Origin of the sequence: Micromonospora carbonacea, from assembly GCF_014205165.1 — a bacterium.
In the GTDB taxonomy this organism is placed as follows: domain Bacteria; phylum Actinomycetota; class Actinomycetes; order Mycobacteriales; family Micromonosporaceae; genus Micromonospora; species Micromonospora carbonacea.
In genome coordinates this window covers 3,968,797-4,026,467 of the sequence record NZ_JACHMZ010000001.1, presented here as the reverse complement: position 1 = coordinate 4,026,467, position 57,671 = coordinate 3,968,797, and the positions used below count along the sequence as shown (strand labels likewise).

Genomic DNA, 57,671 nt, shown 5'->3' with positions numbered 1-57,671 from the left:
GGGGCCAGGACGCAGTCGGAGTCGGTGAAGGCGAGCACGTCGCCGTCGGCGTGCCGGGCCCCGTGCACCAGGGCCCGCTTCTTGCCGACGTTGCGGGGCAGGTGCAGCACGGTGACCGGCAGCTCGGCGGCGAGCCGGTCCAGCACCTCGGCGGTGCCGTCGGTGGAGCCGTCGTCGACGACGATCACCTGCAACGGCCGGTGGTCGCTGCCGGTCATCGACCGCACGCACGCCTCGATCCCGTCGACCTCGTCCTTGACCGCCACGAGCAGGCTCACCCGGGGGGCCGGCGGCAGCGGCGGGAACGTGGCCGCGTGCCGGGGGTGCGCCGGGGCCTCGCTGGGGTCCTCGTAGCGGGCGTAGGCCAGGTAGAACACGGCGACGGTGGCGGTGAGCACGGCGAACCCGTAGTACGCCGCCAGCGGCGCGTACGGCAGCTGGGGCAGCTGCCGGGCCAGCAGGGCGATCAGCGGGAGCAGGCAGAGCGCGACGAGCAGCCGGCGCAGGCCGCGCCGGACCGGTTGGAGCGCGGGCATCTCAGACGACCTCGCGGCGCGGCAGCCCGGTCATCCGGTAGGTGGCGTCGAGGACCATCGGCTGGGTGGCCAGCCACGCCTCGTCCAGGTCGGCCTGGGCGGTGTGCACGACGACCAGGTCCCACTCCCGCTCGGTGTGGTCGGTCAGCCGGCGCAGGGTCGCGCCGTCGGCCGTGCGGACCGACGCGACGAGGTCGTCGACGAAGCCGACGTCCGCGCCGGCCCGGACCAGCTCGCCGATGATCTCCAGCGCCGGCGACTCGCGGACGTCCGCGACGCCGGGCTTGTAGGTCACCCCGACCAGCAGGACGCGGGCCCCGAGCAGCGTACGACCGGCGCCGGCGAGCAGGTCGCGGACCCGCTCGACGACGCGGCGGGGACGGGCGGAGATGCCCCGCATCGCGGTCTCGATCAGCGGCGCCTCGCGGCGCTGCCCGCGCAGCTGCCACAGCAGGTAGTGCGGGTCGCAGGGGATGCAGTGCCCGCCCACCCCCGGGCCGGGCTGGAAGGCCATGAACCCGTACGGCTTGGTGGCCGCCCCGTCGATCACCTCGGTGACGTCCAGGTGCAGGTCCCGGCAGAGGTCGGCGAACTCGTTGGCCAGGGCGATGTTGACGGCCCGGAAGGTGTTCTCCAACAGCTTGGTCATCTCGGCGGCCTCGGGCGAGCCGAGCCGGTGCACCCGGGGGGTGATCCGGGCCAGCGCCGTGGCGGCCCGCGCCGTGCAGTCGGGGGTGACCCCACCGACGACCCGGGGGGTCAGCTCCTGGCGGTGCCCGTCGTTGCCGGGGTCGACCCGTTCCGGGGCGAAGGCCACCCACACCTCCCGCCCGACCCGCAGGCCCCGGGCGGCCAGCGGTTCGACCAGCAGGTCGCGGGTGGTGCCGACGTAGCTGGTCGAGGTGAGCACGATGGTCTGACCGGGGCGGGCGTGGGCCACCACCGCGGCGCAGGCCGCCCGCAGCGCGGTGAGGTCCGGGTCGAGGTGGCGGTCCACCGGCGTGGGGACGCAGATCAGCACCGTGTCGGCGTCGGCGATCTCGGCGATCGAGGTGGTGAGCCGCAGGGCGGGGTCGGCGGCCCGCATCGTCTCCCGGAGCCGCTCGCGGTCGACGTCGAGCAGGTCGGCCCGGTCGGCGCGGATGTCGTCGAGCCGGGCCGGGTCGATGTCGACGCCGATCACCCGCGCGCCGCTGCCGACGAGGGCCAGGCTGGTGGGCAGGCCGACGTAGCCGAGGCCGACCACGGCGGTGCGGGCCCCGGGGGCGACCGGAGCGACGACGACGGCCGGATCGGCGGCGGGCGACGGCGGGGCGGCCGGGTGGGGCACGACGGCCGGGGCGACGGCCGGCGGGCGGGACCGGTCGGCGGCGGGCAGGAGCTGCGACATGGCGGGTCCCTTACGCACGGTGAACGGGAACGATCCAAGAGTGCCGAGCCCGCGGCCCCGAAGGCGCTCCCACGAACAGCCGACCGCCCGCCGAAATCTGCGACCGAGACCTGTCCGATCGGTCAGTCTTCCCCGCTCAGAACCCCCCAGAGACCCTCCCCGACCCACATTCCGCCGCCCCCGACAACCACACCAGCCCCCCACCTCTCCCCGCCCCCACCGCCCCCACCACCCCCGACCAGGTAAGAAAAATCACTAGCAGTAACCACCTCCCACACGCCCACCCGGGCGGGGCGGGGCGAGCGGGGTGGGGAGCTGGGCGCGGTGGGTGGGGGCGTCAGAAGGTGTCGGGGGTGCGGATACGGTCGCGGATCCAGGCGCCGGCCGGCTTGAGGCGGGTCGTGCCGCCGAACTGGCCGCTGCCGCAGGTGCCGGTGGTGAAGACCGCGCCGGAGCGGAAGTCGTCGGAGAAGTTCCAGTTCGTCCAGCTGATCTTCTTGCTGGCCATCAGGTCGAGGTAGCGCTGGGCCATGGCGAAGTCGTTCGGGCCGTCGCCGGAGTAGTCCTGGGTGCCGAACTCGGTGACGAACAGCGGGAGCCGGTCGGCGGCCCGGGCGAAGGTGTCGTAGTACGCGTCGCCGTGCGAGGCGGCGTAGAAGTGGAAGACGTACATGAGGTTGCCGCCGGCGACCGGGTTCGCCGCGATCGTGTCCACCCCGCCGCCGCTGCCGGAGACGCCGAGGGACGACCAGTCGGGGGTGCCGACCAGCACCACGGCCTCCGGGTCGCGGCTGCGGATGACCGGGACGACCTGGTCGGCGTAGCTCTTGATGGCGCTCCACGGCACGCCGTTGGGCTCGTTGGCGATCTCGTAGAGCACGTTGACCTTGTCCTTGTGCCGCTCGGCGATCTCGGCGAAGAAGGTGCGCGCCCGGGTCAGGTTGACGTTCGGGTCGCCGGGGCTGAGCATGTGCCAGTCGACGATGGCGTACATGCCCCGGGCGGTGGCCAGCTCGATGTAGTGGTGCACCAGGTCGGTGAAGCGGCGCGGGTCGGTCTCGTACCCGTCCTCCTGGACGTACATCGAGATGCGCAGCACGTCGGCGTTCCACTCGCGGGCGAGCACGTCCAGCGAGGCCGGGGTGGCGCAGTTCGCGTACCACTGGATGCCGTGCGTGCTCATGCCGCGCAACTGGATCGCGCGGCCGTCGCGGTTGCAGAGCTGGCGGCCGCAGACGCGGAGCTGGCCGTTGGCGGCGACCGGGGTGACGGCGGCGGGCGGAGGCGTCGTGGGCGGCGCGGTGGTGGCGGGGGGAGTGGTGGTGGGCGGCGGGGCGGTCGTCGGGGTGCCGCCGCCTGAGCAGGGCTGGCCGTTGAGGGTGCAGCCGGTCGGGCCGCCGGTGCCGGTGGCGACGAAGCCGAAGGTCACCGAGGCGCCCGGGGCGACCGTGCCGTTCCAGGACCGGTTGGCGAAGGCGTGGTGCTGGCCGCTGCTGGTCAGCAGCGCGTCCCAGTACGAGCCGATGGTGGTGCCGGCGGGCAGGTCGAACTCCAGCCGCCAGGAGCTGATCGTGGTGCTGCCGGAGTTGGTGATCCGGTAGCTGCCCTCCCACCCGGAGCCCCAGTCGTTCACCTTGGTGAAGCTCGCGGTCGGCGTCGCCGCCGCGCCGGCGGTGCCGGTCAGGGCGAGCGGGGCCAGCGTGAGGGCCGCGAGGAGGCCGGCGGCCAGGAGCGTTCTGCCGCGAAGTCGCACGGGTGCCTCCGGGAAGGGGAAGGTGGCCTGAGTCCTCGCACTATAAGGAAAGTTAAGTGTTGTGGCAACGAGGTCTGTCGATGCATCGACGTCCCGCCCCTGCCCCGCGCCCCTCGGCCCGCCCCGCCCCGGCTCGGGTCCTCGGCCGGACGCGCTCCCCGCGGGTCGCGTCGCCGCCGCGCCGCGAGTGGTGAAAGAGAGTGACTCACGTTGATGTTTCGTGATTCGCTCCGGTTGTGCTTGCGGCCCGGGGGTGGGAACGGCGTGAATATTGGATGTGAAAACGATGTGAATCGGAGTGCGGTGGCGCCAACCGGGTTTCGCGGTTGCTTCGGCCATTGCCGTCCGCCGTTGCGGCAACTACTATTCGATGTTGTCGCGTGCCGATGGATGTCGATTGAATTCTATTGATCTGTCGGTGGCTCTTTCCGACCGAATGCGGCCGATCGTGTCTTTCGTGCAGAAAGAACTTCCGGGATCGCGGCAACGGCTCTACAGACAGGGTTTCAGCGAGATGCTCATTCTGACCCAGCGGCACATCGGCCGGATAATGGAAGAGGTCGGCGTCGACGCATTGTTGACGGAACTGGTCTCGCGTCTCGGCGACAAATTCGTCGAGGTGCACAAGGGTGTGGCCGAGCTGTCGCCCGCCCGGGGGGCGTTCGAGCGGGAGGGGCCCGCCCCGGGGGTGATCGAGTGGATGCCGCACCGCGAACGGAACGAGAGCACCACCATCAAGGTCGTCTCGTACAGCCCGTCGAACGTCGACGACCACGGCCTGCCGACGATCACCGCCTGCGTGGCCCGCTTCGACGACCGGACCGGGCGTACGACGGTGGTGGCCGACGGCGCCGCGCTCACCGCCCTGCGCACCGGTGCCGCGTCGGCGCTGGCCAGCCGGGCGCTGGCCCACCCCGACAGCCGGACGGTCGGGCTGATCGGCTGCGGCGCCCAGGCGGTCGCCCAACTGCACGCCCTGAGCCTCGTCTTCCCGGTCGACCGGGTGCTGGCCTGGGATGTCGACCCCGCCCACCTGGCCTCCTTCGGCCGCCGGGCCGGCTTCACCGGGCTCGCGGTGACGGCGGCGAGCCCCGACGAGGTGGCGAGGTCGGCCGACATCCTGGTGACGGCGACGTCGGTGGGCATCGGCGCCGGTCCCGTCTTCCCGGACGCCGCGCTGCGGGAGCACCTGCACGTCAACGCGGTCGGCTCCGACATCATCGGCAAGGTCGAGCTGCCCCGGACGCTGGTGGACCGGGCGCTGGTCTGCCCCGACCATCCCGAGCAGGCGGCGCGGGAGGGTGAGAGCCAGGTCCTCGATCCGGGGCGCCTCGGCCCCTCGCTCAGCGAGATCTGCGCCGACCCGGGCCTCGTGGCCGATGCCCGGTACGGGCAGACGGTCTTCGACTCGACCGGCATCGCGCTCGAGGACCACGTCGCGCTGGACCTCTTCGTCGAGCTGGCCGCGCAGCTCGGGGTGGGCACCGAGGTCGACTTCTCCGACGAGCCGACCGACGTGCTGAACCCGTACGCCGTCGGCACCGTGGCGCGGTCGGTGCGCTGACGGCCGGGCCGTCCCGGCGGCACCCGCCACCCCGTCACCCTGCCCGCCCGAGGCGGTCGAGGGTGGCTGCGCTCGCGCATCTGGTCGCCCCGGTCGGGCGCGTCGGCGGGCCGGTCCCACACTCCACTGCCCGCCCCGGTCGCGGGGTCGCCGCCGGTGGCCGCTCCGGCTGCGGGCGGCCGGACGGCGGCTGCGCCGAACGCCGCTGGGCCGACGCCCGCGGCGGGGACGCGGCGACAACTGTGAACTGACGCCTACGCGGGGACGCGGCGACAACTGTGAACTGACGCCTACGCGGGGACGCGGGACAACTGTGAACTGACGCCTACGCGGGGACGACGCCGGCTGCTGTGGTGGCAGCCGGCGTCGTCCCCGCCGCTTCGGGCGTCCGCCCGGCCCGCGGGACCTGCGGGCCGGGCGGCGGGCTGCCGGGCCGCAGCCCGGTCGTCGCCCCGATCGTGGCGCGGTGCGCCGGGGGAGCTCAGGCCGAGCAGCCGTGGGGCCCCTCGGTGGTGAGCGTGGCCAACGAGCAGATCGTCACCAGCGGGTAGTACGCCCCCATGATCGACGCGGCGGTCTCCGCCGAGCTGTTCATCGGCACGTTCTGCACGGCGTACGGGAAGTCCTCCACCGGCAGCAGGTGGCGGAGCAGGACCATGTGCGGGACCGTCGGGTACGAGACGGAGAAGGGCACGAAGGTGGTGTTCCTGACCTCCTCGATGGCCGCCCGCTGCCCCTCCGTGCCGAGGACGAAGGCGTAGTTCCCGTGTCGGTCGATCCGGGTCTCGTCGTTGTAGCGGCAGCCGTAGCTCGTCGACCCGTCGTCGAACCGGTTGATCACGACGGGCTTGTACTGGCCGCCCAGGTTGGTGCACATCGACCAGTAGCGGACCTCGGCGCGCCGGCGGGGCCAGGAGACCGGTCGGTTCCCGGAGACCGCCTCTGGCGCCCGGCCGCGGATCACGACGACGTGGTCCGGCCCCGGCGGGACGAGCCAGGTGCCGAGGTAGGCGTTGTCCGGGTTCGGCGCGAGGTTCTCCACCTCGGAGGTGCGGGTGAACAGCTTGTCGCCGGTTATCGGGGGAGGGCTGGGGCGGTCCGCGTCACCGAGGCCCGCGGGGCCGTCCTCGACCGGCCGGCCGGCCGGCCCGTCCTCCGCCGGGGCGGCGGGCGGCGCGGCGGACGGGGTGGCGGGTGGCGTGGTGGTGGGGAGCGGCGAGGTGGTGGGGGACGGCGGCGGGCTGGCCGTCGGAGAGGGCGGCGGCGCGGTCGGGGACGGGGTCGGCGGCGGGGCGGGCGGGCAGGTGGGCAGCGTCTTGGACACCCCGCCCTGGGTCAGGGTCACGGTCGGCAGGACCACCGTCGAGTCGCCGTCGCTGGGCAGGTAGACCCGGTAGATCACCGAGGCCTTCGCCCCGGGCAGGGCGTCCTCCCGGGACAGCGGCAGCCGGTTGGGTTGCCCCTGGGCCACGTCCGGGCTGAGCGTGATGGTGAACCGGCCGCCGGGCCTCCTGACGCCCTGCCACGGGTTGGCGCTGCCCGGGTCCGGGGCGATGAGGTGGTCGGGCAGGCTGGAGCTGGCGCCGTTACGACTGAACCAGGTGGGCTTGTCGTCGTAGACGGTGAAGGACGCGTAGCGGGCGTCCGGGAAGACCCCGGAGATGGTGATCTCCAGATCCTCCGTCACCGGGTAGACGGTCGACCAGTAGGTGGCGGCGCTGTCGGGCCAGTAGGCATTCAGCCCCGTAACCCCGTATTTCGACGCCCACGCGCACTCGGGCATCACGATGGTGGTGGCGGCCGGGCCCTGGGCGTCGACAGGTGCGGCTGTCAGAGGAAGGGCCAGTGCAATCAGCCCGGACGTCAATAGGAGTGCCCGGCCCGCACTCCGAATCGCTTTTCCCGGAACGGGTATCGTCATGTGATCGACTTGACCACACGGATATTGCAACAAGGTTACAACCGGATCAGCGGTGGACAATTTCCGCCGTTCGGCCCAGGGTGATTCGGTGCCTTCGCGGATAACGGCCGCCCGGAGGGCTAAGCGTTCGTTCCTAGCAATGCGTCGAAATCCGCCTCATTCAACGGAAAGGGCGCACTCGGCCGATGTGGAGTCACCGCCCGCCGAGCGGCCGCCGGCGCCCGCGCGGTCCCGGATCCTGTTGCGGCGTAAGGCGGTTCTCGGCCGGGGCGGGTCGGCCGGACGGCGCGGGAACTGCTTTCCCACGGCCTGCGGATCGCGTCCGTCGCCGCGCCCACCGGCGCTGTTGTCGGTGGTGGGCCGTCCCACGGCCGGCGCGGGAAAGGCCGTGCTCCCGTCGTGGGCGATTCGACTCCCGCGCCCCATTCCCACGTCACCGTCAGTCGTGGCCGGACGGGCTGGTCCTCGCGACGCGGCGTTGTCGCCGAACCGTCACCGCCGGCGGTTCACCGGGGCCGGCGCGCACGCGTGCCGGGGCGAATCGCGCGGGCCGCCGTCGCCCTTCGTGTGCCGGGTCGAAAAGCGCCGCGACAGGCGGTGGAAAGGCGTTCACCAGGAAATTCGGCGCGGTGGAGGCGTGCGCCCACCCGGCGAGCCGCCGCGCGCGTGACGGCGGGCGCGTGACGGCGGGCGCGTGACGGTGCGTGCGTGACGGCGGGCGCGCGACGGCGGGGCGGGACGCCGCAGCAGCCTGGCGTCCCGCCCCGCCCAGTCGGTCGGTCAGTTGGTCAGACGATCTCCACCCCGTAGACGCCGAGCGCCTCGGTCACCGGTTGGAAGTAGGTGGTGCCGCCGGAGGAGCAGTTGCCGTTGCCGCCCGAGGTGAGGCCCAGGGCGGTGCTTCCGCTGAACAGCGCGCCGCCGCTGTCGCCCGGCTCGGCGCAGACGGTGGTGCGGATCAGCCCGGTGACGGAGCCCTCGACGTAGTTCACCGTGGCGTCGACCGCCTCGACCGTGCCGCCGTGCAGGCCGGTGGTGCTGCCGGAGCGCTCCACGCTCTGCCCGACGAAGGCGTCGGCGGCCTCGGTGATGTCCTGGGTGGTGCCGTCGTAGCGGGAGACGCTGCCGTCGGCGGCCGCCGCGCTGCTGTGTGTGACGATGCCGTAGTCGTCGCCGGGGAAGCTGCCCGTGCCGCCGGAGCCGAGCAGGCTGCTCTGCCCGGAGTCGGCGTACCAGTTGGCGGCGATGTCGGTGCAGTGCCCGGCGGTGAGGAAGTAGTAGGAGTCGCCGCTGCGGACGTTGAAGCCGAGCGAGCAGCGGCCGCCGCCCTCGGCCCAGATGGCGTCGCCGCCGGCGGCCCGGATGCTGAGCGTCCCGGCTTCCCGCTCGATGCGGACGCTGCCGCCCAGGCGGTGGGCGACGGCCTCGACGCGCTGGAGCTTCGCGCCGGTCACGGTGCTGTCGACGGAGACGACGACCTGGTTGGTCGCCGGGTCGGTCCACCACGCGGTGCCGGGGATCCGCGCGGAGCTGTCGAGGGCGGCGGTGGCGCGGGCGAGTTCGCCCGCGCCGCGGGTGACGAGCTTCGGGGTGGCGCCGGCCGCGCGGACCTTGCGGGCGGCGGCGTCGTCGGTCACGGTGACGACCATGGTGCCGTCGGCGCGGGCGTACGCCCCGCCGGAGCGGTCGCCGAGCGCGGCGGCGAGCGCGGTGACCGTGTCCGGGGAGGCGGGCGTCGCGGGTGCGGCCTGGGCGGGAGCGCCGGCCAGCGCGCCGACGACCAGCGCGCCGGCCACCGACGCGGCAGTGGCGCGGTGCAGCGGGGACCCGGAGAGTCGCATGTGGTACCTCCTGGAGCTGAGCACGGGCAGCCTTTCGGGCCGCCCCGGGCGGCCGATCGACTGGTGAGGCCCACCCGATCGGAGGCGTCGAAGTATTCATAGGTTTAACAATCATGGCAAGAGTGACGGTTGGCCTGGCTCGGCCGTATCTCACACCTTGGGTCCCGACAGTCCGACGCGCGGCAACTCCGATGGTTGGTGCCGGTTTAGCGAGTTTCCCCAGGCCGTCCGGCTGTGGTCCGCGCATTCCCGGCGACGGGTTTAGTTGCCCCGTGACCGGATTGCGGGACGGTCGGAAAAAGTGGCGTCCGCGCCCCCGTGAGATTGCTCTGAATCGATGCCTTGTGAATGTGAGCGGTCACAAGATAGCCTCCGCTTGAGGGGCGAAGGGCTGATCCGCAGCGGCAACGACCAGACCCTGCCGATCAGCCCCTGCAACCTGCGCTTCCTCTATCAGGGGCTGGACCCGAACGCGGGGGGCGAGTACAACAACCTGCCCTGGCGGCTGGGCCTGATCACCCAGACCAACTCCACCTGCTGACGGCGTTCGTCGGCGGGTCGACGCTCCGGCGGCGGTCGGACCACGGCCGGCGTCGGGATCACCACCGGCAGGGCACCGGTCACAGGCGGGCGCGCAGGCGTCGGCCGGCCGAGCCGGTGGGGCCGGTGCGGAGGGGGCGAGCTCCGCACCGGCCCCGTGGTGTGCTCCGGGCCGCCCGGCAGACGGTGCCGCGGCGGTCGCGCGGGCCGACCGGCACCGGCCGGGACTACCGACCGTCCGGCGCGCCCGTCCGCGCCGGGAACCGCTCGATGTTCGCCACCACCCAGCGGCGCAGCCGGGCCAGCGGCTCGCACGCGTCCCACCCGAGGGCGGTCAGGGAGTATTCGACGTGCAGCGGCACCGCCGGATACACCGTGCGGTCGACGAGGCCGTGTTCCTCCAGCCGGCGCAGGGTGGCGGTGAGCACCTTCGGGCTGATCCCGTCGAGGCGGGCGCGGAGTTCGCCGAAGCGCCGGGGCCCGTCCTCCAGCGCCCCGAGCGCCAGCGCGCTCCACTTGTTGGCCAGCAGGTCCAGGATGTGCCGGCATGGGCAGGACGCGTCGTAGACGTCGTGGGCCCGGCCGCAGGCGGTCGTGAGCACCCGGCCATCGTAGTTCCCTTCGGATACCAATGACCGTTGACGGTAACCAGGGCCGTCGAAATAGCGTCCCGGGCATGGCTGAACTGATGCGTGCGGTCGGTTACCGCAGGAACCTGCCCAGCTCCGATCCGTCGTCGCTGCTCGACCTGACGCTTCCCGTCCCGACCCCCGGTGACCACGACCTCCTGGTCCGGGTCGAGGCCGTCTCCGTCAACCCGGCCGACGTCAAGGTCCGCGCCGGCAGCGCCCCGGGCGACGAGCCGAGGATCCTCGGCTACGACGCGGCCGGCGTGGTGGAGCGGGTCGGCCCGGCGGTCACCCTCTTCGCCCCCGGCGACGAGGTCTGGTACGCGGGCTCGCTGGCCCGGCCCGGCACGAACTCCGAGCTGCACCTGGTCGACGAGCGCATCGTCGGGCCGAAGCCGGCCTCGCTCGACTTCGCCGAGGCCGCGGCGCTGCCGCTGACGGCGCTCACCGCGTGGGAGTCCCTCTTCGACCGGCTCCGGCTGACCGCCACCAGCACCGGCACCCTGCTGGTCCTGGGCGCGGCCGGCGGCGTGGGCGCCATCCTCGTGCAGCTCGCCCGGCACCTGACCGACCTCGAGGTCGTCGGGACGGCGTCGCGCCCGGAGTCCCGGCGGTTCGTCCTCGACCAGGGGGCGCACCGGGTCGTCAACCATCACGAGGACCTGGCCGAGGCGCTGCCCGGCGGCGTGGACCACGTCTTCAGCCCGTTCTCCGCCGGGATGGTCGGGATCTTCGCCCGGATCGTGCGCCCGTTCGGGGCCGTGGTCGCCATCGACGAGCCGCCGGGCCTGGACCTGCTGCCCCTCAAGGCCAAGAGCATCGCCTGGCACTGGGAGCTGATGTTCACCCGGCCCCTGCACGACCCGACCAGCCTCGCGCAGCACCACATCCTGCGGCGGGTCGCCGAGCTGGTGGACGAGGGGGTCCTGCGTACCACGATGACCACGCGGATCGACGGCATCGACGCCGCCAACCTGCGCCGGGCGCACGCCGCCGTCGAGAGCGGCGCGACGATCGGCAAGATCGTCCTCGCCGGGTTCTGAGGACCGCCCGCCGGAGCGGCGTCAGGGCCAGTCCGGCCGCCGGGGCAGGGCGAACCGCCAGCCCTGCGCCGCCAGCACGGGCACGACGCGCTCGACCGCGTCGACGGTCTGACCGCGGTCGCCCCCGCCGTCGTGCAGCAGCACCACGGCCCCCGGGGTGATCCCGTCGCGCAGGCGGCGCACCAGCTCGTCGACGCCCGGCGGGTCCCAGTCGCCGACGGCCAGCCGCCAGCCGAGCGGCCGCATGCCCAGGGCGGCGGCCACCGCGGGGCTGCGGCCCCAGGCGCCGTAGGGGGCGCGGAAGTACGGGATCCGCGCCCCCGGCACCGCACGACGGATGGCGGCGTCGGCCTCCCGCAGGTCCGCCTCGATCCGCTCCGGCGGCCAGGAGCTCATGTCCTCGTGGCGCATGCTGTGGTTGCCCAGCGTGTGCCCGGCGGCCACGATCTCGCGTGCCACCTCGGGGTGGGCGTCGACCTGCTCGCCCCACAGGCAGAACACGGCCGCGATGCCGTGCCTGCGCAGCACGTCGAGCAGGCGCGGCGTGGCGGCGGGGTTCGGCCCGTCGTCGAAGGTGAGGCCGAGGACCCGCCCCCCGCCACGGGTGGTGTCGACGATGTCGGCGCTCACCCCGGGGCGGGGCGCGGGGACGGGTCGCATCGGACCGTCAGTGTTCCCGGTAGGTGGCCAGGTCGAAGTCCGCGTGGGCGCCGTCGCCGCCGAGGTCCTGCACCCACAGCCCGAGCAGGGCGCCGGTGAAGCCCCACGCCGCCGGCTCGCCGTCGATGATCAGCGCGGCGTGCTCGTCGGACAGGATCGTCGCGTCCAGCTCCACCGGGACCCGCCGCCACCCCGCGCCGAGGTCGTACCAGAAGCGCACGACGGGCCCGTCGAACTCGGCCCGCAGGCCGACCGGGCCGGTGCCGGGCGCGTCGACGGTGAGTTCGGGGTACGCGGTGCGCCGCCCGCTGTCGGAGCTGAGCAGCTCCAGCACCCGCCGGCCGTCGTCGGCCCGGGTCAGGTAGAGGTGGTGCCAGTTGAGGGTGTTGTAGTAGGCGGTGACCCCGGCGAGGTGGTAGTGGTCGACCGGGTCGAACTCGACGACGGTCTCCAGCGAGCAGTGCGTGGCGCCGACGCGGCGCGCGACCAGGCTCGGCCGCTGCTTGCCCACCGGTGACTGCCCACCGTGGATGCGCAGGTGGGAGGGGCGGCTGCGCAGGTCCACCCAGTCGTCGGTGGCGGGCCGGCGCAGCGTCGACCAGGACGCGCCCAGCTCGCCGGTGTCGAAGTGGTCGGTGGCGGGCTCCTCCGGCCACGGGTGCAGGGGCAGGCCCGGCCCGGCCACCTCGTCCGCCGGGACGCCGCCGGGGACGCTCGGCCAGCCGCCGGCGGGCCACTCGACCCGCTGGATGGCGGTCTCCCGCCCCAGCACGCAGTTGCCCAGCGGGGTGTAGGGGCGGCCGACGAGGTGCGCCAGGTACCAGTCGCCGTGCGGGGTGCGCACCAGGCTGCCGTGCCCGGCCTTCTGCAACGGCAGGTCGGGCCGGCCCACCGAGGTCAGCAGCGGTCCCGCCGGGTCCACCTCGTACGGCCCCAGCAGCTCGCGGGAGCGGGCCACGGTGACCTGGTGCTCCCAGCTGGTGCCCCCCTCGGCGGTGACCAGCCAGTACCACCCGTCGTGGCGGTAGATGTGCGGGCCCTCGGTCAGCCCGACCGACGTGCCGGTGAACAGCAGTTGGGGGCGGCCGACGAGGCGGCGCTCGGCGCGGTCGTAGCGCTGGATCTCGATGCCGGCGAAGCGGTCGCGCCCGGGTCGCCAGTCCGCGCGCATGCTCAGCATCCAGGTGGTGCCGTCCTCGTCGTGGAACAGCGACGCGTCGAAGCCGCGGCCGTGTAGCTGCACCGGATCCGACCAGGGACCGGCGATGTCGGGGGCGGTGATCAGGTAGTTCTGCGGGTCCCAGTAGCCGCTGGCGAAGCTGGCCACGTCGCTGTAGACGAGGTGGAACTGCCCGTCGTGCCAGGTCAGGTCGGGCGCCCACACCCCGTTGGAGTCGCCGCAGCCGCGCAGGTCGAGCAGGCGGCGCTCGGTGACGATCCCGCCGAGCGGACGCCAGTGCACGAGGTCGCGGGAGTGGTGCACGCGGACGCCCGGGAACCACTCGAAGGTGGAGGTGGCCAGGTAGTAGTCGTCGCCGACCCGCAGGATCGACGGGTCCGGGTGGAACCCGGGAAGGACGGGGTTGCGGATCGACCGGGCAGCGGTCGCCACGTCAGCGGTCTCGGTCGACACGTCGGCTCCTCTGGTGCGGCTTTCGGAACTTCCGGACGCTCGGCCCGGATTATCGGTAGGTGCCGACCACGGTAGCCGTTGACGTCGCCTTAGGACAGACCCCTTGACCCGGACATACGCTACGTCGTAGCGTGCCCGCCATCGATCGGTAATACCGGCGAAGCATTGGAACTTCCGAAGATAACGTCGAGTCCTGCCGGCTCGATCAGCATCCGAGCACCTCGTGAGTCCCCGAAGGGATGGACCATGTCAGCGCACCTCTCCCGCAGAACGCTGCTCGGCCTCGTCGGCGCCGGCGCCGGCGCCTACCTGCTCAGCGGCTGTAGCGGCGACGACGAGTCGGGCGACCCGAACGCCCCGCAGACCATCGACTGGTGGCACATCCAGAACACCGAGCCGATGCTGCCGGTGTGGGCGGCGGCGGCCGAGGAGTACAAGACCGCGCACCCGAACGTCAAGATCGAGATCCAGCCGCTGGAGAACGAGGCGTTCAAGGCCAAGCTGACCACCGCCACCCAGGCCGGATCCCCGCCCGACCTGTTCCAGTCGTGGGGCGGTGGCGTGCTCCGCCAGCAGGCGGAGGCCGGCCTGGTCAAGGACATCACCGACGACGTGCAGCCGTGGATCGGGAGCCTGCTGCCCCTGTCCCTGGAGCCGTACACCATCGACGGCAAGATCTACGGCGTGCCGTTCGACATCGGCATGGTCGGCTTCTGGTACAACAAGGATCTCTTCGCCAAGGCCCAGATCACCGAGCCGCCGACCACCTGGGCCGGGCTGCTCGACACGGTCCGCAAGCTCAAGGCCGCCGGCGTCGTGCCGATCGCGCTGGCCGGCAAGGAGAAGTGGCCGGCCCACTTCTACTGGGCGTACCTGTCCATGCGCATCGGTGGGCTCGGCGCGCTCCAGCAGGCCGCCAAGGACAAGAACTTCGACACCCCCGACTTCGTGGCGGCCGGCGACCGGCTCAAGGAGCTGGTCGACCTCCAGCCGTTCCAGAAGGGCTTCCTCGGCGCCGAGTACGGCTCCCCGGACGGCCAGGCCGCCACCATGGGCAACGGCGGCGCCGCGCTGGAGCTGATGGGGCAGTGGGCGCCGTCCGTGCAGGCGTCCAGCTCCACCAGCAAGAAGGGCATCGGCGACAAGCTCGGCTTCTTCCCGTTCCCGGCCGTCGACGGCGGCAAGGGCTCCGCCACGGAGGTGTTCGGCGGCGGCAACGGCTTCGCCGTCGGCAAGGACGCCCCCGCGGCGACCCTCGACTTCCTCAAGGCCCTGCTCAGCGTCGACAGCCAGCGCAAGTCCGCCAAGACCGGCGCGGTGCTGCCGACGGTCAAGGAGGCGACCGACGCGATCGCCGACCCCAACAACAAGACCGTCGCGCAGGCCCTGGCCAGCGCCACCGGCTTCCAGCTCTACCTCGACCAGGCGTACCCGCCCGCCGTCGGCCAGCAGGTCAACGACAGCGTCGCCGAGCTGATCGCCGGCAACAAGACGTCCGCGCAGATCCTCAAGGACATCACCGCGGTCGCGAAGAGCCAGTAGCCGTCCCCCGCCCCGTGGCCCGCTGAGAGAATCGAGTGGAACACGTATGACCAGGCCATCGACCGTGCCGGAGACCAGGCGCGGCGGCCCGGCGACCGACCCGCCGGGGCCGGGCACCGCGCGACGGCGCGGCGCCCGGCCCCGGCCGGGCCGCCGCCGCGTCCTCGCCATCTTCCTGACCCCGGCCCTGGTGCTGTTCCTGCTGCTGGTCATCGCCCCCATCGTGGTGGCCAGCTACGCCAGCCTCTACAAGTGGAACGGCTTCAACCTGCCGCAGAACTTCGTCGGGCTGGACAACTACACCCGCGCCTTCGGCGACCCGACGTTCCGCGGCGACCTGTGGCACGGCCTCGTGCTGATCGTGCTGTCGCTGACCGTCCAGCTGCCCGTCGCGCTGGGCCTGGCCATGCTGCTCAACCAGCCCCTGCGGGGCCGCAGCATCTACCGGCTGATCTTCTTCGCCCCGTACGTGCTCTCCGAGGTCACCACGGCCGTCCTGTTCAACCTGGTGTTCTCGCCGAACCGCGGGCTGGGCGACTCGATCGCCCGGTGGCTGGGCTCCGACGCCGGCACGATCTTCGCCGACCCGGACACCGTGCTGTTCGCCGTCTTCATGATCGTGTCCTGGAAGTACTTCGGGCTCTACATGATGCTCTTCCTGGCCGCCCGGCAGAGCATCCCCAAGGAGCTGAACGAGGCCGCCACCACCGACGGCGCCGGCCCCTGGCAGGCCTTCCGGCACGTCACCCTGCCCCTGCTCGGGCCGACGATCCGGATCAGCGTCTTCCTGTCGGTCATCGGCACCATCCAGTTGTTCGACATGGTCTGGGTGCTCACCGGCGGCGGCCCCATCCACGCCTCCGAGACCATGGCCGTGACGATGTTCCAGTACGGCTTCCGCCGCTTCGAGGTCGGCTACGCCAGCGCGATCAGCATCATCATGTTCCTGCTGAGCTTCGTGTTCGCCCTCATCTACCAGCGCGTCGTGCTGCGCCGCGACACCGAGGGCGCGATCACCAACCAGGGAGACAACCGATGACCAGCACGGCGAACCCCGCCCTGCGGGCCCGCCGCCTCGTGTTGCACCTCGTCTGCATCGTCGTCGGCGCGGTCATCGTCGTGCCGGTCTGGTTCGGGGTGCTCGGCGGGTTCAAGGACAACGGCCAGCTGTCCGTCAACCCCCTCGGCTTGCCCGACCCGTGGGTGCCGAGCAACTACACCGACATCCTCACCTCCGAGGTGTTCTGGCGGCAGCTGGGCAACAGCGTCCTCATCGCGGTGACCGGCACGTTCATCATGGTCGCCGCGGCGGCGATGGCCGCGTTCGTCTTCGCGCGCTTCGCGTTCCGGGGGCGGGAGCTGCTGTTCACCCTGTTCGGCGTGGGGCTGATGTTCCCGTTCGCGGTGGCCATCCTGCCGCTGTTCGTGCTGCTGCGCAGCATGGAACTGCTGGACAACCCCCTCGGGGTGATCCTGCCCCAGGCCGCCTTCGGCCTGCCGATCACCGTCATCATCCTGCGGCAGTTCTTCCGCACCATCCCCGGCGAGGTCGAGGAGGCGGCGATCCTCGACGGGTGCAGCGCGTTCGGCTTCTTCTGGCGGATTCTGCTGCCGATGGCCCGCCCCGCGCTGGCCACCGTCTCCGTGCTGGCCCTCGTGACCAGCTGGAACAACTTCATGCTCCCGCTGGTGGTGTTCACCGACCAGAGCTGGTGGACCCTGCCCGTCGGGGTCCAGGCGTTCCAGGGGCAGTACTCCGACGACACCGCCCGGGTGCTCGCGTACGTCGTGCTGTCGATGGTGCCGGCCCTCGGGTTCTACGCCGTGGCCGAACGCCAGCTCATCAGTGGTCTCTCGGGCAGCGTGAAGGGGTGACCCGAGGCCGCTGCGATAGCCTTCTGCGACCGTAGCCAGGTGAGACGAAAGGGCGGACCGTGGGTTCCGACAGCAGCCGAAACGTCACCATCGCGATGATCGCGCGTCTGGCCGGCGTTTCCGTGCCCACGGTCTCCCGGGTCATCAACGGCCGCTCCGACGTCGCCCCCCAGACCCGGGAGCGCGTCGAGGAGCTGCTGACCCGGCACGGCTACCGTCGCCGGCTGCCCAGCCGGCGCAGCAGCTCCGCCCTGATCGACCTGGTCTTCAACGACCTGGACAGCCCCTGGGCCGTGGAGATCATCCGGGGGGTGGAGGACGTCGCCCACAGCAGCGGCGCGGGCACCGTCGTCTCGGCCATCCACCAGCGCACCTCGGCGGCCAAGCAGTGGCTCGACAACATGCGTGGCCGGTCCACGGAGGGGGTCATCTTCGTGACCTCGATGGTGGCGCCACCGTTGCAGGCCGAGCTGCGCCGGCTCAACCTGCCGGTGGTCATCGTCGACCCCGCCGGTGTGGCCCCGCAGGAGGCGCCCACCATCGGCGCCACCAACTGGGCGGGCAGCCTGGAGGCCAACCAGTTCCTGCTCGGCCTGGGCCACCGGCGCGTCGGCTTCATCGCCGGGCCGCCGCAGCTGATGTGCAGCCGGGCCCGGCTGGACGGCTACCGGGCGGCGCTCGACGCCGCCGGGATCGCCGTCGACGACGCCCTCATCCGGCCGGGCAACTTCTATCACGAGTCCGGCTACGCCGCCGGGACGCAGCTGCTGGCGTTGCCCGACCCGCCCACCGCGATCTTCGCCTCCAGCGACCAGATGGCGCTCGGCGTCTACGAGGCGGTCCGCAAGCGCGGCCTGCGGGTGCCCGACGACGTGAGCGTGATGGGCTTCGACGACCTGCCCGAGGTGCGGTGGTGTTCTCCGCCGCTGACCACCATCCGGCAGCCGCTCGTGGAGATGGGCATGCTGGCGGCGCGTACCGTGCTGCGGCTCGCCCGGGGCGAGCGGATCGAGAGCCCACGGATCGAGCTCGCCACCGAGCTCGTGGTCCGCGACAGCACCGCGCCCCCGTCCCGTACGCGCTGACCGGGGGTGGGCCTGGTCCGGCCCACCCCCGGTCACCGTCGCGGGGTCAGGAGGACGCGCAGGCGAGGTTGGTGGGCGCCTGGGCGCTGCCGGTGCTGGAGGCGATGTAGCCGGCCGTGGTCGAGCCGCCGGCGGACAACTGCCCGTTGTAGGCCGCGTTGGTCACGGTGACCTGGCTGCCCTGCTGGCCGAAGGTCGCGTTCCAGCCCTGGGACAGCGACTGCCCGCTGGGCAGCGAGAAGGTCACCCGCCAGCCGCTGATGGGGACGCTGCCGGTGTTGGTGATGGTGAGCCTGCCCTCGTAGCCGCCGGACCAGGAGCCGACCTGCGTGTACGTGACGCCGCACGCCTGCCCGGCCGGCGGGGTGGTGGGCGGCGGGGTGGTGGGAGCGGGCGTGGTCGGTGCCGGGGTCGTGGGGGCCGGGGTGGTGGGCGTGGGGGTCGGGTCGCCGCCGGTGCCGAACTGCCACCAGTTGAGGTTGAACAGGTTGCCGCTGCCGCCGACGAACCGCAGGTACAGGTCCTGGGTGCCGGTCGCGCCGGTCACCGGGCAGGACACCGTCTGCCACGTCTGCCACCCACCCGTGACCGGCACCGTGCACACGCCGACCCGGGTACCCGTCGGGCTGCCCAACCGCGCCTCGATCGTGCCACCACTGCCCGCCGACGCCACCCGCGCGCTCAACGACGCCGCACCCGACCCGAACGCCACCCCCTTCACCTTGATGTAGTCACCGTTGTTGAGGAAACCCACGTTCATCCCGCCCTCACCGGCAGGCTCCGTCTCCACCCCCACCGACCAGGCGATCGTCTCCGCCTCCTGCCGCACATACGGATTCAACGTCCCGATCTGCGGCGCCCCGGCCGTGGTCATGTTCATGCTCGGGATCGTCCCGTCACTACGGTAGGAGAACTTCTCCACCGCCACCGACCGGGTGTAACCACCCCCACCCGGCAACGCCCCATTGTGATAGAAGAAATACGACCCCCCGTTGAAGTCGATCACCCCCGGGTGGTTCGTGAAGCTGCCACCCTGCCGCGGCATCACCGTCCCCCGATACGTCCACGGCCCCGTCGGACCCGGCGCCGTCGAGTAACCGATGAACTCCGAACAACACTCCGCCGCGAACACGTTGTAGTACATGCCGTTACGCTTGTACACCCACGGCCCCTCCTCATACAGGGTCGGCCGACTCGCGTTACCCGTCCGCGTCCCGAACCCCGCCGTGGTCAACGGAATCTTCGTCGGACTCCCCGAATACGAGACCATGTCCGCGTTCAACTTCACATACCACAGGTTCGGGTTACCCCAGTACAGGTACGCCTGCCCATCATCGTCGATCATCACGTTCGGATCGATCTCACCGTTACCCACCAACGGACGGCCGATCGCATCCCGGAACGGCCCCGTCGGACTGTCGGCCACCCCGACACCGATCACCATCCCACCACCACGCTGCTTCACCGGCACATACCAGTAGAACTTGTTGTTGCGGGCGACGACGTGACCCGCCCACGCATCCGCCTCCGCCCACGAGAACGTGGCCAGGCTCATCGGCGAACCATGATCAGTCCAGTTCACCATGTCCGCCGACGAGAACACCCGCCAGTCCTTCATCGTGAAATACGTCGACCCATCCTCGTCATGGCCGGTATAGAGGTAGATCCGACCGTTGTAGACCAACGGCGCAGGATCCGCCGTATAGATCGTCTGCACGATCGGATTGTCCGCCCGCGCCGGAGCGGCGAACAGCGTCGAGACGCAGAGCAGCGCCGCCACGAAGGCGACGCCGCGCCTGAGTCTGGTGCCGGTCAGGGTTTTCACGGATACCTCCCGAGACGGGGGCAGCGCACCTGGAACGGGTGCCTGCCGGGGGTGGGTGGGCGCAGGGGCGGCCGCCCGGCGTCCGCCCGGGAACGGCGGCGCGGTCGGCCCTGGTAGGGGCTGCGACGTCACGGGTCGGAGCGGGCCCTGGCGTCCACGGGGACGCCGGGCGTGCTCGTTCCCGGCTGGTGCTCCGGCTCTGCCGCCCCGGATCGGCGATCTCGGTGACGGCGGCGGAGCGTGCCCTTCGCTCCTGAGAGGCAGGATACTTGTTACCGTTAACACGAACAAGACGGGGATCGATGTCTCGGCGTGGGCCCGGCGCGGGGCCGCCCACCCGGGGCCGGCGGCGTTGCCGAGGTCTGCCATGCTCGGCACGATGACGACCGGCCGCCCCACCAGACGCCGCCCGCGCCGCCGGGCCGTCCTCGTCGTCCTCGCGCTCGGGGCGGTCGTCGCGCTCCTCGCCGTCGCCGGGGTCGCCTGGCGGTTCCTGCGGCCACCGGGCCCGCGCCCGCTGTTCCAGCTCCCCGTCGCCTGCGGCGAGACGTGGCAGCTCGGCACCTACCCCGGGCACGACGACTACGACGTCGACCTGTTCCCCAAGCGGGGCGAGGCGTGGGGGCGGCCGGTGCTCGCCTCGTCCGCCGGCACGGTGACCGTGGCCGGGATCAACGGGTCGCTGGGCGGCCGTACCCCCGACGACCCGGACGGTCCGCGCGGGCGGGGCGGCGGATACTGGGTGAAGATCGACCACGGTGGCCGGTGGGAGACGCAGTACCTGCACCTGCTCGAACCGCCGCTGGTCCGCGAGGGCCAGCGGGTCGCCCAGGGCGAGCAGATCGGGCGGGTCGGCAGCACCGGCAACTCCGGCGCGCCGCACCTGCACTACGAGCAGCGCCGGGGCTGGGAGAAGGTCGAGACCTGGTTCGACGGCGAGCCGTCGGGCATCACCCACGACGACACCGAGTACACGGTCACCCGCAAGAGCAACAACTGCGCCGCCGGCCGGCCGTAGCCGGTCGGCCCCGCCCTCCACTCGTCGTCCAGATCGCGTCCACAGCCGGCTGGCAGCGTCTACGGCACCGACGCGAAGGGCGTCACGTGGCGAAGGGACGCGACTCAGGTGCGAAGAGGAACGAACTGGAGGCTGGCCGCGGCGGTCAGCCTGGTCGTCGCCGCCGGATCCCTCACGGTTTCCGGGCCGGCGGCGGCCGCCCCCGTCATCCGGCTGGCTCTGGCGGCCCCCGTGCAACCGGCCGACGTCGCCGGCTCGGTCGACTATCTGACCAGGACCTACGGCGTCAGCGTGCGGGAGGCGGTGCGCCGGCTGGAGTTGCAGCGGACCGCCGGGGCGTTGCAGGACGTGCTGGCCCGGGACCACGGCGACACGTTCGCGGGCTCCTGGATCGACCAGGAGAACGGGGGCGTGCTCTATGTCGCCAGCACCGCCGCCGGAAGACTGGCCCCGGCGCTGGGCGCGATCCCGGACCGGCAGCACATCCGCGTCGTCGGGGTGCGGCACTCCCTGCGGGAGCTCGCGGCCAGGGCGCGGGAGGCCAGCGCGCGGCTGGGGCTCACGCCCGAGCAGGAGCCGGTGATCAACCCGCAGCGCAACCGGGTGGAGCTGCACCACGGCGCGGCGGCCGCCGTCCGCGGCTCGGCCGGCCGGCTCGCGCTGGCCGGCGACCTGGGCGTCACCGTGGTCGACTCGCCGACCCCCGCCCCGCAGGCCTGCGCGATCCAGAACTGTGAGGCGCCGATGCGCGGCGGCCTGCGGCTCGACTTCCTCGACTTCAACAAGAGCCCGAAGTGGACCTGCACCAACGGCTTCAACGTGCACGGCTCCGACGGCTGGCAGTACACGGTCACGGCGGGGCACTGCAGCGAGGGTGGGGAGGGCTACTACTCCCGGCACGCGGGCCTCTACGTCGGCCGCTACAACTCTCCGACCTACGTCAGCCGAAACTACCCCAACGACGGGGTCATCATGCCGTACGTGGTGATGAACGGCTTCGAGTACGTCAGCTACTGGGTGGTGAACCCACGCAACACGGTGTTCCACTCGGGGAAGAGCAAGGAGTTCCCGATCGACGGCATGTACAGCTACGCCCAGATCGAGGTCGGCTGGGTGGCCTGCCACACCGGTCAGACGTCCAACAACACCAGGTGCGGCACGGTCCTGTCGAAGGACGGCGGAATGATGACTGACATCTGCACGCGCAGCGGGGACAGCGGCGGCCCGCTGTTCAGCGAGGTCGACCACATCGCGTACGGCATCCTGCACGGCGGCACCAACAGCAACGGCACCTGCACCACGCGGTCGTACTACTCGCCGCTGTCGAAGATCTTCGACAGCGCGTGGTTGTATTCCGGGATCACCTTCGGCGTGAACTCGGACGCCTGACCGACCGGCCCCGCCGACCGGCGGGAGGGCCGTAGCCAGCGCCGCCGCCTGGCCACGGCCCTCCCCGTGCGACGCGGTGGCGGCCCCGCCTGGGTCAGCACCCGCCGGTGCGCCTCCCGCAGGTCCGGCCCCGGGTCGATGCCCAGCTCGTCGGCGAGCCGGTCGCGGACCGACCGGTACGCCGCCAGGGCCTCGGCCTGGCGGCCGGCGGCGGCGAGCGTCGTCACGAGGCCCGCCTGGACGCGTTCGTCGAGCGGGTCCTGCTCGGCCGCGCGGCGCAGCGACGAAAGGACCGGCGCCGGGCGGCGCAGCCGGACCGCGATCCCGGCGGCGTCGAGGACGGCGTCGGTGAACTCGCCGTCGAGGCGCGCGAACGTGGCCCGGGCCGCCGGCGTGCCGCCCAGGCCGTCGCCGGCGGGGCCGTGGCCGAGCCGCAGCGCCGCGACGTACCGGTCGAGCGCCCGGTCCGGCTCGCCGCCCCGCGCGTACGCCTTCGCCTCGGCGAGGGTGCGCCGGAACAGCACGAGGTCGAGCGCCTCCGGCCCGGCCGTGAAGCGGTAGCCGTTGCCGTGCCGGGTCAGGTACGCGCCCGGGGCGCGGGGCGGCAGGCCGGGTTCGAGCAGGCGGCGGAGCCCACCGACGTACTTGTGGATGGTGTTCACCGCGCTCGGCGGCGCGCCCGGCCCCCAGAGCAGGTCGACCAGCTCGGGCGTGCCGACCGGGTGGCCCGTGCGGGCGAGCAGGAGCGCCAGCAGGCAACGTTGCTGCGGCGGCCCGGCGTCGACCTCGGCGTCGCCGCGCCGGACCCGTAGCGGGCCGAGGATCCGCAGCCGCGGAGCCGGGCGGCGCGGATCGACAGTGTGTGAAACAGGCATGCGCCTCACGTTAGGTAATCCCGCGAGTGCTCAGCGTACGTCGGATGACGTAATGACGCGCGCCAGCTCCGCCCGCGACTTGACGTGGACCTTCGGGTAGATCCGGTACAGGTGGGTGCTGACCGTCCGGGGGGACAGGAACAGGTGCGCGCCGATCTCCCGGTTGCTCAGCCCCTCCGCCGCCAGCCGGGCGATCTGCTGCTCCTGCGGGGTGAGGGCGGTCAACGCGTCCGTCGGCCGCCGCCGTGTCTCGCCCGTGGCCCGCAGCTCCGCCCGGGCCCGGTCGGCCCACGGCGTGACGCCGAGCGCGTCGAAGGTGGCCACGGCGGCCCGCAGCGGCGGCCGGCTCTCCGTGACCCGGTGCGCCCGCCGCAGCGCCGTGCCGTGCGCGAGCTGGAGGCGGGCCCGGTCGAACGGCCAGCCGGTCAGGTCCCCGGCCAGCGCGGCCTGGTGGTCCCCGTCGAGCACCGCGCGGGCGTAGCCGAGGCCGACCCGCAGCGCGGGCGACCCAGTGGCCGCGGCGACCGGCTCCAGGTCGCGGACCACCGGGCGCAGCTCGTCCTGGAAGCCGCCGAGCAGGGCCGCCTCGGCCAGGTGCCCGAGCACGAGCAGTTGGTGGGCCGGGAAGTAGGCGCTGTCCGCCGGGTCGAAGATCCGCATGAGCTGCCGGAACGCGTCGTCGGGGTAGCCCTCGGCGAGCGCGGCGACGCCCCGGATGCGCTGCACGAGGGCCAGCATCGGCAGCCGCCGGCCGGCGGAGAGCGCCTGCTCGGCGGCCTCGGCCCGGCGGTGGGCGGCGGCGACGTCGCCCCGCAGCGCCTCGACCAGGCCCATGGTGAGGCCGCCGCCCAGCGCCCACATCGGCAGCCCGGTCTCCTCCGCCAGGCTGATGCACTCGGCGGCCAGCGGCACGGCGGCCCGGGTGTCACCCAGCGCCGCGTACGCCGCCGCGGCCGCGTTGAGCGCCTGGGAGAGGACGCCGATCCGGCCCTGCGCGCGGACCTCGGCCGCGGCGGACAGCGCGAACGTCCCGGCGAGGTCGAACGCGCCGATGGCCCAGGCGGCGATCGACAGGTCGCTGCGCAGGGCCGGTGGCAGGTCCGTCCGGTGCGCCAGGCGCTCCAGCCGGCGCAGCGCGGCGACGCCGTGCTCGACCGGTGCGACCAGCAGCAGGATCGCGGGCACGCGCGGGTCGTCGTCGATCGACCCGAGCGCGAGCGTGACCTCGGTGAACCGGTCGCGGACGGGCGTCGGCACGTTGGAGTAGTAGACGCGCAGCGCCAGGTCGTTCATCGCCTGGAGGGCGCGTTCGGGGTCGCCGTCGCGGCGCATCGTGTCGATCAGGTCGGCGTAGGTCAGCAGCCGCTCCGGCCCGGACCAGGCGATCGGGAGGTACGTCTCGCGCAGCCAGGTCAGCCGGGCGTGGTCGGCCGGCCGCAGGACGCTCTCGTCGATCTCGCCGAGCAGCCGCCGCACGGTGTGCTGGTCGCCCTGCTCGTGCGCCACGAGACAGCTCGACACCTGCCGGTGGCCGCGCGCGGCCGGGTCCCGGCTGAGCTGGACGGCCCGGGTGAGCGCGGCCAGCGCGAGCGGCGCCTGCCGCGGCGCGGCGGCGGCCGCCACGTCGGTCAGCTCCCGGGCCAGCGCCTCGTCCGGGCCCGGCGCGGCCGAGGCCCGGTGCCAGAGCTGGCGCTGCGGGCTCGCCGCCAGCACCTCGGCCAGCGCCGCGTGCCCGCGCCGACGGTCCGCGGGCGCGGCCTGCTGGCGCAGCGCCGAGCGCAGCAACGGGTGCCGGAACCGCAGCTCGTACTGCTCGTCGACGGCGACCAGGCGGGCGGTCACCGCCGGCTGGATCGCCTCGGTGGGCACCTCGACGCCGCCGAGGAGCGTGGCCGCCGCCAGGATCTCGTCCAGGCCGGACCCGTCGTTCAGCGCCGCGACCAGCAGCAGGGTCCGGGTCTGCGGCGGCAGGTCGGCGACCAGCCCGCCGAAGGTCCGCTCCACCCGCGCGCTCAGCGGCAGCGCCGACGGCGACAGCGCGCCGTCGCCGAGCCGGGCCACCGAGCCGCCCAGCTCCACGATGCCCAGCGGGTTCCCGGCGGCCTCGGCCAGCACCCGGGCCCGCAGCCGGGGGGCCAACCGGGGCGCGGCCCTGTCCAGCAACGTCTCGGCGTCGGCCCTGGCCAGCAGCTCCAGCCGCAGTTCGGGCAGCCCCGCCCTGGTGAGCCGCCGGTCGACGTCCTCGCCGTCGCGTACCGCCATGACCACGGCGACCCGGTCCGACCCGAGCCGCCGGCTGAGGAACGTCAGGGTCTCCCAGGTCGCGGCGTCCAGCCAGTGCGCGTCCTCGACCGCGAGCAGCGTGGGCTGCTCCGGCTCGCCGAGCAGGTGCAGCACCTCGACGGCCCGGCGGTACGGCGAGTCCGCCGCCGTCGGGGCGGGGCGCAGCGGGCGGAGCAGGTGATCGAGCCCGGCGTACGGGATCTGCCCCTCGGCCTGCACGCCGGTCACCTCCAGCACCCGCACCCCGAGCCCGCGCCCGGCCCGTGCCACGTGCTCCAGCAGGGCCGACTTGCCGATCCCGGCCTCGCCGCGCAACACCAGCGCGCCGCCCCGCCCCCCGATCGCGCGGGTGAGCAGGTCCCCGAGCAGACGGATCTGGTCGTCCCGCCCGACGAGCCCGGCCATGCCCCCATCCTGCACCGTCACGCCGTGGCCTCACCCGCCGTCGATGCGGGGCCGCCGGTGGTCGGTCAGCCGGAACCCGACCCCCCGCACCGCGACGACGGTGACGCCCGTGCCGAGCTGGTCGAGCTTGCGGCGCAGCCGCTTCACCAGGGACTGCACGCCGGCCGTGCGCTGGCGCCCCTCGTCGTGCCAGACCGTGCGGTGCAGCTCCGCGTAGCTCCAGACCCGCACCGGCTCGCTGGTCAGGCGGGCCAGCAGGTCGCGTTCGAGCCGGGTGAGGAAGACCTCGCGCCCGCCGTAGCGGGCCGTCGACCGGGCCGAGTCGATCCACAGCGTGTCGTCCGGGGCGGGGGTCGTGGCGGCCGGCGGCCCCTGCGGGACGGCGATCAGCCGGCGCAACTCGTCGAGGTCGGCCACCAGCAGCAGGGGCGCGACGCCGTCGAGGCGCTCGGCGAGCCGGATCCGCTCGGCCGGCGACGGGGTCACCGCGATCACCAGCGGGACCGTCGGCCCTGCCTCGTCGAGGGGGCCCGCCGGCGGGCCGCCGTCGCCGCCGCTCACCGCGCCCACCCGGAGCAGGCCGGCCGCCGCCGCCCGAGTCTGTCAGCGCCGTGACAGCGACAGGCGGCCGGCATCGCCGGGCGGGCTGCTCCTAGCGACGAGTTGCTCACGTCGCGTGCTTGATCCTTCATCTTTGTCGATCATAGTTTGCCCACAGGCGGCCGGCGTGACCCGCACGACGCCTGAGGGGCCCGGGGGTTCGTCGCCGTGCGTCCAGACGGGAGGCTCGGTCGTTGTACCCCTGCCACGGCCCGACCAACCGCGGGTCGTTCGTGCAGGAGGCGGCACCGAATGCTGAGACGTCCACACCCCAGGGGCCTGGCCAGGCGCCTGGTGAGCGCCGGTGCGGCGCTCGCCCTCGCGGCGACGGCCCTGGCCACGACCGCCCCCGGGGCGCAGGCCGCGCCGGGCGGCACGCCCGCGGACAAGATCCGGCCCGAGCTGGTCCAACGGCTCCAGACCAAGACCGAGAGTGACTTCTGGATCCACTTCGGTGCCCGGGCGGACCTGAGCAAGGCCGCCGCGATCGCCGACTGGACCAAGCGGGGCGCCGCCGTGGCGGACGCGCTGCGCCGCACCGCCGTCGACAGCCAGGCCAAGGTCCGCGCCGAGCTCGACGGCGCGGGCGCGAAGTACCAGAGCTTCTGGGCGACCAACGCCATCAAGGTCAGCAGCGGCTCCCTGACCATGGCGCAGAGCCTCGCCGCGCACGCCGAGGTCGACGGCGTCTACGCGCCGGTCGCCTACGAGCTTCCCGAGGTCACGAAGGGGACCGACGAGAAGACGGCCAACGCCCTGGAGTGGGGCATCGCCAACATCAACGCCGACGACGTCTGGTCGCGCTACGGCGTCACCGGCGCCGGCATCACGGTGGCGAGCATCGACTCCGGCGTGCAGTTCGACCACCCGGCGCTGGTGCGGGCGTACCGGGGCAACAACGGCGACGGCACCTTCGACCACAACTACAACTGGTTCGACGCGGCCGGCGACTGCGCCGCCGCCCCCTGCGACGGCGACGGCCACGGCACCCACACGATGGGCACGATGGCCGGCGCCGACGGCGCCAACCAGATCGGTGTCGCGCCCGGCGTCCGGTGGATCGCGGCCAACGGCTGCTGCCCGACCGACGCGGCGCTGATCGCCTCCGGCCAGTGGATGCTCGAACCCACCGACCTCGACGGCGAGAACCCCGACGCGAGCAAGCGACCCCACGTCATCAACAACTCGTGGGGCACCCGGCTGCCCTCCACCGACCCGTTCATGGAGGACGTGACGCTGGCCTGGGCCGCGTCGGGCATATTCGGCGCCTGGTCCAACGGCAACAGCGGCCCGGCCTGCCAGACCAGCGGCTCGCCGGGCAGCCGGTCCAGCAACTACTCCACCGGCGCGTACGACGTCAACAACACCATCGCCAGCTTCTCCGCCCGGGGCGCCGGCCAGGGCGGGGCCGTCAAACCCGACATCTCCGCGCCCGGCGTCAACGTCCGCTCCAGCATCCCCGGCGGCGGCTACGGCAGCCTGAGCGGCACCTCGATGGCCTCCCCGCACCTGGCCGGCACGGTCGCGCTGCTGTGGTCGGCGGCGCCCGCGCTGGTCGGCGACGTCGCGGCCACCCGCGCCCTGCTGGACGGCACGGCGATCGACACCGCCGACGCCCAGTGCGGCGGCACCGCCGACGACAACAACGTCTACGGCGAGGGCCGCCTCGACGCCCTCGCCCTGCTCGACGCCGCCCCGATCGGGGAGACCGGCACCCTCGCCGGCACGGTCACCGACGCCGCCACCGGCGACCCGGTCCCCGGCGCCACGGTCGCCCTCACCGGCCCGGCGTCCCGGCAGCTCACCACCGGCGCCGACGGCAGGTACTCCTCCCTGCTGCCCGCCGGCGACTACCAGGTCGCCGTGACCGCGTTCGGCTACGCCGCCCGGACCCTGCCCGCCACGGTCCGCGCCGCCGCGACCACGACGCTCGACGTCGCGCTGACGGCGGTGCCGTCGGTCACCGTCAGCGGCTCGGTCACCGACGGCTCCGGCCACGGCTGGCCGGTGTACGCGAAGGTCAGCGTCGAGGGCCTCCCGGTGTCCGACTACACCACCCCCGGCAACGGCCGCTACAGCCTCACCCTGCCCGCCTCGGCCACGTACAAGCTGAAGGTGGAGCCGCAGTACCCGGGCTACCAGACGGTGACCCGTGAGGTCGTGGTCGGCTCCGGCAACAAGACCCAGAACGTCGCCGTCACCGTGGACCCGGCCGCCTGCACCACCGCGCCGGGCTACGGGTACGGCTCCGACGGCGTGTACGAGACCTTCGACGGCGACCGCGCCCCGACCGGCTGGTCGGTCGTGGACAACGCCGGCACCGGCCAGGGGTGGCGGTTCACCGACACGGGGAACCGGGGCAACCTCACCGGCGGCACCGGCGGCTTCGCGATCGTCGACAGCGACGACTACGGCAGCGGCGGGAAGCAGGACACCTCGCTGGTCAGCCCGGTCGTCGACCTGACCGACGTCGCCGCGCCGGTGATCCGGTTCAACCAGGACCTCAACTGGGTCAGCTCCGAGCGCGCCGACGTCGACCTCAGCGTCGACGGCGGCGAGACCTGGACCAACGTGCTGCGGCAGGCGGCGGACGTACGCGGGCCCAAGGTCACCGAGATCGCGATCCCGCAGGCGGCGGGCAAGTCCGGGGTCCAGGTGCGGTTCCACTACTACGACGCCACCTGGGAGTGGTGGTGGCAGGTCGACAACGTGCTGATCGGCAGCGAGGTCACCTGCGCGCCGACCGACGGCGGCCTGGTGCTCGGCCACGTCCGCGACGCCAACGACAACGGCTACGTCAACGGCGCGACCGTCACCAGCGACGACCGGCCGGCGGAGACGGCCACCACCGTGGCCACCCCCGACGACACCGAGCTGCCCGACGGCTTCTACTGGCTGTTCTCCTCGCTGACCGGCGCGCACCGGTTCACCGCCAAGGCCGGCGGCTATCTCAGCCAGGGCAAGCAGGTCACCGTGGAGGCCGACTGGGCCACCACCGCGACCTTCAAGCTCGCGGCGGGCCGGCTGTCCGTGCAGCCGGCGGAGGTCAGCGGCACGGTGCGGATGCCCACCGGCACCGTCGCCAAGACCTTCACCGTGACCAACACCGGCGGGGCACCCGTCGACGTCCGCTTCGGCGAGCGTGACGGCGGGTTCGAGCTGCTGCGGGCCGACGGCTCCCGGGTGACCCAGCGGCAGATCCTGGCCGCCGAGGGGGCCCCGGAGCAGCGGATCACGGCCGCCACGTCGCTGGCCGCGCGGGCGTCCGGCAACGCCGCCGCGGCGGCCCCGGCCCCGACCGGCCCGCAGGCCGCGCCCTGGACGGACGTCACCGACTTCCCGGCCAACATCATGGACAACCGGGTGGTCAGCCTGGACGGCAAGGTGTATTCGATCGCCGGCGGCAACGGCACGGCGTCGTCGGCGAAGAACTACGCCTACGATCCCATCGCCCAGACCTGGGCACCGATCGCCGACCTGCCGGGCGCGCGCAACGCCGTCACGGCCGGCGTCGTCGACGGGAAGATCGTCGTGACCGGCGGTTGGGGCGCGTCCGGCCCCGACGCCGCCACCTGGTCGTACGACCCGGCGGCCGACGCCTGGACGAAGAAGGCGAACAACCCGCTGCCCCGGGCGGCCGCCGGCCAGGCCGTCGCCGCCGGCAAGCTCTACGCGGTGGGCGGCTGCACGACGGCGAACTGCACGCCGATGTCCAACGACGTCGTCCGGTACGACCCGGCCAGCGACACCTGGGAGACGCTGCCCGACTACCCGAAGTCGGTGGCGTTCCTGTCCTGCGGCGGCATCGGCGGCGTCGTCTACTGCACCGGCGGCAACGACGGCACCGTGCCGCAGAAGGCCGGCTACGCCTTCGACCCGGGCACCAACGCCTGGACCGCGATCGCCGACGCGCCGGCCGACAACTGGGCCAGCTCGTTCGCCGTCGCCAACGGCAAGCTGCTGGTCGTCGGCGGCTCGCAGGGCGGGGCGATCACCAACGCCGGCTTCGCCTACGACCCGGCGGGCAACTCGTGGTCGGCCCTGCCGAACGCCAACACCGCCCGGTACCGGGGCGGCGCGGCGTGCGGCTTCTACAAGGTCGGCGGCTCCTCGGGCGGCTTCACGGCGACGCCGGACAGCGAGGCGCTGCCCGGCTTCGGCGAGTGCGCCGAGGCCGCCGCGGACGTCAGCTGGCTGACGATCGACAAGACGGCCGCCACGCTGGCGCCGGGCGAGAAGGTCACGGTCACCGTCGGGATCTCGGCCACCGTCGACCAGCCGGGCACGTACACGGCGTCCGTGGTGATCACCGAGGACACCCCGTACACGGTCGCGCCGGTGTCGGTCACGATGACCGCGCAGCCGCCGAAGACCTGGGGCAAGCTGCTGGGCACGGTGACCGGGACGAGCTGCCAGGGCGTCGGCGCGCCGCTGCCCGGGGCGGTGGTGCAGGTCGACTCGTGGGCGATGTCGTGGACGTTCGCCACCGACGACCAGGGCCGGTACGCGTACTGGCTGGACAAGCGGAACAACCCGCTCACGTTGATCGTCGCGAAGGACGGCTGGAAGCCGCAGACCCGCCAGACGAAGATCAACACCAGTACGCCCACGGTGGAGAACTTCGCGTTGACGCCGATCCGCTGCTGACCCGCGGCGGCTGACGGGACGATCCCGGCCCGCCCGGTCACTCGACCGGGCGGGCCGGCGGCGTCTGCGGGCGGGCCGGCCGGGGGGGCGGCGCGAGCACGGCGTGTTCGCGGGCGACGGCGGGAGGGGCTCAGGGCAGCGCCAGCCGGAAGCCGACCCCCCGGACCGCGTCGATGGTCGCCGGCACGCCCAGCCGGGCCAGCTTGCGCCGCACCCGGCGCACCACCGAGTGCAGGTCGGAGCCGCGGCCGAGGCGCTCGGTGCCCCAGACCTCGCGGTGCAGCCGCCGGTGGGTCCAGGTGTGCCCGGGCGTGCCCACCAGGCAGCGCAGCAGGTCGTGCTCCAGCGGGGTCAGCCCGATCTCGCGGTTGCGCCAGCGCAGCACCCGCCGGTCGGAGTCGATGCTCAGCGCGGTCGCGGCCGGCGCGACGGCGGTGACCGCGACCCGGTGGGCCGCCGCGTCGGCGGGCGCGGCGGCGGGCCCGCCGGCCACGCCGAGGAACCGCCGCGCCTGGTCCACGCTGGAGACGATCAGGACGGCCTCGGACCCGCCGAACAGCTCGGCGAGACGGCGGCGGTGCGACGCCGAGGAGGCGATGCCGATGGCCAGGGAGGGTCTCCCGCTCATCTCCGCCCTCCCCGTCCAGCCGCTTGCGGAACGGCGTTGACATAATAATGTGCGTCGATGTCCTGGGCAATGTCCCTTCCCGACGGTGCCGCCGCCTCGGCGTGGCAGGATGTCGACGTGCCCGACGCCCGCAGACCTCCGGTCGCGTTCGAGACGACGGCCCGGTAGGCCACGCGCGGGCCCGGCGTCGGCGTCGCGGACCCGCGACGCTGCGGGCCCGCGACGCCGGGGGGACTACCGGTAGGTCAGGTCGGACGAGGAGTAGAGGCAGTTGGTGCCGTCGGCCCCGGTGCCGACCTGGGTGGGTTCGCTGCCGGTGTTGTTGCCGTTGTACTTGCGGCAGATCACCATCGCCCGGCTGGGGTCGTTGACGATCGTGATGCCCGAGAACCGGGCGGTGTCGCCGTAGTTGACGTTGATCCCGGCCACCGTGTTGCCGGGGCGGGTCAGCGTGCTGTTACGGATGACGACGCTGCGCTTGTACTGGGTGGAGCAGTTGCCGCAGGAGCGGTAGAACGTCCCGAAGTTGGTCGCCTGGAAGTTCTGGACGGTCAGCGTGCCCGCCCCGTTGTGCTGGAAGACCTTGTCGCTGGCGCTGCGCGCGCCGCCGCCGTCGACCAGGAAGGTGGGCGACCCGCTGCCGCGGAACGTGGCGGCGTCCTCGCCCACGTCCTCCCACCACACGTTGCGCAGCGTGCAGGACCCGGCGCAGTGCACGCCGTCGCCGGCGGGCCCGCCGATGATGACGTTCTGCAGGGTGGCCCCGGCGGCGAGCTGGAACATCGGGTCCTGGCTCTCCTCCTGGCTGCCGTCGCCGATGCAGCAGTAGCGGCGCATGCCGCCGTCGAACACGCCGGAGACCGCGATCGTGCCGTTGACGCCGACCTGCCCGGTCGGCGTCGGCCAGGATCCGGTCGGCGGCGGCGTGGTGGGCGGCGGCGTGGTCGGTGGCGGGGTGGTGGGCGGTGGGGTGGTCGGATTGCCCGGCGTGGTCGGGCTGCTCCCGCCGGTGCAGGTGACGCCGTTGACCGCGAAGCTGGTCGGCGTCGGATTGCTGCTGTTGTTCCACGTGCCGTTGAAGCCGAAGGCGGCCGACGCGTTGGTGGCGAGGTTGCCGTTGAAGCTCGCGTTGGTGGCGGTGACCGCGCTGCCGCTCTGCGTGACGGTGGCGTTCCACGCCTGGGTGACCGTCTGGCCGGCGCCGAACGACCAGGTGAGCTGCCACGAGGTGATGGGGTCGCCGACGTTGGTGAGGGTGACGGTGGTGGAGAAGCCGCCCGGCCACTGCGAGCCGACCACGTAGCTGACGCGGCAGCCGGCGGCGGCCTGTGCGACGCCCGCGGTGGCCACGACCCCTGCGGCGGCCAGCGTGGCCGCCGCCGCGGTGACGACGGCAAGGGACTTTCGGCGCTGTCTGTGCAGCATGTTGCTCCCTGGCTGTACGTGGGGCCCGCGAGGGCGCCGGCAGCCGGTGCCCGCCGGATGCCGGAGCGGACCCTGGTCCGTGCCCGGACGCCCGTCCGTCGGACGGGCCGCGCCGCCCACGGGGCAGGCGCTTTCGCCAAGCAGAGCGCAGATCGATGATCGACACAATCCCGGTCCCGCCGCCGCATAGGGAAACACCCGATTAGCGCGCGGGCGCGGGGCCCTAGCGTCAGGCGCATGTCCCGTCGTACGTACCCCCCGGCCCGCCCGCCGCGCCCGGCCCGGGCCCGCCGCCTGGCCCCCGTTCTGCTGCTCGCCCTGCTGGCCCCCGCCGCCTGCGGCCGGCTGGCCGGCCCGCTCTCCGCCGACCCGGGCGACGCCGCCGACCGGCCCGCCCCGGTGGCGACGCAGCCCGGCGGGGCGGCCGCACCGACCGCTGCGCGGGACGGTGGGGCGGCCGACCCGACCGACGGGCAGCCGCCCGGGCCGGGAGACGACGCGCTGGGCCTGCCCGACCCCTGCGCGCTGGTCCGCAAGGCCGAGGCCGAGCAGCTCGCCGGCCGAGGACTGGACGACGGCAGGCCGGTCGGGGACACCTGCACCTACACCGCGCCGGTCGACGGGCCGACCGCGCAGGTCGAGGTCTTCGTCGGTGAGGGCGCGAAGACGTACCTCGACACCGAACGGGCGCTCGGGCACGAGACGCGGGCGCTGTCCGGCGTGGGCGACGAGGCGTACGCGACCGACGACTCGTTCTTCGTCAACGCCTCCGGCAGGTGGGTGGCCGTCCGGCTGGTGCGGCTCAACGCCCCCGAGGCCAACCGCGAGCCGTTGGAGGCCCTCGCCCGCGCCGTCGCCGGCCGGCTCTGAGGCCCGGCGGCCGCCCCGTCCCGCCGGCCGCCGCGCCGCCCCCGGGTGGCGGCCGCGTGCCATCATCCCGCCATGGACACCTCCCTGGTGGGGCGCGACGCGGTCGCCGACCGGGCGTGGCGGGCGCTGGGCGCGGGAGCGCCGGTGCTCGTGGAAGGCCGCAGCGGCATCGGCAAGACCGCCCTCTGGCGGGCCCTCGTCGCCCGGGCCGAGCGGGCCGGCTGGGCGACGCTGACCTGCGCCCCGACCGAGGCCGAGGCGGCGCTGCCGTTCGCCGCGCTGGCCGACCTGCTCCGGCCGCTGGCCGCCGCGGTGCCGGCCCTGCCCCCGCCGCAGCGCGCCGCCGCCGAGATGGTGCTGCTGGCCGCGTCCGGCGACGAGGTGGTCGACGAACGGGCGGTCGGCGCGGCGACCCGGGCCCTGATCGAGGCCGCGCTCGGCGCGGGGCCCCCGGTGCTGCTCGCCGTCGACGACGCGCCCTGGCTCGACGCGCCGAGCGAGCGGGCGTTGCGGTTCGCGCTGCGCCGACTCGCGCCCCGGCCGGTCGTGCTGGTCGCCCGGCGCACGGACGGTCCCGGGCCCACCGCCGCGCCCCTCGGCCTCGACGACGACCGGCCGGCCGGCGCGCCGGTGACGCGCGTCGCCCTGCCCCCGCTGGACGCCGGCTCCCTGCACCACATCGTCCGGGCCCGGCTGGACGGCGCGGTCAGCCGCCCGCTGTTCGCCCGGATCGTCCGCGACGCCGGCGGCAACCCGCTGCTGGCCATCGAGATGGCCCGGGCGGTGCTGCGCCTGCCCCGCCCGCCGGGGCCCGGCGAGGACCTGCCGGTGCCGTCGTCGCTGCGGCAGCTGCTCGCCGACGCGCTGCGGGCGCTGCCCGCCCGCACCCGGGACGCGGTGCGGCTGGCGGCGCTGCTGACCGTGCCCACCCTGCCGGACCTCGCCGCGGCCGGGGTGCCGGCGGACGCGTGGGACGCCGCGGAGGAGGCCGGCCTGCTGCGCGTCGCCCCGGACCGGGTCGGCTTCGTCCACCCCAGCTATGCCGCCGCCGTCCGTGGCGGCATCCCGCCCGGGGTCCGCCGACGGCTGCACCGGGCACTGGCCGACGCGGTGCCGGACCCCGACGAACGCGCCCGGCAGCTCGCCCGGTGCGCCGTCGAGCCGGACGGCGCGGTCGCCGCCGAGCTGGCCGCCGCCGCCGAGCGCCAGCATGCCCGGGGCGCCCCCGCCGTCGCCGCCGACCTGTTCGAGCGGGCCGCGCAGCTCACGCCCGCCGGCCAAGCCGACGCCCGGGACCGGCGTCGCCTGGCCGCGGTGCGCTGCCGCATCGACAGCGGCGACCACGCGGCGGCCGGCGCGGCGGCCGACGCCGCGACCGGGCAGCTCACCGGGCAGGCGCGGGCGGAGGCGCTGCTGCTGCGCGCGTTGGTCGCGTGGTTCGCCGACGACCTCGCCACCGCCGTGTCCACGGGCGAGCGCGCGCTGGCCGCCGCCGACGGCGGCCCCCTCGCGGGGCGGATCCACGCCCACCTCACCCTGTTCCACGACGGGCCCGGGGCCGCCCGGCGGCACGCCGAGGCCGCCATCGCCCTGCTCGGCGCGGACGAGGACCGGCCCCTGCTGACCGCGTCGCTGCTGCTGCTGTTCTTCCACGAGGTGCGCGCGGGGCGGCCCGCCCGCACCGGGCTGCTCGACCGGGCGCTGGAACTGGAGGCCGGCGAGCCGTCGTGGCTGGCCGGCACGATCCCGGCGATCTGGTGGAAGGCCACCGACGACCACGCCCGGGCGCGGGAACGGCTGCACGACATGCGCGCCCGGGCGGCGGCGCGGGGCGACGAGCCGTGGCAGCACGAGCTGCTCACCCACCTCGGCGAGGCGGAGCTGCTGGCCGGCCGGTTCGCCGCGGCCGAGGCGCACGTCGCCGCCGCCCGGGAGCTGGGCGAGCAGCTCGGCAGCGCGCTGGTCGGGGAGACCTGGCTGGCGGGAACGCTGGCCGCGTACCGGGGGCGGCTGGCCGAGGCCGCCGGGGTCGCGGAGGCGGGACTGCGCCGGGCCCGGGAGGTCGACGACGCCTGGAGCCGGCGCATCCACCTGCAACTGGCCGGGTTCGTGGCGTTGTCCGCCGGCCGGGCCGCCGAGGCCGCCGCCGCGTACGGCGAGCTGGCGGGGGCGCTGGCCGGCTCCGGAATCGCCGAGCCGGTGGCGTTGCGCTTCGAGCCGGACTGGATCGAGGCGTGCGTCGGCTGCGGTGACCTCGACACGGCGGGCCGGGCACTGGCCCGCCTCGCCGAGCGGCACGGCCGGCTGCCCCGGCCGTGGACCACCCTCGGGCTGGCCCGCAGCCGGGTGCTGGTCGACGGCGCCGCAGGCGTCGACACGTCACCGGCCCTCGCCGCGCTGCACGCCGCGCGGGCGGCCGTACCGGCGGACGTGCTGCCGCTGGATCGCGCCCGCTGCCTGCTGGTCGCGGGCCGGGCGCTGCGGCGGGCCCGGCGTCGCCGGGAGGCCCGCGCGGCGCTGGAGGCGGCCGAGGCGGAGTTCGGCGCGCTCGACGCCGCCGCGTTCGCCGCCGCCGCGCGCGGCGAGCTGGACCGGATCGGCCGGCGGACGGCCGCGCCGACCACGCTCACCGCCACCGAGGAGCGGGTGGCCCGGCTGGCCGCGCAGGGGCGCACCAACCGGGTCATCGCCGACACGCTGTTCATCAGCCCGAAGACCGTCGAGGCCAACCTCGCCCGGGCCTACCGCAAGCTCGGCATCTCCAGCCGCGCCGAGCTGGGCGCGGTGCTGGGACGGCCGGCGTCCGGCTGACCGGCGGGGCCGGCCGTCGGTGACCGGCGGCACGGCGGTCCGCCGGCCGGCGGGGCGGACCGCACGGCCGGTGCCGGGGGCGGTGCGCAGGGGGCAGAATGTCGCCGTGCCCTCCGACCTGCTGGCGATGATCGCCGCCGAACGCCGCCGCATCGCCGACCTGCTCGACTCGCTGACCCCCGCCCAGCTCGACACGCCCAGCCTGTGCGGGGCCTGGACCGTGCGGGAGGTCGCCGGCCACCTGGTGTCGCCGCTGGTGGTCAGCCCGTGGCGGATCCTGCCGCTCGTGCTGCGCTCCGGTTTCAATCTGCACGCGGCGAACGCGCGCCTGGCCAGCCAGGTGGCCCGCCGGCCGGCGGCCGAGCTGGCCGCGGCGCTGCGGACCCACGCGGAGCACCCGTTCCGGCCGCCCGTGGTCGGGTTCTTCGGGCAGCTCACCGACGTGCAGGTGCACGGGCAGGACATCCGCCGCCCGCTGGGCCTGCCCGCCGACCTGGACCCGCTGCGGCTGCGGACGTCGCTGGACTTCCTGACCGGCGGCCGGGCCGTCGGCTTCGTCGACCGCCGCCGGGTCGCCGGGCTGCGGTTCGAGGCCACCGACCTGGGCTGGGCGGCGGGCGAGGGCCCGGTGGTCCGGGGCACCGGCGAGGCGCTGCTGCTGACGCTGACCGGCCGGCGGGTGGCGCTGCCCGAGCTCGACGGCGACGGCGTCGCGGTGCTGACCGGGCGCTGGCCCGGCTGACCGGGCGACGCCCGGCGGCCCGGCACCCGTCTGGTCCGTTTTGCTCGAACCCAGCAGGGTACGACCCGGATGCCCGTTCATCACCGCATCCCGGAGGTACCCGTCCAGATGAGTGCCCGCAAGCCCGCCAGGGCGGTCAAGGACGTCGTCGAGGCCGCCGCGGGGAAGGTCGCCGACGTCCTGACCCCCGACGCCCCCGGCGCGCCCGGCAGCGCCCCGCCCCCCGTGGCGGAGCCGACGACGCCGCACGGCCCGCTGCCACCGAAGGGGGAGCAGGGCGCTCCCGACACCCGCAGCCCGACGGGTGCGCCGACCGGCGCGCCGACGACCGCGAACGGCCAGCAGGGCGCCTACCTCACCACGTCGCAGGGGGCGCGGCTGCGCGACACGGACCACTCGCTCAAGGCCGGGCCGCGCGGCCCGATCCTGCTCCAGGACCACCACTTCCGCGAGAAGATCACGCACTTCGACCACGAGCGCATCCCCGAGCGCGTCGTGCACGCCCGGGGCACGGGCGCGCACGGCGTGTTCGTCGGCTACGGCACCGCCGAGCCGATCACGCGGGCGGGCTTCCTCGCTAAGGGCCGCGAGACCGAGGTCTTCGTGCGGTTCTCCACCGTGCTCGGCTCGCGTGGCTCGGCCGACACGGTCCGCGACACCCGGGGCTTCGCGACGAAGTTCTACACCGACGAGGGCACCTTCGACCTCGTCGCCAACAACATGCCGGTCTTCTTCATCCAGGACGCGATCAAGTTCCCCGACATCATCCACGCCGGCAAGCCGCACCCCGACCGGGAGATCCCGCAGGCGCAGAGCGCGCACGACACGTTCTGGGACTTCGTCTCCCTGCACACCGAGGCGCAGCACCACACGATGTGGAACATGTCCGACCGGGGGATCCCGCGCTCGTACCGGATGATGGAGGGCTTCGGCGTGCACACCTTCCGGCTGGTCAACGCCGCCGGGGAGACCGTGCTGGTCAAGTTCCACTGGAAGCCGCAGCTCGGCGTGCACTCCCTGACCTGGGAGGAGGCGCAGCTGCTCGGCGGCGTGGACCCGGACTTCCACCGCCGGGACCTCTACGACGCGATCGAGGCGGGGGCGTACCCCGAGTGGGAGCTCGGCGTGCAGGTCCTGCCCGACACGCCGGAGGAGACGTTCGCCGGGATCGACCTGCTCGACCCGACGAAGATCGTGCCGGAGGAGCTCGCGCCGGTGCAGCCGATCGGGCGGCTCACGCTCAACCGGACGCCGACGAACTTCTTCGCCGAGACCGAGCAGGTGGCGTTCCACGTCGGCCACCTGCCGCCGGGCATCGACGTCACCAACGACCCGCTGTTGCAGGGCCGGCTCTTCTCGTACGTCGACACGCAGCTCACCCGCCTCGGTGGGCCGAACTTCTCCCAGATCCCGGTGAACCGCCCGCACGCCCCGGTCAACGACATGCTCCGCGACGGCTTCCACCAGCAGGCGGTGCACGCGGGGGTCGCGCCGTACCGGCCGAACTCCCTCGACGGCGGCAACCCGTTCCCGGCCGGCGACGCCGAGGGCGCGTTCGTCGACGTGCCGGTGACGGTGGCGCAGGCGCCGAAGGCGCGCGCGAACCCGGCCTCGTTCGACGACCACTTCAGCCAGGTACGCCTGTTCTGGCTGAGCATGTCGGCGGTGGAGCGGGAGCACATCGTCCGCGCCTACACCTTCGAGCTGGGCAAGTGCTACCACCAGGCGATCCGGGAACGTCAGCTCGCCTGCCTGGCGAACGTCGACCCGGTGCTGTGCGCGCAGGTGGCCGCCGGGCTGGGCCTGCCCGCGCCGGAGCCGACCGTGCCGTTGGCCGACGTCGCGCCCAGCCCCGCGCTGTCGCAGGTCGGCCGCGAGTGGCCGGCGGACGGTCGTACGGTCGGGATCGTCGTCGACCCCGACGCCGGTGTCGACGGGGTCGGCCAGGTGCAGCGGGCCGTCTTCGCGGCGGGCATGGTGCCGCTGCTGATCGCCCCGCACGGCGGGACGGTGGGTGGGCTGCCGGTGCAGCGGACCTTCGCCACCGGCCGGTCGGTCGAGTTCGACGCGCTGCTGGTGGCCGGGGCGCCCGCGCCCGCGCCGGACGCGCTGCCGGCGCGCGACGCGAAGGCGGGCGCGCCGGGCCCGGCGGCGATCGACCCCCGCGTGCTGCTGCTGGTGCAGGAGTGCTGGCGGCACGCCAAGGCGATCGGCGCATGGGGCCCGGGCGTCGCCGTGCTGGAGTCGGCGGGGGTGGTCGGCACCCCGGGGGTGGTCGCGGGCGACTCCGGCGACGACGCGCTCGCGGCCGTGCAGCGGCTGCTGGCCGCGCACCGGGTGTGGGAGCGGTTCCCGGCGTCGCTGGCCTGACCGGGCCGTCCCGGTCAGGGGCCGTCCCGGCCAGGTGCCGCCCCCGCCGGGGGCCGCCCACGGCTCTGCCGGGCGGGCGGCCCCCGGCCGGGCGGGCGCCGGGCGGCGGGACGTGCCGGTCAGGAGGTGCCGGACAGGGCGGCGACGAGCCCGAAGCCGCCGCAGCACAGCACACCGAGCACGGCGAGCGTGACGAGCATGATGCTGTAGTTGGACCACATGCCGAAGCGCGTGACGTCGGTGCCGTGCCCGTCGTGGACCCGGTTGCGCCAGCCGCCGAAGCGGAACGACAGGTGGTGGGCGGCCCCGGGCTGGGCGACGAGCGCGGTGGTGATGACGGGGATTCCGATGAAGTCGGTGTACCGCACGTCGTGCGGCCCCGCCGGGACGGCCACGTGCCAGGTGCCCTCGCCGGGGATCGGCACCGTCCGGCCGTCGATCTTGAACTTGCTGGTGGCCGGGGCGGGGACGAGGTAGGGCCCCCGGTTGACCGAGACGACCAGTACGGCGTGGCCCGGGGGCGGCGGGATCGGTTGCGGGTAGGCGGTCAGCGGCGCGACCGCGCCGGGGCCCGGCGGGTACGGCGAATGAGGAGGATAGGACACGGCGACATCCTGGCACGGCCGCGCACCCGGGCCGGACCGCCGGGGCGGTGGCGGTCGTCGCCGGCGGGCGGTGTGACCGTCGCCGCACTGCTTGACTCCACCCCGACGCCCGTAGCAGCATCACGGGGCGAGACGCTGTCTCGAATTGTGGTGACTGTCGGGGAAGGGTCGATCGTGCGCCGCTGGCTGTCCCGGATCCCGCTCGACCCGTACATCCTGGCCCTGCTGGCCACCCTGGTGGTGGCCACCGTGCTGCCGGCCCGGGGTCGGTTCGCCGACGGCGCGTCCGTGGCGACCACCCTCGCCATCGGGCTGCTCTTCTTCCTCTACGGCGCCCGCATCTCGCCCGGCGAGGCGTGGGCCGGCGCGCGGCACTGGCGGCTGCACGCCCTGGTGCTGTCGAGCACGTTCGTGCTGTTCCCGCTGCTCGGGCTGGCCGCCCGGGTGTTGCAGCCCGCGGTGCTGACCCCGGAGCTCTACCAGGGGCTGCTGTTCCTGTGCGTGGTGCCCTCCACCGTCCAGTCGTCGATCGCGTTCACCTCGATGGCCGGCGGCAACGTGCCGGCCGCCATCTTCAGCGCCTCCTTCTCCAACGTGGCCGGCGTGCTGCTCACCCCCGTCCTGGCCGGCGTGGTGCTGGCCGGCACCGGCGCGGTGAGCTTCTCGGCGGGGTCGATCCTGGAGATCGTCGCCCAGCTCCTGCTGCCGTTCGCCGCCGGCCAGGCCCTGCGGCCCTGGCTCGGCGGCTGGATGGGCCGGCACAAGCGGGTGCTCACCCTCGTCGACCGGGGGTCGATCCTGCTGGTCGTCTACACCGCGTTCAGCGCCGGGGTGGTCGCCGGGGTCTGGCAGCGCACCTCGCCGGGCCGGCTGCTGGCGCTGCTCGGGGTGCTGGCGGCGCTGCTGCTGGTGGTCCTGCTCGCCACCGCCGGGGCGGCGCGGCTGTTCGGCTTCGCCCGGCCCGACCGGATCACCGCCATCTTCTGCGGGTCGAAGAAGAGCATGGCGACCGGGCTGCCGATGGCGGCGGTGCTGTTCAGCCCCCAGACCGTCGGCCTGGTGCTGCTGCCGCTGATGCTGTTCCACCAGCTCCAGCTGCTGGTCTGCGCCGAGCTGGCCCGGCGCTGGGCGGCCGGCGGGTCCGCCATCCGGGAGGACGCTCGGTGATCCCTTCCGCTCGGATGGGTGATGTGCCATCTTCGATGGATGCGGGTCGGTAGTCATGCTGGCGCACGGGAGCGGGGCCGTGCGGGAGGGCGGGGGGCGGTAGCCCGGTGCCGCTGACCGACGAGCAGCGGCCGGCCGTGCGCCGCGCCCGACCGCGCACCGGGCTGACCGTCGGCCTGCTGACCGTCGCCCTGCTGGCCCTGTTCGGGGGCGTCGCGTACGCCGCGCTGCTGCACGTCCAGCAGGCCAAGATCCGCCACGAGCTCGACTGGGCGGTGCTGCACGGCCGCCCGGCCGACCCGTCCGGCTGCACCTGGATCTTCGGCGGCGCGAGCGACACGGGGCACGCCGGAGCGCCCCCGGCCGGTTTCCCGAGGCACGACGCGATCCACACCGTGGCCCGCACCGGTCGGCCGCAGGTCAGCCAGGTGGCCCGCAACGGCACCGTCTACCACGTGCGGACGCAGCTCCGCGGCGACGAGGTCGTCCAGGTGGTCTTCGACGCCCGCTTCCAGCTCGCCGAGCGGCGCTACCTGCTGTGGGGGATGTCGCTCGCGGCGGCGGCGGTGCTGGTCGCGGCGACCGTGACCGACCTGCGGTTGCGCCGCGCGGCGGTGCTGCCGCTGGCCGAGGCGCTCGACCGGCAGCGCCGCTTCGTCGCCGACGCCAGCCACGAGCTGCGCGCCCCGATCACCCGGGTGCACACGGCGGCGCAGTTGCTGGCGCGGCGCGCGGCGCGCTCCGGCCACGACGCGGACCGGGCGGACCTGGACCGGCTGCTGGACACCACCCGGCGGCTGGGGGAGATCGTCGACGAGCTGCTGCTGTCGGCCCGGCTGGCCGACACGACGTCGGTGGCCCGGCCGCCGGCCACGGTCGACCTCGCCGCGCTCGTGGCCGAGGCGGTGGAGGCCGACGTGCCGCGCGCCGCCGAGCACGGGGTGACGCTCACCGTGGCCGGCGCGGACGCCCCGGTGCCGGTGCACGGCGTCGGGCCCGCGCTGCGCCGGGTGGTGGCGGAGCTGCTGGCCAACGCCCTGAACCACACCCCGGCCGGCGGCCGCGTGGAGGTGCGGCTGCGCCCGGCGGCCCCGGAGCACGTCGAGCTGGTGGTCACCGACTCCGGCCGGGGGTTCGACCCCCGGCACGCCGACCGGATCTTCGACCGGTTCCATCGGGGACCCGGCTCCGGGGACCGCCGCGTCGGGCTCGGGCTGGCCCTGATCCGCGAGGTGGTCACCGCGCACGGCGGCACGATCAGCGCCGCCGGCCGGCCGGGGGTCGGGGCCGCGTTCACCGTACGGCTGCCGCTGCGTGGCGGGGCGCGGCCCGGCGCGGTGTCGTCGGACGGCGACGCTGCCGGTTCCCGGTGGCCCTTCTGCTGGTGGGCAGGTCGGGACCGGGCGGGCCGGGAGCGCGAGCTGACCGGGTCCTGACCGGGTCCCGACCGGCGGAGAATTCCGCGGGTCAACCTTCTCAGCATTCGGTGGGACCATAAACAAATGGACGACCCGCCGGCCCCGGCGCACGGCCCGCTGCTCCTCGTCGAGGACGACGCGGAGCTCGCCGACATGCTGATCGAGCTGTTCAGCGGGGACGGCTACCGCATCGACCTGGCCCGGGACGGGCAGCGGGGCCTGCACCTGGCCCTGCGCGGCCGGTACCAGGTGATCATGCTCGACCGGCGGCTGCCCGCCATCGACGGCGTCGACCTGCTCATCCGGCTGCGCCGCTGCGCGGTCGCCGCCCGGGTGCTGATGCTCAGCGCCCTCGCCGAACCCACCGAGCGGATCCGGGGCCTGGACGCCGGGGCCGACGACTACCTGCCGAAGCCCTTCGAGGTGGCGGAGTTGATGGCCCGGGTCCGGGCGCTGACCCGCCGTCGCTTCGACGGCGCGGAGCTGATCCCCATCGGGGCCGGGCAGCTCGACCTGGCCCAACGCGGGGTGCGGCTGCCCGACGGCCGGGAGGTGACGCTCAGCCGGCGGGAGTTCGAGCTGATCCGGCTGCTCGCCACCCAGCCCCGCATGGTGCACAGCCGCAGCCAGCTACGCGGGCGGGTCTTCGGCGCCGACCGCACCGAGGCGGTCGTCGACACGTACGTGCACTACCTGCGGCGCAAGCTCGGCGACGGGGTGGTCCGCACCGTGCACGGGCTCGGCTACCAGATCGGCGCGCTCTGAGCCGGCCGCCCGGGACCGGCGCGGTCCCGGGCGGCGGCCCGTCCATCAGGAGTCCCAGATCGCCCCGTACGCGGGGACGCCGCGTTCCTCCATGCCCCGCACCACCTGCCAGGTCAGCGGGCGGTTCGAGATGCAGATGACCGCCTCGGCGTCGAACTGGCGGTACGCCTGCCAGGCCAGCCGCAGCATGTCGGGCTTGCCGTCGCGGGCGGTGTCCCACAGCAGCGCGTCGGGCTGGTGGGCGAGGATCTCGTCGACCAGCGCGTCGCCGAAGGTCTCCCGGTGCCGACGGGCCACCCAGACGAGGCGGGCCGGCACCTGCTCGGCCAGCAGGTGCGGCAGCACCGGGCCGATGCCGCTGCCGGTGGCCACGTAGACCACCCGCCGGAACAGGGTCTCGACGTTGGCCACCCCGGCGGTGCTGATCCCCTTCACCCAGACCCGCTGCGGCGCGTCGTCGATGAACCGGCCGGTCCAGTCGCCGGCCCGGGAGACGGTCAGCCGGAAGCCGGAGCGCCCCGGCGCGGGCACGTTGGCGAAGGAGTGCCACTCCCACAGCGGGCTGCGGCTGATCGCGGTGGACGAGCCGGGGAACGGGGTCACCCCGTGGTCGAAGTGGACCAGCGCCACGTGCGACGAGGGTCGCTCGACCACGACCGGCACCCGGCGCAGCCTCAGCCAGGGCAGGGCGATGCTGGCGGTCAGCCCGGCGAGCGCCCAGCCCTGCGGCGAGGCGGCGAGGGCGACCGGGCCGCCGGCCAGGAGCCCGGCCTGCGCCCACAGCAGCAGCAGCGCCGCCCAGCCGCCGAGGCGGTGGGTGCGTTCGAACAGGTCGTGCCGGCGGGCCCGCACCGGCGGCAGGGCGGTGCCGACGACCGCGAGCAGCAGGCCGGCGGTCGCGTACCCGGTGACCAGCGCCCCCGTCCCGCCCGGCCCGCGCCCGCCGGCGGCGGTCAGCGCGCCGAGCTGCCCGAGATACCAGGCGGTGCCGGCCAGTGCCCCGCCGACGTGCAGGCCGCCGAAGTGGTAGACCTTGCCCAGGGTCCAGCGGATCCGCAGGGGCCACCGGGTCGGCGCGCGGGTGGCCAGCCAGAACAGCAGGTTGATCACGTGCTGCTGGCGCACCAGGACCGCCAGCGCGACGTTGGCCAGCGCGGCGGCCCCCAGGGCCTCGGCCGCGCCGGGCCCGCGCCACCAGCCGGCGGCCAGGCCGTACGCCAGCAGCGCGGCGTTGGCCGCGAGCACCGCCGCGACGAGGCGGTGGTGGTGCATGAACCGGGGGTGGGCGAGGACCCGGCGCAGCGTCGACACCGGGGGCGGCGGCCCGTCGCCGGGCGGGGCCGCCGCGTCGGTACGCGGGGGAGCGGGCGGGGCCGGCTGCGGCCGCAGGCCGGTGGTGGTCACGCCGCCGCCTCCTCGATGTGCGCCCACTGCCAGCGCAGGTCGAGGGCGAGCCGGCGCAGCGCGTCCCGGTCGACCTTGCCCCGCCCGGTCATCGGCAGCTCCGGCAGCGGGTGCACGGCCGCCGGCACGCAGTAGTAGGGCAGCGCGGCGGCCACCGCGTCCCGGCACCGCTGCGGGTCCAGCCCGGCCGGGGCGACGAAGGAGACCAGGTCGCGGTCGGTCAGCTTGAGCGTGACCGCCGCCCGGCAGCCCGGCGCCGCCTCCAGCACCGCGGAGACCGCGTCCAGCTCGACCCGGAAGCCGCGGACCTTCACCTGGTCGTCGGTGCGGCCCAGGTGCTCCAGTTCCCCGTCGGCGGTCCAGCGGCCCCGGTCGCGGGTGCGGAACATCAGCCGGCCGTCGCCGAGGAACGGGTCCGGGGCGTACCGCTCGGCGTTGAGCGCGTCGTTGTCGAGGTAGCCGGCGGAGACGCAGCCGCCGCCGGCCCACATCTCGCCGGCCTCGCCGATGCGGCACGGCCGCCCGTCGGCGTCGAGGACGTAGACGGTGTTGTTCGGCGTGGGCCGGCCGATGGTGAGCGGCCCGCCGGGCCGGTGCCGGTGCATGGTGTTGACGATGGTGGTCTCGGTCGGCCCGCAGCAGTTGTAGAAGGCGCGGCCGGCGGCCCACCGGTCGGCCAGCGGGCGCGGGCAGGGCTCGCCCGCCACGGCGACCGTCCGCACCCCGGCGCACCGGTCCGGGTCGATGCGCCCGAGCACGGACGGGGTGGCGATCACCACGTCGGCGCGGGCGGCGGTGGCGGTGAGGTCGCGGTCGCGCACGAGCAGGGTGCCGCCGTTGGCGAGGCAGCCGAGGATCTCCCAGGCGGCCATGTCGAAGGCGACGTTGAGCAGTTGGGCCACCCGGCGGCCCGGCCCGATCCCCAGGTTTCCCGGGGCGGTGAGCAGGAGGTTGGCGACGTTGCCGTGGGTGACGGTGACCCCGTTCGGCGTGCCGGTGGTGCCGGAGGTGAACAGGACGTAGCAGCCGTCGGCGGCGGTCGCCGGGCGGTCGGTGCCGGGGGCGCTCAGGTGCCGGCCGGGCGGCAGCGGCTGCGCCGTCAGCTCGTCGACGGCGAGCCGCGGCACGCCGGGCAGCGCCGGCACCGCGTCCAGGGCCCCGGCCGTGGTCAGCACCACCCGGCACCGGGCGGTCGTCGCGACCTGCCGCAGCTGCCGGTGCGGGGTGATCCGGACGTCCTGCGGGACGTAGGCCGCCCCGGCCTTCAGCGTCGCCAGGATCCCCACCAGCATCGGCAGCGAGCGGCTGGCGAAGACGCCCACGGCGTCCCCGGCCCGGACGCCGAGGTCGGCGAGCCGGGCCGCGAGCCGGTTGGCCTGACGGTCCAGCTCGCGGTAGCTGATCGTCACGCCGAGGTGCTCGGCCGCGACGGCGTCGGGCGTGGCGGCGGCCCAGCGTTCGAACGCGTGGTGGATGCGCAGGTCGGGCACGGTCGCCTCGGGCCCCTGGCCGAACCGGTGGAAGAGCCGGCGTTCGCGCGGTGGAAGGTGGTCCAGCAGGGGCCCTCGCCAGCCGTCCGGCCCGGCGGCGAGGGCGCGGGCCGGGCGGGGCGTCGCGCCGGGGATCGTGTCGGACTCTCGTACGGGCATGGGTCGCTCCTCGTCTGACCGGCCGCCCTGCGCGGCGATCAGAATCGATGCTGGCCAATGCATTTGGGAAATGTCTTAGATTCCGGGGAGGCGCCCTCGGGCTGCTTGTCGGATTGCGAGACGCCGTCTCTCTTGACGTTGCGCTGGGGCTGCCCTAGCCTGGGGCGACACCGTCAGCCGCAGGAGACGCCATGATCCGAGTTCCGCAAGGCGCTGGATTGTTGGTGCGCGGTTACGAGGAGCCGCTGCGGGTACACCCGCCGCGAGAGGGCATGCGCCCCGGGACCGCCGCCGGGGATCCGCAGACCCCCTTCTGACGGGCCGCCCCGCCGCCGTGGACCGGCGGCGAGGCCGCCCCTGCCGTCGATCGCCCGGCCCGTGGCACCGCCCGCGCCGGGGCACCGACCCGTACCCGTCAGAAACCGACCCTCGGAGCGCATCATCATGACCACCGCAATCGACCTCGCCCCCATCTCCGGCCCGTCCGCCTGGCGCGGCGACGAGCTGCGCACCTCGACCGAGTGGGTCTACCAGCTCAGCGACACCGAGCTCGACGAGCTGGAGAACGTCGGCCGCCGCTTCGTCGCCGACAACCCCGACCTGCGCACCGTGACCGCCGCCGACTACCCGCTGCCGGCCTGCGCCGGCCTCAACGAGGAGTGCGCCCGGCAGCTCGACTCCGGGCGCGGCTTCATCCTCGTCCGCGGGCTGCGCACGGAGGCGTACGGCGACACCCTCGCCGGTGCCATCTTCTACCTGATGGGGCTGCACCTCGGCGTGCCGATGGGGCAGAACCAGATGGGCGACGTGCTCGACCACGTCATCGCCACCTCCAACAAGACCCTCGACGACCCGTCGGCGCTGCCCTCGCGGGTGCGGGACCGGCTGCCGTTCCACTCCGACAGCTCCGACGTCGTCGCGCTGATGTGCCTGCGCGCCGCCAAGGCCGGCGGGGCGAGCAGCCTGGTCAGCGGCACCACCATCTACAACGAGATCCTGCGCCGCCGGCCGGACCTCGCGCCGCTGCTGTTCGAGCCGTGGCACTGGGACTGGCACCGGCAGGACCCGGACGCCCCGGCCCGCACCTACACCTCACCCATCTGCAGCTACGTCGACGGCGTCTTCAGCACGTACGCCGGCAGCTCGATGATCTTCTCCGCGCAGGACTACCCGGAGGTGCCCCGGCTCACCGAGGCGCAGATCGAGCTGCTGCACCTCTACGACGAGGTGTCCCAGGCCCCCGGCCTGGCCCTGGACATGGACTTCCAGCCCGGGGACGTGCAGTGGCTGCTCAACTACGCCGCCCTGCACTCGCGCACCGGCTACGTCGACTTCCCCGAGCCGGAGCGCCGCCGCCACCTGCTGCGGCTGTGGCTCAAGCGCGACGTCGGCCGGCCGCTGGTCACCGGCTTCGGCAAGCACGTGGTGAGCGAGCGCGGCAGCGAGATCGCGCCGGGCGGCCGGTTCCGCATCGCCGAGGCGGTCGAGCCCAACTTCGAGTGGGGCAACTGACCCACCGGCCCCTCGTCAGGACGGCCCGCAGCGCCCCAGAGTCGTGGCGCGGCGGGCCGTCCGCGTCGTGCCGGCCCACCGCAATCACGCCGGCTGTGCCTGGCGGGCGCGGCCCGCGTCCCGGTCGGCCCGCCGGCCGGGACGCCGGCGCGCGGCGAACCCGAGCAGCCACCCCATGAGGACGACCTCGCCGACGAAGGTGACCGTGGCGACCTGCACCGGGTACGCGGCCGGCACCAGCGCGCCGATCGAGTCGGCGAGGTAGCCCGCCCCGGCGACCGCCACGAGCGCCGCCACCCAGGTCGGCACGGCCGCCGACCGCCAGGCCAGCCACCCGATCAGCAGCAGGTGGACGCCGAACAGGAGCAGGCCGACGCTCCAGACCTCCTCGAAGTCGGCGATCCGCGCGCGGACGCCGGCGTCGATCCGGTCGGTGCCGCCGTCGCGCAGGAGGCCGGCGGCGGCGACCAGATGCGTGATCGCCACGGCGAAGACGACGGCGTATCCGGTGCGGCACCAGGCGGCGAGCAGCGCGACGGCCCGGCCGGCGTCGGCGAGGAACGCGCGCAGCGCCCAGGCGACCAGCACGTCGAGGCAGGCCACCGCGAGCAGGGCGACGACGGCCAGGACGAGGGCCCGCTGGTGCGACAGCGGCAGGCCGGTGGCCCCGGCCGCGTCGGCGGCGGCCAGGCGCTGCACGACGCCGAAGGTGGCCAGCCCGGCGAGGATCGCCATCAGCAGCAGGCCGACCCCGGCGGCCCGCGCGGCGCGCCACACCCGGGTGTCGCCGGCCCCGGCGGCGCTCGACGGCGCGCCCCCGGTGGGGTCGGGCCGCCCGCCGGTGGCCGGGGCGAAGCCGCGGGCCAGCAGGAGCACGCCGAACACGAGCTCGAACAGCCCGCCCGGCGCCGCCGGCGCGAACCCGACCCGGATCCCCGACAGCTCGGCCGCCGCGCCGGCCGCCAGCAGCGCGTACCCGGCGGCTCCCCAGCCCGCGAGCCAGCGCGGCAGCCAGCGCTGCCGGGCCAGGGCCAGGCAGAACGGCACGCTGCCCAGGCCCAGGGACAGCATGGCCGCCTGGTAGACGATGTCGGCTGCCCCGGCCCCGGCGGAGTCGCGCAGGACGAGCCCGGCGGCGAGCAGGAACGCCTCCGCGCCGCGCGCGACGAGGTAGCCCCAGGCGGCTCCGGGGCGCAGCGCCCGGAAGGCCAGCGCGCCGATGGCGGCGACCAGGGCGGAGTTGAGCGCCACGAGCGCCGCCCCGGCGGGCTGCCCGGGCAGGGCGCTGCCGACGCCGTAGGCGACGAACGCCAGCAGGAAGAACGCGCCGGCGCAGCGGCCGGCCACACGGAGGGACATCGAGCCTCCCAGGCTTTCGTACTAAGTACGTGGTACTAAGTACGATAGGCTCGGCGCGCCAGCGCGGTCAACGCGGTGTCGAGCGGAGGGGGCCGGACGGTGGGCGGAGCGGGGCGGCAGCTCAGCCGCGAGCGGGTGCTGCGGGCCGCCGTCGGCATCGCCGACGCGCACGGCCTGGCGGCGTTGACCATGCGGTCGCTGGCCGCCGAGCTCGACACCAGGCCGATGTCGCTCTACCACTACATCCGCAACAAGGACGAGCTGCTCGACGCGCTCGTCGACGGCGTCTTCGCCGAGATCGAACTGCCCGGGGCGGGCGGCGACTGGCGGGCCGAGGTGCGCCGGCGGTGCCTCTCGGCCCGCGCGGTGCTCGCCCGGCACCCCTGGGCGCTGGCGCTGGTCGAGACCCGGACCAGCCCCGGGCCGGCGACCCTGCGCCACCACGACGCCATGCTCGGCGTGCTGCGGGCCGGGGGCTTCTCGCTGCCGATGACCGCGCACGCGTACGCGATCGTCGACGCGTACGTCTTCGGGTTCGTGTTGCAGGAGGCGTCGCTGCCGTTCGACGGCGGTGACTCCGCCACCGAGGTCGCGGACTCGATCATGGAGGGGTTCGCGGCGGGCGACTACCCGCACCTGGTCGAGTTCGCCACGCAGCACGTCCGGCAGCCCGGCTACGACTTCGGCGGGCAGTTCGAGTTCGGCCTCGACCTGATCCTCGACGCCCTGGCGGCCCGCAACGGCCCCGCCGGCCCGTAGCGCCGCCGCGCCGAACGGGCCGGCTCCGGTGCGAGGGCCGGCCCGTCCAGCAGGCGGGTGCTAGAGATCCAGCACCAGTCGCTCCGAGCTGCTGCGGCCCACGCAGATCATCATGCTGCGTCCGGCCGCGCGCTCGGCCTCGGTGAGCAGCGAGTCGCGGTGCTCCGGCGTGCCGGCCAGCACCCGCGTCTCGCACGCGCCGCAATAGCCCTTCTCGCAGTCGTACGTCAGGCCGGGCACCGTCTCGCGCAGCACGTCGATCATCCGGCGGTCCCTCGGCACCCGCACGGTCGCCCCGGTGCGGGCGAGGTGCACCTCGAACTCGGTGTTGGCCGCCGGGTCGAAGGCGACCTCCAGGTCGTCGCCGGCGGTGAACCGCTCGACGTGCAGCTGCCCCGACCGGTCCGCCTCGGCGCAGGTCCGCTCCAGCGCGCCGATCATCGCGGTGGGCCCGCAGCAGTAGATGGCGGTGTCCGGCCCGGCGGACGCGACGAGCGCCGCCAGGTCGGGCAGGCCGGCCTCGTCCTGCGGCAGCAGGGTGGCCCGGTCCCCGGCCAGCGCCACGACCTCGTCGGCGAAGGCCATCGAGGCGCGGGTGCGCCCGCCGTAGACCAGCCGGAACGGCACGCCCCGGCGGTGCGCCTCGCGGGCCATCGCCAGGATCGGGGTGATGCCGATGCCGCCGGCGAGGAACAGGTAGCCGGGGGCGTCGACGAGCGGGAAGTGGTTGCGCGGGCCGCGCACGGACAGGGTCGCCCCGGCGCGGGCCACCGCGTGCAGCTCGACCGAGCCGCCCCGGCCGCCCGCCTCGCGCAGGGCCGCGATGCGGTAGTGGTGGGCGTCGTCCGGGTCGCCGCACAGCGAGTACTGCCGGACCCGGCCCGACGGCAGCCGCACCTCCAGGTGCGCCCCGGGCGCCCAGGGCGGCAGCGGCGCGCCGGTGGCGTCGGCGAGGCGTACCTCCAGCACGTCGTCGGCGGCGAGGGCCGCGACCTCCACGCGCAGGTCCCGGTCGACGGCCGGGCCGGCGGCCTGGCGCGCGCCCGGCGCGTCGGCGGCGCGGGGGCCGGGGGTGAACACGGCGGGCACGGCGTCCCAGCCGGTCTGGTTGCCCCGGGTCGGGTAGGTGACCAGGCCCTCCTCGACGACCCGGTAGTCGGGCAGCCGGGTGAGCACCTGCGTGATCATCTCGCGGAACATGAGGCGGGCCAGGTGCGCGCCGGCGCAGCGGTGGCTGCCGATGCCGAAGCTGAGGTGCCGGGTGGCGTCGCGGTCGAGCCGGATCTGCTCGGGCTCGGGGAAGACCGCCGGGTCGTGGTTGGCGGCGACCCAGGGGATCAGCACCCGCTCGCCGGCCGTGACCGGGCAGCCGCCCACCTCGGCGTCGGCGCGGGCGGTGCGGGCCATCGACTGCGACGGGGCGAACGCCCGCAGGAACTCCTCGGTGGCGTTGTGCAGCAGGTCGGGGGAGTCGATCAGCCGCTGCCGGTCCTCGGGGTGGCGGCTGAGGTGCACCAGCGTCGACCCGGTCAGCGAGGTGGTGGTGTCCACCCCGCCGGCGATCAGCAGCCCGATGACGGAGACCAGCTCGTCGGCGTCGAACAGCTCGCCGTCGGGGCGGCGCTGGGTGGCCAGGTAGCTCACGGCGTCGCCGGTCGGCTGCGCGCGGCGCTCGACGATCAGCTCGCGGATGCGCTGGTCGAGGTACGCCAGGCCGGCGGCCCCGCGCGCGGCGCGTTCGCTGCCGGGCAGCGCGGCGAAGATGTCGTGGATGGGGCCGGCGAGCTTGGCCCAGTCGGCCTCCGGGAAGCCCAGCCAGTCGAGGGTGACGGCGGCCGGCAGCGGGTTGGTCAGGTCGCGGACGAAGTCGACCGAGCCCTCCGTGACGAACGAGTCGATCACGCGGGTGGTGTGCCGGGCGATCATCGGGGCCAGCTTCGCCACCGCGTCCTGGGTGAGCAGCGGGTTGATCAGGTCCCGGTACTCCGTGGCGGCCGGCGGGTCCAGCTCGATCGGGTACTGCTCCAGGCCGGGGCCCCGGGGGATGACGATGGCGGTGCCGTCGCCCCCGGCGACGGACCGGGCGGAGGAGAAGGTGTCGTCGTCGCGGGCGATGCGGACCACGTCGGCGTACCGGGTGGTGTAGACGAAGCCGCCGTGCGCGGTGGTGCGCCCGACCGGGCAGGTCTGCCGGTACGCCTCGTAGTAGCCCACGGGGTCGGCGTTGCACTCGGCCGAGTGGTGGTCGAAGGGGGTGGCCGGCGCGGTCAGCGGTTGTTCGGTCATGGGGACGAGCTCCACGGGTGCGGGACGCTGCGCGGTGTTGCCCAGCCGCGCCACTGGGGTGTCGGACGACGAGCGTAGCTCGCTCGCATCACGAGACGGTGTCACGAATCGAGGTTCAGAAGGTCAGGACCGCCTTGCCGACCTCGCCGGCGCGTACCGCCGCCACCGCCTCGTTGATCTGCTCGAACGGGAAGTAGGTGATCAGCCGGTCCACCGGGAAGCGGCCGGCGGTGTGCAGGTCGATCAGCTTCGGCAGGAAGACCTGCGGCAGGCTGTTGCCGCCGATGATGCCGGTGACGGTGCGGCCGTTGAGGATGCTGCGCCAGTCGAAGCTCATCCGCTCGCTCGGCCCGACGCCGATGACGCCGCAGCGGCCCAGCGGGCCGAGGACCTCCACCGCCGTGCGCAGCACGTCCTCCCGGCCGGTGGTGTCGATCGCGACGTCGAAGCCGTGCGGGGCGATCGCCGCCAGCAGCTCGCGCGGGTCCCCGGCGGCCGAGTGCACCCCGTGGGTCGCGCCGAGCAGCCGCGCGGTGTCCAGCTTGCCGGCGTTGACGTCCACGGCGGCCACCACGGCGCAGCCGGCCGCGCGGGCGGCCAGGATCGCCGCGACGCCCACCGCCCCCGCGCCGAAGACGACCAGGGACGATCCGACCTCCGGGCGCAGCACGTTGAGCACCGCGCCGGCGCCGGTGCCGAAGCCGCAGCCGAACGGGCCGACGACCCGCAGGTCGATCTCCTTGGCGACGGGCACCACGGCGCGGGCCGGGGCGACCACGTGGCTGGCGAAGGACGACTGGCCGAGGAAGTGGCCGTTGACGGGCGCGCCGTCGCGGGACAGCGCCGAGCTGCCGTCCGGCCGCCGCCCGGTGAAGTTCACGGCGTCGAACCGGCGGCAGTACGCCGGGTTTCCGCCGAGGCAGAGCGGGCACTCGCCGCAGGAGGCGAAGCTCATGGCCACGTGGTCCCCGACGGCGACGCCGGTGACCCGCGCGCCCACCTGCTCCACCACGCCGCTGCCCTCGTGGCCGAGGACCGCCGGGGTGGGGAAGAAGGTGGAGAACTCCAGGTCCGTGCCGCAGACGCCGACGCTGTCCACCCGCACCAGCACCTCGTCCGGCCCCGGCTCGGCGAGGTCGAGCTGCTGGAGGGTGAACGGCGCTCCCGCCTTCTCCAGCACCGCCGCAGTGATCCGCACACGCCCTCCCAGTCAACTCACAAAGCGAGACTGCATCTTGACATGTGAAACATGAAGGGTCAAGGATTCCCTTATGGCTGACCTGGACATTCCCCCCGCCCGCCAGCTCATCGACGGCGCCTGGGTCGCCGCCGCCGACCAGGGCGAGCTGCCGGTGCTCGATCCCGCGACCCGCGAGCCCATCCAGCCGGTGGCGCGGGCCCGGGCGGCCGACGTCGACGCTGCCGTCGCGGCGGCCCGCCGGGCCTTCCCCGCCTGGGCGGCGACCTCGCCCACCGAGCGCGGGGCGATCCTGCGCCGCTGGGCCGACCTGATCCTCGCCCACGTCGACGACCTCGCCGACCACGAGGCCCGCGACGTGGGCAAGCCCCGCTCCGGCGGGCGTCTCAACATGTACATCGCGCACGGCATCGTCGACTACTTCGCCGGCGCGGCCGACAAGCTCACCGGCGTCACCCTGCCCACCCGCACGCCGGACTACTTCGGCTACACCCGCCCCGAACCGTACGGGGTGTGCGCCGTGATCATCCCGTGGAACGTGCCCGCCGTGCTCACCGCGGCCAACGTCGCCCCGGCCCTCGCCGCCGGCAACACCGTCGTGCTCAAGCCCTCCGAGGTCGCGCCCCTGGCCCCGTTCGCCCTGGCCGAGCTGGCCCGCCGGGCCGGCCTGCCGCCGGGCGTGCTCAACGTCGTCACCGGCCTCGGCCCCGAGGCGGGCACCGCGCTCACCGGGCACCGCGACGTCGACCACATCAGCTTCGTCGGGTCCACGGTGACCGGCCGCGCCGTCATGCGGGCCGCCGCCGAGAACCTCGTCCCCGTGAAGCTGGAGCTGGGCGGCAAGTCCCCGAACGTCGTCTTCGCCGACGCCGACCTGGACGTGGCGATCCCGGCGATCGTCACCTCGATCACCGAGAACGCGGGGCAGAACTGCTACGCCGGGTCCCGGCTGCTGGTCGAGGAGTCGATCCGCGCCGAGGTGGTGGAGCGGGTCGCCGCCGGCATGGCGGCCGTGCGCACCGGCCCCTGGGACCAGGACCTGGACATGGGGCCGCTGGTCAGCCAGGCCCAGTACGACCGGGTGCGCGGCTTCCTGGCCGAGGCCCCGACCGCCGGGGCCCGGCTGGTCACCGGCGGCGAGTCGGCCGGCGGACGGTACGGCGACGGCTGGTTCGTCGCGCCGACCGTCTTCGACGGGGTCGACCCCGGCATGCGGCTGGCCCGCGAGGAGATCTTCGGCCCGGTGCTGGCCGTGCAGGGCTTCCGGGGCGTCGACGAGGCCGTCGCGCTGGTCAACGACACCGAGTTCGGGCTGCTGACCTGCATCTGGACCAGCGACGTGTCCCGGGCGCTGCGGGTCGCCGCCGACGCGCGCAGCGGCCAGGTGGCGGTCAACCAGTTCCACGACGCCGGGGTGATCGGCTTCCCGTTCAACATGCAGAAGGAGAGCGGGTTCAGCCGGGGCGGCGGCTACGCCGCGCTGCGCGAGTACACCCAGGAGAAGGCCGTGGCGGTCCGGCTGCTCGATCGCCCATCGGCGTGACCCGGCCGAACGAGCTCCCGGCGGCCCGGGCGCGGCTCAGCGTCGCGACCGGGCCGCCGCCGGCCGCGTTCGCCCAGGCCCTCGCCGAGCTGGCCTTCGGCGGGGCCGGCTGGCCCGGCCTGCTGGCCGCGCTCGCGGAGCGCGTCGGCGCGGCCTGCCGGCTGGTCTCCGAGTCCGGGGAGCTGCTGGCCGCCAGCGACGGCGCGGCCGGCGACGCCCGCGACGCCGACCCCGGCGACGTGCGCCGGGCGCTGACCGGCTCCCGGGCCGGCGGCGGGCCGGTGGCGGGCGTGGTCGCGGGCCGGGTCCGCTGCGCCGACGGGTGGACCGGCCGCGCCGTGCCGGTCGGCGCGGGACAGCGCCGGCTCGGCGCGCTGCTGGTGGCCGAGCCGGTCACCGCCGGGCAGCTCGACCTGGCCCGGGCCGCGACCACCGCGCTGCTGATCGACGCCGTACGCCGCGAGTCGCCCCCGCCGCCCGCCCTCGCCGACGCCGCGGCCGTGCTGCGGGCGCTGCGCGCCGGCGTCCGCCCGCCCGGGGCCGGCGAGCCGCCCGGTCCCGGCGACGTCGCCGACCCGCGCGGGTTCACCGAGGCCGACCTGCTGCGGGCCGGCGCGGCCCACGGCTGGCGGCTGGACCTGCCGCACGCGGTCGCCGGGATCGGCTACACCGGGGCCCAGCCGCGGCGCTGGGCGTCGGCGCTTAGCTGGCTGGACCGGCCCGTGCTCGCCGAGGGGCGGCGGGCCTGGACCCTGCTGCACGGCGACGACGTCGAGCGCGAGGCGACCCGGCTGCGGGCCCGGCTGGACCAGATCGTCGGCGCGGGGCAGGTGCGGGTGGCCAGCGGCGCGCTGGTCAGCGGGGCCGCCCGGACGGCGGTGTCGTTCCGCGACGCCGACCGCCTGCTGCGCCTGCTGCTGCGGCAGCCGGACGCGCCGCCGGAGCTGCCCTTCGGCCGGGCCGGGCTGCACCAGGTCCTGCTGGCCGTGCCCGACGAGCGGCTGCGCTGGTTCGTCCAGCGGCACCTGGGGCCGATCGCGCACCGCGACGACCTGCTGCGCACCCTGGACTGCTGGCTGGCCACCGGGGGCAGCCGGCAGGCCGTCAGCGAGCGCCTGCACCTGCACCGCAACTCGGTGGGCTACCGGGTGGGGCTGATCAAGCGGCTGCTCGGGGTCGACCCGCTCGCCCCCGACACGGCGACGGTGCTGCGCACCGCGCTCGCCGCGCGGGAGCTGCTGGCCGCGTCCGACCCGGGCTGACCTGCTGATCGATGCCCGGTGAACGGGGCGGCGGGGACGCAAGGGCACGGCTTGGTTTCGCTGGCGTTCCTGTTTCGGTCAAGCCGTTGACATGCCGACGCACCGCAGGCAGAGTACGTCGCTAAGCAACGCGAATCACAATGCAAGACGCCATATTGATTGGCAGAGCGCCGGAGGGGTCCTGTGCGAGCGATGGTCCAGACGGGGTTCGGTGGCCCGGAGGTGGTGCGACTGCGCCACCTGCCCGACCCCGAGCCCGGCCCGACCGAGGCCGTGATCCGGGTGCACGCCGCCGCGCTCAACCACCTCGACCTGCTCCAGCGCAAGGGCCCGGGCCTGCTGCCCGGCTTCCGCCTGCCCCACGTCGCCGGCATGGACGTCGCCGGCCAGGTCGTCGCCGTCGGTTCCGACGTCACTACGGTACGCCCCGGCGACCGGGTGCTCGTGGACCCGACCGTCGGCTGCGGCGCCTGCCCGGCCTGCGCCGGCGGCCAGCCCGGCTACTGTCCCCGGCTCGCGGTCGTCGGCGGCAACCGCCCCGGCGGCTTCGCCGAGTACGTCGCCGTCCCCGCCGCCGTCGTGCACCCGGTGCCCGCGCACGTCGACCTCGCCGACGCCGCCGCGCTGCCCACCGCCTGGAGCCTCGCCTGGCACGCCGTGCACCGCGTCGGGGCCGTCCGCCCGAGGGAGTGGGTGCTGGTGCAGGCCGGCGCGAGCGCCGTCAGCATCGCCGCCATCCAGCTCGCCCGCCGGGCCGGCGCGCGGGTGCTCGCCGTGGCCCGCACCGAGGCCAAGCGGGCCGTCGCCGCCGACCTCGGCGCCGACGTGCTCGACCTCGACGAGC

Annotated in this window: 42 protein-coding genes (2 of these 42 only partly in view); 22 read left to right on the top strand and 20 right to left on the bottom strand. The window is 74.5% G+C overall.

Features of this window, described 5'->3' with window-relative positions; translation table 11 throughout:
• The 3 genes from HDA31_RS17140 to HDA31_RS17130 form a co-directional block, all read right to left on the bottom strand.
• A protein-coding gene (locus HDA31_RS17140) for a glycosyltransferase family 2 protein (RefSeq protein WP_178064423.1) crosses the window boundary here: on the bottom strand, positions 1–536 show its beginning. The gene continues 841 nt to the left of window position 1, outside the view; 536 of the gene's 1,377 nt are visible here — the first part of the coding sequence; its start codon is at positions 534–536; its stop codon lies beyond the left edge, outside the window.
• Between the two features lies 1 nt (position 537).
• The gene (locus HDA31_RS17135; RefSeq protein WP_178064424.1) at positions 538–1,926 is read right to left on the bottom strand and encodes a nucleotide sugar dehydrogenase; all 1,389 of its coding nucleotides are present in this window, start codon (positions 1,924–1,926) and stop codon (positions 538–540) included.
• Between the two features lie 337 nt (positions 1,927–2,263).
• The gene (locus tag HDA31_RS17130) at positions 2,264–3,655 is read right to left on the bottom strand and encodes a cellulase family glycosylhydrolase (RefSeq protein ID WP_246384669.1); all 1,392 of its coding nucleotides are present in this window, start codon (positions 3,653–3,655) and stop codon (positions 2,264–2,266) included.
• A 538-nt stretch (positions 3,656–4,193) separates the two neighbouring features.
• Here HDA31_RS17130 and HDA31_RS17125 point away from each other — a divergent pair.
• A complete protein-coding gene (locus tag HDA31_RS17125; protein WP_246384579.1) occupies positions 4,194–5,243 on the top strand; it encodes an ornithine cyclodeaminase family protein in 1,050 nt (349 codons plus the stop codon).
• A 481-nt stretch (positions 5,244–5,724) separates the two neighbouring features.
• Here the strand turns inward: HDA31_RS17125 and HDA31_RS17120 are convergent, their stop codons facing one another.
• Positions 5,725–7,026 (bottom strand): hypothetical protein, encoded by a 1,302-nt coding sequence (locus HDA31_RS17120; protein WP_178064426.1) that lies wholly within the window; start codon positions 7,024–7,026, stop codon positions 5,725–5,727.
• 926 nt (positions 7,027–7,952) lie between these two features.
• Positions 7,953–9,005 carry a S1 family peptidase gene (locus HDA31_RS17115; RefSeq protein WP_178064427.1) on the bottom strand — a complete coding sequence of 351 codons (1,053 nt, stop codon included), beginning with the start codon at positions 9,003–9,005 and terminating at the stop codon, positions 7,953–7,955.
• Between the two features lie 376 nt (positions 9,006–9,381).
• On the opposite strand from HDA31_RS17115, the gene HDA31_RS17110 reads away from it, so the two are divergent.
• Positions 9,382–9,546, top strand: a complete 165-nt coding sequence (locus HDA31_RS17110; protein ID WP_219825040.1) for a non-reducing end alpha-L-arabinofuranosidase family hydrolase — start codon at positions 9,382–9,384, stop codon at positions 9,544–9,546.
• 226 nt (positions 9,547–9,772) lie between these two features.
• Here the strand turns inward: HDA31_RS17110 and HDA31_RS17105 are convergent, their stop codons facing one another.
• On the bottom strand, positions 9,773–10,147 hold the full coding sequence (locus HDA31_RS17105; protein ID WP_074478918.1) for a winged helix-turn-helix transcriptional regulator: 375 nt from the start codon (positions 10,145–10,147) through the stop codon (positions 9,773–9,775).
• Positions 10,148–10,221: 74 nt separating this feature from the next.
• Between HDA31_RS17105 and HDA31_RS17100 the strand changes: the two genes are divergently transcribed.
• The gene (locus HDA31_RS17100; RefSeq protein WP_246384580.1) at positions 10,222–11,217 is read left to right on the top strand and encodes a zinc-binding alcohol dehydrogenase family protein; all 996 of its coding nucleotides are present in this window, start codon (positions 10,222–10,224) and stop codon (positions 11,215–11,217) included.
• Positions 11,218–11,238: 21 nt separating this feature from the next.
• Here the strand turns inward: HDA31_RS17100 and HDA31_RS17095 are convergent, their stop codons facing one another.
• Together HDA31_RS17095 and HDA31_RS17090 are read right to left on the bottom strand one after the other, a co-directional pair.
• Positions 11,239–11,877 (bottom strand): polysaccharide deacetylase family protein, encoded by a 639-nt coding sequence (locus tag HDA31_RS17095; RefSeq protein WP_178064428.1) that lies wholly within the window; start codon positions 11,875–11,877, stop codon positions 11,239–11,241.
• Positions 11,878–11,884: 7 nt separating this feature from the next.
• A complete protein-coding gene (locus HDA31_RS17090) occupies positions 11,885–13,510 on the bottom strand; it encodes a glycoside hydrolase family 43 protein (protein WP_178064429.1) in 1,626 nt (541 codons plus the stop codon).
• A 246-nt stretch (positions 13,511–13,756) separates the two neighbouring features.
• Between HDA31_RS17090 and HDA31_RS17085 the strand changes: the two genes are divergently transcribed.
• The 4 genes from HDA31_RS17085 to HDA31_RS17070 all read left to right on the top strand — a co-directional run bounded on the left by HDA31_RS17085 (position 13,757) and on the right by HDA31_RS17070 (position 18,012).
• Positions 13,757–15,052 (top strand): ABC transporter substrate-binding protein, encoded by a 1,296-nt coding sequence (locus HDA31_RS17085; RefSeq protein WP_178064430.1) that lies wholly within the window; start codon positions 13,757–13,759, stop codon positions 15,050–15,052.
• 46 nt (positions 15,053–15,098) lie between these two features.
• Positions 15,099–16,091 (top strand): carbohydrate ABC transporter permease, encoded by a 993-nt coding sequence (locus HDA31_RS17080; RefSeq protein WP_178064431.1) that lies wholly within the window; start codon positions 15,099–15,101, stop codon positions 16,089–16,091.
• Complete coding sequence (locus HDA31_RS17075; RefSeq protein ID WP_074478924.1) at positions 16,088–16,927, top strand: carbohydrate ABC transporter permease; 840 nt, start codon at positions 16,088–16,090, stop codon at positions 16,925–16,927. Before HDA31_RS17080 ends, HDA31_RS17075 begins: the two co-directional genes overlap by 4 nt.
• A 95-nt stretch (positions 16,928–17,022) precedes the next feature.
• Positions 17,023–18,012, top strand: a complete 990-nt coding sequence (locus tag HDA31_RS17070) for a LacI family DNA-binding transcriptional regulator (RefSeq protein ID WP_221486628.1) — start codon at positions 17,023–17,025, stop codon at positions 18,010–18,012.
• Positions 18,013–18,058: 46 nt separating this feature from the next.
• Here the strand turns inward: HDA31_RS17070 and HDA31_RS17065 are convergent, their stop codons facing one another.
• Entirely contained in the window at positions 18,059–19,765 is a 1,707-nt protein-coding gene (locus HDA31_RS17065; RefSeq protein ID WP_246384670.1) for a family 43 glycosylhydrolase, read from the bottom strand.
• Positions 19,766–20,216: 451 nt separating this feature from the next.
• Between HDA31_RS17065 and HDA31_RS17060 the strand changes: the two genes are divergently transcribed.
• Positions 20,217–20,855, top strand: coding sequence for a M23 family metallopeptidase (locus tag HDA31_RS17060; protein ID WP_178064433.1), 639 nt, complete (start codon positions 20,217–20,219; stop codon positions 20,853–20,855).
• Positions 20,856–20,963: 108 nt separating this feature from the next.
• On the top strand, positions 20,964–22,244 hold the full coding sequence (locus HDA31_RS17055; protein ID WP_178064434.1) for a S1 family peptidase: 1,281 nt from the start codon (positions 20,964–20,966) through the stop codon (positions 22,242–22,244).
• Here HDA31_RS17055 and HDA31_RS17050 read toward each other — a convergent pair.
• Genes HDA31_RS17050 through HDA31_RS17040 form a run of 3 tightly spaced genes read right to left on the bottom strand, consistent with a single transcriptional unit; the run spans position 22,166 to position 26,368 of the window.
• Positions 22,166–23,119 (bottom strand): AfsR/SARP family transcriptional regulator, encoded by a 954-nt coding sequence (locus tag HDA31_RS17050; protein WP_178064435.1) that lies wholly within the window; start codon positions 23,117–23,119, stop codon positions 22,166–22,168. The genes HDA31_RS17055 and HDA31_RS17050 overlap by 79 nt on opposite strands.
• A 30-nt stretch (positions 23,120–23,149) precedes the next feature.
• Positions 23,150–25,807: a helix-turn-helix transcriptional regulator gene (locus HDA31_RS17045; protein ID WP_178064436.1), complete on the bottom strand. Its 2,658-nt coding sequence runs from the start codon at positions 25,805–25,807 to the stop codon at positions 23,150–23,152.
• Between the two features lie 30 nt (positions 25,808–25,837).
• Positions 25,838–26,368 (bottom strand): winged helix-turn-helix domain-containing protein, encoded by a 531-nt coding sequence (locus tag HDA31_RS17040; protein ID WP_178064437.1) that lies wholly within the window; start codon positions 26,366–26,368, stop codon positions 25,838–25,840.
• Positions 26,369–26,701: 333 nt separating this feature from the next.
• Between HDA31_RS17040 and HDA31_RS17035 the strand changes: the two genes are divergently transcribed.
• Positions 26,702–31,054, top strand: coding sequence for a carboxypeptidase regulatory-like domain-containing protein (locus tag HDA31_RS17035; protein ID WP_246384581.1), 4,353 nt, complete (start codon positions 26,702–26,704; stop codon positions 31,052–31,054).
• 130 nt (positions 31,055–31,184) lie between these two features.
• Here the strand turns inward: HDA31_RS17035 and HDA31_RS17030 are convergent, their stop codons facing one another.
• Both HDA31_RS17030 and HDA31_RS17025 read right to left on the bottom strand, forming a co-directional pair.
• Positions 31,185–31,682, bottom strand: a complete 498-nt coding sequence (locus HDA31_RS17030; protein ID WP_178064439.1) for a winged helix-turn-helix domain-containing protein — start codon at positions 31,680–31,682, stop codon at positions 31,185–31,187.
• Positions 31,683–31,916: 234 nt separating this feature from the next.
• Positions 31,917–33,107, bottom strand: a complete 1,191-nt coding sequence (locus tag HDA31_RS17025) for a pectate lyase (RefSeq protein WP_178064440.1) — start codon at positions 33,105–33,107, stop codon at positions 31,917–31,919.
• A gap of 237 nt (positions 33,108–33,344) precedes the next feature.
• On the opposite strand from HDA31_RS17025, the gene HDA31_RS17020 reads away from it, so the two are divergent.
• The 4 genes from HDA31_RS17020 to HDA31_RS17005 all read left to right on the top strand — a co-directional run bounded on the left by HDA31_RS17020 (position 33,345) and on the right by HDA31_RS17005 (position 39,900).
• On the top strand, positions 33,345–33,977 hold the full coding sequence (locus tag HDA31_RS17020; protein ID WP_178064441.1) for a hypothetical protein: 633 nt from the start codon (positions 33,345–33,347) through the stop codon (positions 33,975–33,977).
• Positions 33,978–34,049: 72 nt separating this feature from the next.
• Complete coding sequence (locus HDA31_RS17015; protein ID WP_178064442.1) at positions 34,050–36,788, top strand: helix-turn-helix transcriptional regulator; 2,739 nt, start codon at positions 34,050–34,052, stop codon at positions 36,786–36,788.
• Positions 36,789–36,894: 106 nt separating this feature from the next.
• On the top strand, positions 36,895–37,530 hold the full coding sequence (locus HDA31_RS17010) for a maleylpyruvate isomerase family mycothiol-dependent enzyme (RefSeq protein ID WP_219825041.1): 636 nt from the start codon (positions 36,895–36,897) through the stop codon (positions 37,528–37,530).
• A 108-nt stretch (positions 37,531–37,638) separates the two neighbouring features.
• The gene (locus HDA31_RS17005; protein ID WP_178064443.1) at positions 37,639–39,900 is read left to right on the top strand and encodes a catalase; all 2,262 of its coding nucleotides are present in this window, start codon (positions 37,639–37,641) and stop codon (positions 39,898–39,900) included.
• Positions 39,901–40,019: 119 nt separating this feature from the next.
• Here HDA31_RS17005 and HDA31_RS17000 read toward each other — a convergent pair whose 3' ends face one another.
• Positions 40,020–40,505: a hypothetical protein gene (locus tag HDA31_RS17000; protein WP_178064444.1), complete on the bottom strand. Its 486-nt coding sequence runs from the start codon at positions 40,503–40,505 to the stop codon at positions 40,020–40,022.
• A gap of 150 nt (positions 40,506–40,655) precedes the next feature.
• Between HDA31_RS17000 and HDA31_RS16995 the strand changes: the two genes are divergently transcribed.
• The 3 genes from HDA31_RS16995 (at position 40,656) to HDA31_RS16985 (ending at position 43,855) form a co-directional block, all read left to right on the top strand.
• A complete protein-coding gene (locus tag HDA31_RS16995; RefSeq protein ID WP_246384582.1) occupies positions 40,656–41,672 on the top strand; it encodes a bile acid:sodium symporter family protein in 1,017 nt (338 codons plus the stop codon).
• Positions 41,673–41,779: 107 nt separating this feature from the next.
• Positions 41,780–43,108: a sensor histidine kinase gene (locus HDA31_RS16990; protein WP_178064445.1), complete on the top strand. Its 1,329-nt coding sequence runs from the start codon at positions 41,780–41,782 to the stop codon at positions 43,106–43,108.
• A 66-nt stretch (positions 43,109–43,174) separates the two neighbouring features.
• Entirely contained in the window at positions 43,175–43,855 is a 681-nt protein-coding gene (locus tag HDA31_RS16985; RefSeq protein WP_178064446.1) for a response regulator transcription factor, read from the top strand.
• Positions 43,856–43,900: 45 nt separating this feature from the next.
• On the opposite strand, the gene HDA31_RS16980 is transcribed toward HDA31_RS16985, so the two are convergent.
• Both HDA31_RS16980 and HDA31_RS16975 read right to left on the bottom strand, forming a co-directional pair.
• Positions 43,901–45,259 (bottom strand): FNR domain-containing protein, encoded by a 1,359-nt coding sequence (locus HDA31_RS16980; RefSeq protein WP_221486627.1) that lies wholly within the window; start codon positions 45,257–45,259, stop codon positions 43,901–43,903.
• On the bottom strand, positions 45,256–46,908 hold the full coding sequence (locus tag HDA31_RS16975) for an amino acid adenylation domain-containing protein (protein ID WP_178064447.1): 1,653 nt from the start codon (positions 46,906–46,908) through the stop codon (positions 45,256–45,258). Before HDA31_RS16975 ends, HDA31_RS16980 begins: the two co-directional genes overlap by 4 nt.
• A gap of 444 nt (positions 46,909–47,352) precedes the next feature.
• Here HDA31_RS16975 and HDA31_RS16970 point away from each other — a divergent pair, with 444 nt between their 5' ends.
• Positions 47,353–48,420, top strand: a complete 1,068-nt coding sequence (locus tag HDA31_RS16970; RefSeq protein ID WP_074477750.1) for a TauD/TfdA family dioxygenase — start codon at positions 47,353–47,355, stop codon at positions 48,418–48,420.
• 84 nt (positions 48,421–48,504) lie between these two features.
• Here the strand turns inward: HDA31_RS16970 and HDA31_RS16965 are convergent, their stop codons facing one another.
• The gene (locus HDA31_RS16965) at positions 48,505–49,779 is read right to left on the bottom strand and encodes a DUF4386 family protein (protein ID WP_178064448.1); all 1,275 of its coding nucleotides are present in this window, start codon (positions 49,777–49,779) and stop codon (positions 48,505–48,507) included.
• A 99-nt stretch (positions 49,780–49,878) separates the two neighbouring features.
• Between HDA31_RS16965 and HDA31_RS16960 the strand changes: the two genes are divergently transcribed.
• Positions 49,879–50,538: a TetR/AcrR family transcriptional regulator gene (locus HDA31_RS16960; RefSeq protein ID WP_178064449.1), complete on the top strand. Its 660-nt coding sequence runs from the start codon at positions 49,879–49,881 to the stop codon at positions 50,536–50,538.
• Between the two features lie 60 nt (positions 50,539–50,598).
• On the opposite strand, the gene HDA31_RS16955 is transcribed toward HDA31_RS16960, so the two are convergent.
• Positions 50,599–52,824 carry a cytochrome P450/oxidoreductase gene (locus tag HDA31_RS16955; protein ID WP_178064450.1) on the bottom strand — a complete coding sequence of 742 codons (2,226 nt, stop codon included), beginning with the start codon at positions 52,822–52,824 and terminating at the stop codon, positions 50,599–50,601.
• 115 nt (positions 52,825–52,939) lie between these two features.
• A complete protein-coding gene (locus tag HDA31_RS16950) occupies positions 52,940–54,022 on the bottom strand; it encodes an NAD(P)-dependent alcohol dehydrogenase (RefSeq protein ID WP_178064451.1) in 1,083 nt (360 codons plus the stop codon).
• 73 nt (positions 54,023–54,095) lie between these two features.
• On the opposite strand from HDA31_RS16950, the gene HDA31_RS16945 reads away from it, so the two are divergent.
• The 3 genes from HDA31_RS16945 to HDA31_RS16935 all read left to right on the top strand — a co-directional run.
• Positions 54,096–55,565, top strand: a complete 1,470-nt coding sequence (locus HDA31_RS16945; RefSeq protein ID WP_178064452.1) for an aldehyde dehydrogenase family protein — start codon at positions 54,096–54,098, stop codon at positions 55,563–55,565.
• Positions 55,562–56,827, top strand: a complete 1,266-nt coding sequence (locus HDA31_RS33040; RefSeq protein WP_178064453.1) for a PucR family transcriptional regulator — start codon at positions 55,562–55,564, stop codon at positions 56,825–56,827. The genes HDA31_RS16945 and HDA31_RS33040 overlap by 4 nt, the downstream gene beginning before the upstream one ends.
• A 192-nt stretch (positions 56,828–57,019) precedes the next feature.
• Positions 57,020–57,671 carry the 5' portion of an alcohol dehydrogenase catalytic domain-containing protein gene (locus HDA31_RS16935; protein WP_219825042.1) on the top strand. The gene runs 365 nt beyond the window's last position, so only the first 652 of its 1,017 coding nucleotides appear in the window; it begins with the start codon at positions 57,020–57,022; its stop codon lies beyond the right edge, outside the window.

Bases quoted from the DNA above. Each gene is read 5' to 3' on its own strand.
- HDA31_RS17135 (WP_178064424.1), bottom strand. From the start codon at position 1,926: ATGTCGCAGCTCCTGCCCGCCGCCGACCGGTCCCGCCCGCCGGCCGTC.
- HDA31_RS17125 (WP_246384579.1), top strand. From the start codon at position 4,194: ATGCTCATTCTGACCCAGCGGCACATCGGCCGGATAATGGAAGAGGTC.
- HDA31_RS17120 (WP_178064426.1), bottom strand. From the start codon at position 7,026: ATGCCCGAGTGCGCGTGGGCGTCGAAATACGGGGTTACGGGGCTGAAT.
- HDA31_RS17115 (WP_178064427.1), bottom strand. From the start codon at position 9,005: ATGCGACTCTCCGGGTCCCCGCTGCACCGCGCCACTGCCGCGTCGGTG.
- HDA31_RS17100 (WP_246384580.1), top strand. From the start codon at position 10,222: ATGGCTGAACTGATGCGTGCGGTCGGTTACCGCAGGAACCTGCCCAGC.
- HDA31_RS17095 (WP_178064428.1), bottom strand. From the start codon at position 11,877: ATGCGACCCGTCCCCGCGCCCCGCCCCGGGGTGAGCGCCGACATCGTC.
- HDA31_RS17085 (WP_178064430.1), top strand. From the start codon at position 13,757: ATGTCAGCGCACCTCTCCCGCAGAACGCTGCTCGGCCTCGTCGGCGCC.
- HDA31_RS17080 (WP_178064431.1), top strand. From the start codon at position 15,099: ATGACCAGGCCATCGACCGTGCCGGAGACCAGGCGCGGCGGCCCGGCG.
- HDA31_RS17075 (WP_074478924.1), top strand. From the start codon at position 16,088: ATGACCAGCACGGCGAACCCCGCCCTGCGGGCCCGCCGCCTCGTGTTG.
- HDA31_RS17070 (WP_221486628.1), top strand. From the start codon at position 17,023: ATGATCGCGCGTCTGGCCGGCGTTTCCGTGCCCACGGTCTCCCGGGTC.
- HDA31_RS17060 (WP_178064433.1), top strand. From the start codon at position 20,217: ATGACGACCGGCCGCCCCACCAGACGCCGCCCGCGCCGCCGGGCCGTC.
- HDA31_RS17050 (WP_178064435.1), bottom strand. From the start codon at position 23,119: ATGCCTGTTTCACACACTGTCGATCCGCGCCGCCCGGCTCCGCGGCTG.
- HDA31_RS17045 (WP_178064436.1), bottom strand. From the start codon at position 25,807: ATGGCCGGGCTCGTCGGGCGGGACGACCAGATCCGTCTGCTCGGGGAC.
- HDA31_RS17030 (WP_178064439.1), bottom strand. From the start codon at position 31,682: ATGAGCGGGAGACCCTCCCTGGCCATCGGCATCGCCTCCTCGGCGTCG.
- HDA31_RS17025 (WP_178064440.1), bottom strand. From the start codon at position 33,107: ATGCTGCACAGACAGCGCCGAAAGTCCCTTGCCGTCGTCACCGCGGCG.
- HDA31_RS17020 (WP_178064441.1), top strand. From the start codon at position 33,345: ATGTCCCGTCGTACGTACCCCCCGGCCCGCCCGCCGCGCCCGGCCCGG.
- HDA31_RS17015 (WP_178064442.1), top strand. From the start codon at position 34,050: ATGGACACCTCCCTGGTGGGGCGCGACGCGGTCGCCGACCGGGCGTGG.
- HDA31_RS17005 (WP_178064443.1), top strand. From the start codon at position 37,639: ATGAGTGCCCGCAAGCCCGCCAGGGCGGTCAAGGACGTCGTCGAGGCC.
- HDA31_RS16985 (WP_178064446.1), top strand. From the start codon at position 43,175: ATGGACGACCCGCCGGCCCCGGCGCACGGCCCGCTGCTCCTCGTCGAG.
- HDA31_RS16975 (WP_178064447.1), bottom strand. From the start codon at position 46,908: ATGCCCGTACGAGAGTCCGACACGATCCCCGGCGCGACGCCCCGCCCG.
- HDA31_RS16970 (WP_074477750.1), top strand. From the start codon at position 47,353: ATGACCACCGCAATCGACCTCGCCCCCATCTCCGGCCCGTCCGCCTGG.
- HDA31_RS16965 (WP_178064448.1), bottom strand. From the start codon at position 49,779: ATGTCCCTCCGTGTGGCCGGCCGCTGCGCCGGCGCGTTCTTCCTGCTG.
- HDA31_RS16955 (WP_178064450.1), bottom strand. From the start codon at position 52,824: ATGACCGAACAACCGCTGACCGCGCCGGCCACCCCCTTCGACCACCAC.
- HDA31_RS16945 (WP_178064452.1), top strand. From the start codon at position 54,096: ATGGCTGACCTGGACATTCCCCCCGCCCGCCAGCTCATCGACGGCGCC.